Source organism: Corynebacterium bovis DSM 20582 = CIP 54.80 (assembly GCF_030408615.1).
Classification (GTDB): domain Bacteria; phylum Actinomycetota; class Actinomycetes; order Mycobacteriales; family Mycobacteriaceae; genus Corynebacterium; species Corynebacterium bovis.
On record NZ_CP047187.1, the window covers coordinates 1 to 57,671 of the forward strand.

A 57,671-nucleotide genomic window follows, 5' to 3' on the forward strand; every position below is an offset into this window, starting at 1 on the left:
ATGACCGCCCCCGACGCCGACTTCCCCGCTGTCTGGGCCCAGCTCATCTCGCGGTGGCTCGACGCCGACCCCGGCGACCCCGAGTACCCGGCGCTCGCCCCGCGCGCCCGCAGCGTCCTGCGCCAGATCACGCCTGTCGTCCTCGTCAACGGCATCGCGGTGCTCACGACCCCGAACCAGATGGCGAAGAGCACCGTCGAGTCGCGGCTGGCCACGGACATCAAGACCGTGCTCGGACGGGTCGTCGGCACCCCGGTGACCCTGTCGCTCAGCGTGCACCAGGAGCCGGTCGCCCCGGGGGCCGACGCCGAGGTCCCCGCCGGTCACCCGGGGGATCCGGGTCCGGCCGCCCAGGGTCCCGCGCCGTCCGACCCCACCCGCCGGTCACCCGCCCACGGGTCCGCGTCCGACCCGGCGCACGCCGCCGGACCCGCGCCCGCACCGGAGGTGGACACCCACCTCGACCAGCACCGTCCGGACCAGCACCGTCCGGCCCCGGGGTACCCGGACACGCACCCCGACCAGCAGCGGCCCACCACCTCCGGGTACCCGGAGGCCCGTCCCGACCAGCAGCGCCCGGCGTCGCCGGGGTACGCCGACACCCGCGCCGACCAGCCCGGTCCCGCCGCCTACGGGGACGCCCCCGCCCCGCGCACGTCCGCGACCCCGCCCCCGGCGGCGGACCCGCGCCCGCGCCAGGACCGGAACCCGGCGCCCGCGCCGTCGCCGGCCCCCCGGGAATGGCAGCGGCTCACGGCCCCGCGGTACGGGAACGTCGAGGACAGGGGGAGGGCGGCGTCGAACCGGGGGATCCCGAGGCGGACCGACCCGGCGGAGACCCTCCTCAACCCGAAGTACACCTTCGAGACGTTCGTCACGGGGTCGTCGAACCAGTTCGCGAACGCCGCGTGCCGGGCCGTGGCAGAGCAACCCGCCCGCGCGTACAACCCCCTGTTCATCTGGGGTGAGTCGGGGCTGGGCAAGACGCACCTGCTGCACGCGATCGGCCATTACGCGCAGGAGCTCTACCAGGGACTGCGCGTGCGGTACGTGTCCAGCGAGGAACTGACTAACGACTACATCAATTCCATCCGCGACGAGAACCGCGAGGCGTTCAAACGCCGGTACCGGAATCTCGACATGCTCATCGTCGACGACATCCAGTTCCTCCAGGGCAAGGAATCGACCCAGGAGGAGTTCTTCCACACGTTCAACGCGCTGTACCAGTCGAACAAGCAGATCGTGCTGTCGTCCGACCGGCCGCCGTGGCAGTTGACGACCCTCGAGGACCGGCTGCGCACCCGGTTCGAGGGCGGGCTCATCACCGACGTGCAGACGCCGGAACTGGAGACCCGCATGGCGATCCTGTCGAAGAAAGCGCAGATGGAGGGCAATGAACTGCCCGACGACGTCCTCGAGCTCATCGCGAGCCGGTACGAGAACTCCATCCGCGAACTCGAGGGTGCGCTCGTCCGCGTCCTCGCGAAGGGCTCGTTGGAGGGGGTGCCGATCACGCGGGAGATCGCGGCTCTGGCACTGAAGGACCACATGCCCGAGGATTCCGACGTCGAGATCACCGCGCAGATGATCATCGAGGTCGTCACCGGGTACTTCGACCTCACCGTCGACGAGCTCGTCGGGAAAGGCAAGACCCGGAAGTTCACGAACGCCCGCCAGATCGCCATGTACCTGTGCCGCGAACTGACCGACCTGTCGCTGCCGAAGATCGGCGCCGCATTCGGCGGACGGGACCACACGACGGCCATGCACGCCGAACGGAAGATCCGCGGGACGATCAAGGAGAACCGCAAGACCTTCGACCAGGTCCAGGAACTCACGCAGCGGATCAAGGCCCGCGCCCGCCAGTAGCGCGGGAGGGGGAGCGGCCGGCGGGGGTCGGCGGGGGCCGGTGGGGGCGGGACGGCGTACGGGGCGGGGCGCCGCGGACCGGCGGACGGGAACCGGGCGGGACCCCACGAACGGGCGGAGCTCCGATCCCGTCGGGGCGGGGCACGGGTGACTGCCCGGCGCACAGGGGCGGGGCGACGTACGGGGGCCGCCGACACCACGGGTCGGGGCGGGGCACGCCGGGGGAGAGGAGTCACACCGCCGGGGAGGGACGCTCACCGGTTCCTGTCATGAGGGGTCGCACGGGTCACGACGTCCCCCTCCGCCGCCCGCGCCTCCACCGACACCCGGCCGTCGTCCCAGGTCAACGCCCCGTCACGGGGGCCGGGAACCATGTTCTCCACAATTCCACAGGGTTATCCACAGGCGTGTAATTACAGCGGTGGAATTCGTGTGATTCGTACTCGCCCCGCCCGGACGATGCGCCCCGCCGTCGCACTGTCCGGCCCGCCGGTGCGCCGGGGCAGGCAGGGGATCCCGGGCGCACCGGATCACACCCGCCACGCACCCCCGCGCGGCACCGGTTATCCACACCCTCACGCGGGGCCGCCCACCCCGACGCGCGACTCCGGGAGACGCCACGACGGGTCCCCCGGAGGGGCACCGAGTGTTCCGCCCGGGCGGTCCGCCCGTCCGCCCCGGGGACTGTTTCAGCAGCTCACAGGCGTGTAATTACACCGCAAAACACCAGGACGCCGCATGGGGACAACCCCGGGGTCCGCTGTGACCCTGACGGTGGACCGAATGTGGACAGATCACGGACAGCCGAAACCATCCACAGCCGGACGTGGTTGTCCACAGGAGTGTCCACCCGAATCACACATGCCGCGCGAACCGCTGACCGGCCCGCACCCGGTGTCATCCACAGGATCCACAGGACCTACTGCTACTGCCGTTCTTCTCTCAAGTACTCAAACAACAGAAATAGGGGCTGTGGGTGGACCGGTTCGCCGGACCCGGCGGCCGGGCCGCGGACGCGGACCGACGGGCCGGGGATCCGGAGCGGATTTCTGTCGTTCGTCACCGGACCGGTCCGTGGACCACCGGACCCCGACGCCGACCCCCGGTGCCGTCGCCCGGTCACGGACCACGAGGGGGCCGTCGTCCCGGAATCCCACACCCCTCGCCGTACCGCTTCCCACCGTCCGTGGCGTGGGCTAGGGTGTAATTCCACGAACCTCGAGACGCACCGGAGGCGTGTCGCAGCGGTCGAACGACCGGCCGCCGGTGTAAGCGACAGGACCCGGTCCGCCGGGACGACCGGGCGTCGAGGATCCGGTGACAGTGCAGGTCAACAGCTGTTTCCGGCTCCTCCCGCCCGAGGTCCCGGCCCGGTGCCCTCCCGGGCGTCACGGCGGATCCCCGTCCTCCGTGCCGCGGACGGCACCGCTCCCGGGGGAATGACAGACGACGGACGATCGACGAAGGACAACTGCGTGAGCATGGAACAGCAGGTCGTGAGCTTCACGGTGGCGAAGGACGACTTCGCCTCGGCCCTGGCGTGGGTCGCCCGGAGCCTCCCGTCGAAACCCACCCAGCCGATCCTCCGCGGCGTGCTCATCGACGCCGACGACAACGGACTGCAGCTCTCCGGGTTCGACCGCGAGGTCTCGACCCGGGTGCGGATCTCCGCCGAGGTCTCGGAGCCGGGACGGATCCTCGTGGCGGGCAAGCTCGCCTCGGACATCATCGGCTCCCTTCCCGCGAAGCCGATCAACATCGACTACGACGGCACGAAGGTCCTTGTGACCTGCGGAAGCTCCCGGTTCGAGCTCCCGGCGATGACGATCGACGACTACCCCGTGCTCCCGGACCTGCCCGAGGTCACCGGCACGATCGACCCGTCGCTGTTCAGCGAGGCCATCAGCCAGGTCGCGGTCGCGGCCGGCCGGGACGACACTCTGCCGATGCTCACGGGCATCCGCATGGAGATCGACGGCGAACATGTCGTTCTCGCCGCGACGGACCGTTTCCGGCTCGCGGTGCGGACCTTCGACTGGACCCCGGCGCAGGCCGACGCGACCGCCGAGCTGCTCATCCCCGCGCGCACCCTCGCCGACACCGCCCGGACGCTGGACAACAACACCGGTGAGCCGGTCGAGATCGCGGTCGGGACCGGGGAATCCATCGGCCGCGACGGCATGCTCGGCATCTCCACCGAGACCCGCCACACCACGACTCGGCTGCTCGACGCGGACTTCCCGAAGTTCCGTCCGCTCCTGCCGAAGGAGCACACCGCGGTGGCGAGCGTCGAGATCTCCCCCCTCCAGGACGCGATCCGGCGCGTGTCCCTCGTCGCCGAGCGGAACTCCCAGATCCGGATGCAGTTCGAGGAGGGGTCGGTGACGCTGTCCGCCGGCGGGAGCGACGTCGGCTCCGCCGAGGAGAAGCTGCCCTGCACCTTCTCCGGGGAGCCGCTGCTCATCGCGTTCAACCCCGGCTACCTCAAGGAGGGGCTGGCGGCCGTCCACACGGAGAAGGTCGTCTTCGGCTTCACGCAGCCGTCCCGGCCGGCGATCATGGTCCCCGAGCCGGAGTCCCTGCCGGAGCAGTCCGCCGAGGGGACCTTCCCGACGCCGGAGACGGACTTCACGTACCTGCTCATGCCAGTGCGACTGCCGGGCTGATGCCCGGATGTTCGTTCGCTCGCTGCGGTTGAGCGACTTCCGGTCCTGGAGATCGCTCGACCTCGACCTCACACCGGGGGTCACCGTGTTCTCCGGACCCAACGGTCACGGCAAGACCAACATCGTCGAGGCACTCGGCTACCTCGCGCACCTCAGCTCCCACCGGGTGAACCAGGACTCCGCGCTGGTCAGGGACGGTCAACGCCAGGCCGTGCTCTCCGCCACAGCGGTGAACCACGGTCGGGAGCTCACCGCGCACCTCGTCGTCAAGGCCCACGGGACGAACTCCGCGGCGGTGAACCGCACGGCCTGCCGCAGCCCCCGGGACCTGCTCGGCATCGTCCGGACCACCCTGTTCGCACCCGAGGACCTCGCGCTCGTCCGCGGTGAACCGGAGCAGCGGCGGGCGTTCCTCGACGAGATCACCGTCGCCCGCTACCCGCGGCTCGGCGGGGTCCGGGCGGACTACGACCGCGCGCTCCGGCAACGCAACGCGCTGCTCCGCCGGTCGTCGATGGCGCTGCGCAGCGGGTACATGACCGAGGACGGGGAGGCCGCGCTGGCCACGCTCGACGTGTGGGACGCGCAACTCGCACGCCTCGGCGGGCAGATCATGTCCGCGCGCATGCAGGTCGTGCACGACATCAGCCCCCACGTCGCCGCGACGTACCAGCGCATCGCCCCCGAGTCCCGGCCGGCGCACCTGGCTTACACGTCCACGGTCGACGACGCGCTCGCCGACCTGGGGATCATGCTCGGATCGTCCGCACCCGACCGGGAACCGGCGCTGGTCACCCCGGAGATCGCGGAGGCGACGCTCCTCGGGCGGTTCGCGGAGCGCCGGGACCGGGAGATCGAACGGGGGACGACGCTCACCGGGCCGCACCGGGACGACGTCGTGCTCATGCTCGGCGACCGGCCGGCGAAGGGTTTCGCCAGTCACGGCGAGTCGTGGTCCTACGCCCTGACGCTGCGGCTGGCCGCGTTCCAGCTGCACCGGGCCGACGGGACGGAGCCCGTCGTCATTCTCGACGACGTCTTCGCCGAACTGGACCGGGCACGGCGGCGCCACCTGGTGGAACTCGCCGCGGAGGCGGAGCAGGTGCTCATCACCGCCGCCGTCGACGAGGACATCCCCGATGAGCTGCGGGCGATCGCGACGTTCCACCCGGTGCGCGCGCGGGTCACCGCGGACGGGCGGATCTCCGAGATCGACCCGGAGGAGGGCCCCGCGGAGGGACTTGCCGAGGGTCCGGCGGAGCGGCCGGGCGGAACTGACGGAACCGACGGCGAACGCGGTGCCGACGGGACAACGGGTACAGCGGGGAAGGAGGCCGACGATGACGCATGACGGTGATGATGCGGGCACCCCGCGTGGGGACGCGGACCGGCCGACACCGCCGGCGACCGGGGATGTCCCGGCGGCGGAGTCGGATCCGATCGCGCAGGCCATGGCCCAGATCCGGCGGCTCCGCGCCCGCGAGGCCGGTGCCCGTGGCGCCGACGGGAACGGCAATGGCGGACCGGGCGGTGTCCCGGGGATGACCGGTGGCGCGGCCGGGGCGACCGACCGCGATGGTTTCACGTGGAACACCGGCGGGCCGACCGGGGGTGCCCGCCGCCGGGGTCGGCGACCCGCGCGGATGAAGACCCGGTTCGACGGGCGCCTGGACCGGAGTTACCGCGACCCCGGATCCTTCAGTGACCTCGTTCAACGGGAGATCCGGAGGCGTGGGTGGGGCAAGCGCGTCGCCGCCGGGACCCTGCAGAACCACTGGGAGGAGATCGTCGGACCCACCATCGCCAGTCACACGACGATCGTCATGTACAAGGAGGAGGAGAAGCAGCTCCACATCGAGTGCGACTCCACCGCGTGGGCCACGAATCTGCGGTACATGCAGCGCACCGTGCTGCAGACGATCGCGCAGCGGATCGGGCCGGACATCGTGGCGCAGCTGAAGATCTACGGTCCGCGACCGCCGAGCTGGCGGCACGGGAAGTTCCACGTGTCCGGGCGGGGGCCGCGGGACACGTACGGGTGACGGCCCGCCGCGGCGTGCCGCGGGCCGACCGCGGGCGTCGACGGGTGCGGCCGCCGGCGCGCCCGGGGGCGGTGACCGCGCCAAACATGCCCTGTCCGGCCGTCAAGCAGGTATGATGGTGGGGTTACGAGAGCGAATCGCAAAGGAGCGGAACTCGACGTGAGTGCTGCTGAAGCAGTCAAGAACGATTACGGTGCGTCATCCATCACGATCCTCGAAGGACTTGAGGCGGTCCGCAAGCGGCCCGGCATGTACATCGGCTCGACCGGTGTACGTGGTCTCCACCACCTGATCTGGGAGGTCGTGGACAACTCCGTCGACGAGGCGATGGCAGGGTACGCGACGACCGTCGACGTCACCCTGCTGAAGGACGGGGGAGTGGAGGTTGTCGACGACGGCCGTGGCATTCCCGTCGAGATGCACGCCTCCGGTGTACCCACGGTGCAGGTCGTCATGACCCAGCTCCACGCGGGCGGCAAGTTCGACTCCGACTCCTACGCGGTGTCCGGCGGCCTCCACGGCGTCGGCATCTCCGTGGTCAACGCCCTGTCGACGAAGGTCGAGACGTACATCCGTCGCGACGGCAAGCTCTGGTACCAGGAGTTCAACAACTCCGTGCCCGAGGAGCTCCAGGAGCTGAAGAACGCGCGGGGCACCGGCACGAAGCAGCGCTTCTGGCCCGACCCGGAGATCTTCGAGACCACCGAGTTCGACTTCGACACGGTCGCCAAGCGCCTCCAGGAGATGGCCTTCCTCAACAAGGGCCTGACCATCACCCTCACCGACGAGCGGGTGCTCGAGGTCGAGGAGGAGGACCTGGAGAACGCGGCGGAGGACGCCGACGCCCCGAAGACCGCGGCGGACGAGGCGGCCGAGGAGCAGGAGAAGGCGAAGCGCACCGCCCCGCGGAAGCGCACCCGGACGTTCCACTACCCCGAGGGGCTCAAGGACTACGTCGCGCACATCAACCGGACGAAGACGCCGATCCACCCGTCGGTCATCACGTTCGACGCCGCCGGCGAGGACCACGAGGTCGAGGCCGCGATGCAGTGGAACTCCGGTTACACGCAGTCCGTCCACACCTTCGCGAACACCATCAACACCATCGAGGGCGGCACGCACGAGGAAGGCTTCCGCGCGGCGCTGACCTCCCTCATGAACCGGTACGCCAAGGAGCACAAGCTGCTCAAGGAGAAGGACGCGAACCTCACCGGCGACGACTGCCGTGAGGGTCTCGCCGCGATCATCTCCGTGCGTGTCGGCGACCCGCAGTTCGAGGGGCAGACGAAGACGAAGCTCGGCAACACCGAGATCAAGGGCTTCGTCCAGCGGATGGTCAACGAGCACGTCTCCGACTGGCTCGACGCGAACCCCGCCGAGGCGAAGGCCATCGTCTCCAAGGCCGTGTCCTCCGCCCAGGCCCGCGTCGCCGCCCGCAAGGCCCGCGACCTCGTCCGGCGCAAGTCCGCGACCGACCTCGGCGGCCTGCCGGGCAAGCTCGCCGACTGCCGTTCCAAGGACCCGGGGAAGAGCGAGCTCTACATCGTGGAGGGTGACTCCGCCGGTGGCTCCGCGAAGTCCGGCCGGGACTCCATGTACCAGGCGATCCTCCCGCTGCGCGGCAAGATCCTCAACGTGGAGAAGGCCCGCCTGGACAAGGTCCTGAAGAACGCGGAGGTCCAGGCCATCATCACCGCGCTCGGCACCGGCATCCACGACGAGTTCGACATCTCCAAGCTCCGGTACAACAAGATCGTGCTCATGGCCGACGCCGACGTCGACGGTCAGCACATCGCCACCCTCCTGCTCACCCTGCTGTTCCGCTTCATGCGCCCGCTCGTCGAGGAGGGCCACGTCTTCCTCGCCCAGCCGCCGCTGTACAAGCTCAAGTGGGGCAAGGGCGAGCCCGGGTTCGCGTTCTCGGACGCGGAGCGGGACGCGCAGCTCAAGGAGGGCCTGGCGGAGGGCCGGAAGATCAACAAGGACGACGGCATCCAGCGGTACAAGGGCCTCGGCGAGATGAACGCCAAGGAGCTGTGGGAGACGACGATGGACCCGTCGACCCGCATCCTCCGTCGCGTGACCCTCGACGACGCCGCCGCGGCCGACGAGATGTTCAGCATCCTCATGGGTGACGACGTCGTCGCACGCCGCAGCTTCATCACCCGCAACGCGCGCGACGTGCGCTTCCTGGACGTGTGATGACGGACCGCGAGGACACGACCGGGCCGGTCATGACCGTCACCCGCGTGACCCTGCCGGATGCGTCCGTCACCCCGGTGCAGTGCTTCGCGCCGGAGGACGACGCCACCCGAACCTCCCGGCCGCTGGTCATGATCTGGCCGGGGCTGGGCGTCGGCGGGCGGTACTACCGCCCCATCGCCCGCTACCTCGCGGAGCGGGGGATGCCCGTCGCCATCGGTGAGCTGCGGGGCCAGGGGGCCAGCACGGCCGTCGCCTCGCGACGCCACCGGTGGGGCTACCACCACCTGGCCTCCGAGGACTACCCGATGGAGATTTGGGCGGCGAAGGCTGAACTCGGTCTGCCCGCCGACCACCCGACGGTCCTGCTCACGCACTCGATGGGCGGCCAGGTCGGCGGCATCTTCCTCTCCCGCCCGGAAGCCCGCGAGCTCAACGTGCGGGGCATGATGGGCGTCGGTTCCGGCACCCCGTGGTACCGCACCTTCAGCGGCTCGGCGCGGATCAAGTTCCTCCTCGGCTCCCAGTTCATGGGCGCGTACTCGCAGATCACCGGCCGGTGGACGGACGGCCCGCTCGACGTCATCGGCTACGGACGCCAGTCCGGGATGCACCTCGCCGAGTGGGCGAAACTCGCCCGCACGAATTCCCTCGAGGGACTGCACGACGCGGACCGGAACTACGTCCTCGCCATGCGCGCGACTACGGTCCCAGTCCTGCTCACGCGGTTCCGGAACGACGAGGACTGCACGTGGGCGTCCGCCGAGAAGTACGGCCGCCTGCTGCCGAAGACCTTCGCGCGGGTCGAGGAGCTCGACGGCGACCTCGGCCACAACCGCTGGGCGCGGGACCCGCAGATCGTCGGCGACCGGCTCATCCGCTTCTGCGCCCAGATCGACGAGGGCGCCGCGGCCCGGGAGCGGAACGGCCGCTGACCTCGCCGGTGCATCCGGCTGACGGCATGAGCGCCTTCGGCTGATGTCGGGGCGTATGGGGGAGGGTTTCACGTGAAACGCCGGCAGCGCGCGGGGCGCGGTTTCACGTGAAACATTGTCGGGACCCCGGGGAGAGCTCGGGGTCCTGGGCCGGGCTACGGCCGCGCCGTCAGTCGCGGTCGAGGAGGGCGACGACGACCTCAGCGAACAACGCATTGTGCGTCACGAGCGGCTGCATCCGCCGGACCGTCTCGACGACATCCGCGCGGCGCTGCTCGACCGTCCCGTGGACCGGGATGCCGTCGACGGTGCAGTGCGTCACCGCGGCGACGGCCGACAGCGCGGAGAGCGAACGAATGCGCGTGTGCACGGCGTCGCACACCTCGTCGGCGATGACGAGAAGATCGGTGGTGTCCATGAGTCGTCGATCCCCGCAGGTCAGCGCTCGCGCCGGACCCTGTTGTCCGCCGCGCGGTAGCCGGCGACCTCCGCGCGGGCGAGGGTGCGCAGCTCAGCGCTGCGGACGGTCCGCGCCGCGCGGTCGACGATCGCCCGGACCGCGGCCTCCTGCTTCGAGACACCCTGGGCCTCGGCGAGCAGGGTGAGGGCGGCGTCCTGGTCGGGGGTCAGGCGGAGGGTCATGGCCATGGGGAGGGTCCTTTCCGGTGTCCCGGGTCGGCGGGGGGGTGCGCTGGGTCGTTGGGGAGGGTGTGCGCTGGGTCGTTGGGGAGGGTGTGCGCTGGGTCGTTGGGGAGGGTGTGCGCTGGGTCGTTGGGGCGGGTGTGCGCCGGCTCGGCGGGGCGGATGCCCGGGAGCCGCCGGACCCGTGGAGACGTGGAGGCGCGGGGACGCCCCCGGAGTGGTACCAGAGTGATACCACACCCGGGTGGGGGAACGCCGGAACGGGCCCCTGACAGCTAGAATGGACGGGTCTGACAGTCCGCGCGTCAGGACCGGCCCCCGTGGGCGGACCTGCGGGCACAGCGTCGTGACCTCCGGTCATCGACCGGCCCGGGACCGGCGCCGGGCGCACCCCGACGGCGGCGACGACCCGCCACCGGGGCCGCCCGCCGGCCCCGGCCACCGGCGGCCACGCGGACCGTCCCAGGGACACCCGATCAGAAAGGTTCGCACCACGTGAGCGACGACACCACCGGCGGCGGCGAGACGCTGTACGACCGGATCACACCGATCGACCTCCGCGAGGAGATGCAGTCCAGCTACATCGACTACGCGATGAGCGTCATCGTCGGTCGTGCACTGCCCGAGGTCCGGGACGGCATGAAGCCCGTCCACCGGCGCATCCTCTACGCGATGTTCGACTCCGGGCACCGGCCGGACCGCAGTTACGTGAAGTCCGCCCGCCCGGTCGCGGAGACGATGGGCCACTACCACCCGCACGGTGACAGCGCGATCTACGACACCCTCGTCCGCATGGCGCAGCCGTGGTCGATGCGCTACCCGCTCGTCGACGGCCAGGGGAACTTCGGCTCCCGCGGCAACGACGGCCCCGCGGCGATGCGGTACACGGAGTGCCGGCTCACCCCCCTCGCGATGGAGATGGTCCGGGACATCCGGGAGAACACCGTCGACTTCAGCCCGAACTACGACGGCAAGACCACCGAGCCGGACGTCCTCCCGTCCCGCGTGCCGAACCTGCTCATGAACGGCTCCGGCGGCATCGCCGTCGGTATGGCGACGAACATCCCGCCGCACAACCTCACCGAGCTCGCCGAGGCGATCTACTGGATCCTCGACAACTACGAGGCCGACGAGCAGACGACGCTCGACGCCTGCATGGAACGCGTCAAGGGCCCGGACTTCCCGACGCACGGGCTCATCGTCGGTGACAAGGGCATCAAGGAGGCCTACACCACCGGCCGCGGCTCCATCCGCATGCGCGGCGTGACCTCCATCGAGGAGGACCACAACCGGCAGACGATCGTCATCACCGAGCTCCCGTACCAGGTCAACCCGGACAACCTCGTGAGCTCCATCGCGGAGCAGGTCCGGGACGGGAAGATCGCGGGCATCTCGAAGATCGACGACGAGAGCTCCGACCGCGTGGGGATGCGCATCGTCGTCACCCTCAAGCGCGACGCCGTGCCCCGCGTCGTCCTCAACAACCTCTACAAGCACTCGCAGCTCCAGACGAGCTTCGGTGCGAACATGCTCTCCATCGTCGACGGCGTGCCCCGCACCCTGCGCCTCGACCAGATGCTGCGGCTGTACACGGCCCACCAGATCGACGTCATCATCCGGCGCACCCAGTACCGGCTCGACGAGGCGGAGAAGCGGGCCCACATCCTCCGCGGCCTGGTCAAGGCCCTCGACGCGCTCGACGAGGTCATCGCGCTCATCCGCCGGTCCCAGACCGTCGACATCGCCCGCGAGGGCCTCATGGACCTCCTCGACATCGACGAGATCCAGTCCGACGCCATCCTCGCCATGCAGCTGCGCCGCCTCGCGGCCCTCGAGCGGCAGAAGATCATCGACGAACTCGCCGAGATCGAGCGCACCATCGCGGACCTCAAGGAGATCCTCGCCTCCCCGGAGCGCCAGCGCGCGATCGTCCGCGACGAACTCACGGAGATCGTCGACAAGTACGGTGACGAGCGCCGCACGCAGATCGTCGCCGCCTCCGGCGACGTCTCCGAGGAGGACCTCATCGCCCGGGAGAACGTGGTCGTCACGATCACGTCCACCGGCTACGCGAAGCGCACGAAGGTCGACGCCTACCGCAGCCAGAAGCGAGGCGGGAAGGGTGTGCGCGGGGCGGAGCTCAAGCAGGACGACGTCGTCCGCAACTTCTTCGTCTGCTCGACGCACGACCTCATCATGTTCTTCACGAACTACGGCCGCGTGTACCGGCTCAAGGCCTACGAACTGCCGGAGGCCTCCCGCACGGCGCGCGGCCAGCACGTCGCGAACCTGCTGGAGTTCCAGCCCGGCGAGCAGATCGCGCAGGTCATCCAGATCAAGTCCTTCGAGGACGCCCCGTACCTCGTGCTCGCCACGGCGCACGGCCGGGTGAAGAAGTCCCGGCTCACGGACTACGACACGGCGCGCTCCGGCGGGCTCATCGCGATCAACCTCAACGACGGCGACCGGCTCATCGGCGCGCAGCTGTGCACCGGTGAGGACGACCTGCTCCTCGTCTCCGAGGAGGGCCAGGCGATGCGCTTCACCGCCGACGACGAGACGCTCCGGCCGATGGGCCGCGCGACCGCCGGCGTCAAGGGCATGCGCTTCCGCGGCGAGGACCAGCTGCTCGCGCTGACGGTCGTGAGCGACGACAGCTGCCTGCTCGTCGCCACCTCCGGCGGCTACGGCAAGCGCACGCCGATGGAGGAGTACCCGTCGAAGGGCCGCGGCGGCCTCGGCGTGGTGACGTTCAAGTACGACCCGAAGCGCGGCAAGCTCATCGGTGCCGTCGCCGTCGGTGAGGACGACGAGATCTTCGCCATCACCAGCGCCGGCGGGGTCATCCGCACCGAGGTCAAGCAGGTGCGGAAGTCCTCCCGGGCGACGATGGGCGTGCGGCTCGTCGACCTGGCGAAGAACGTGCAGCTCCTGGCCATCGACCGCAACGTCGAGGGCGAAGGTGAGGAAGAGGCCCAGCAGACCGCCGACGGACTGCTCGACCCGAAGGACGGTGACTAATGAGCACCCGGCCCGACGTGGGCCAGGGTGGTCACGGTGGTCACGGTGGTCAGGGTGGTCACGGCGGCGCGGCTGACGGCGGCGCCGGCGGTGTCGCCGGGACCGGCGGTACGGCTGACGGTGGCGCCGGCGACGTGACCACCGCCGCCACCTCCGGCACGGTCGTGACACGCATGCGTGAGATCCGGCGGGTCTCGCCGTGGAGCGCCCTGCGGATGGGTTTCGCCTTGTCGGTGTGCCTGTTCGCGGTGTGGTTCATCGCCGCGGTGCTCGTGTTCATCCTCATGTCTGTCACGGGTGTGTGGGACAGGTTCAACGGCATCCTCGGGGACGTCACCGGCTTCGGCGACATCGGGGTGGCGGCTGTCCTCGGCGCCGTCATCGCGGTCGGGGTGTTCGAGGTCATCGTGTTCACCGTCCTCGCGCCCGTCGTGGCCGTCATCTACAACGCCTGTGCCGAGATCGTCGGCGGGCTGCGGGTCGAGGTCGCCACGGGTGTCGACGACGCCCTCAGCGGCGACGCCGTCCCCGCCGCCGCCGACCGGGACGCGGCCGGTGACGTGGCGGAGACCGGTGCGGACGACGCTGCGAATGGTGTCGCGAACGGTGCCGCCGACAACGCTGCCCAGACCGGCGCGGACACGGATGCCGACGACGCCGCGTGGGGCCGTCCGACCGGCGGCGACGACGCGAGCGGAGCCGGCACCGACACCGCACGGTGACGGTCGGCGCCCGCCCGCGGCGTCGGCCCCGCGGTGGCGGGGTGGTGGGTCGCGGGAGGGTGGCGTCGTCCCCCTCACCGGTGACTCCCGCCGGCCCTCCGGGAGGGCTCTGCCGGAACCCTCGAATTGCCCCCTGACCAGCTGGTTTGTGGAAATTCCGGGGGGTCGGTAGAGTTCATCCGTGTTCGACGGGCCTATAGCTCAGGCGGTTAGAGCGCTTCGCTGATAACGAAGAGGTCGGAGGTTCAAGTCCTCCTAGGCCCACCAACGGACTTTGGGGCTATAGCTCAATTGGTAGAGCACCTGCTTTGCAAGCAGGAGGTCAGGGGTTCGATTCCCCTTAGCTCCACCAGAGTTCCAACGTCCACAGACCGCCCCCCGGGATCCCGGGGGGCGGTTTTGTTGTCGCGGTGGGGGCATGGGGCGGTGATGTGCGCGGGGATGCCGGCGGTGGCGGGGAGACGGGATGCGTGTGGGTGCCGTGTGCGTGTGTCGGCGCGCGTGGAGGTTCGTGACTGGCAGCTGGAGGTCACAATCGTCGCCGGGATGGTGGTGACTGGCAGTTGCAGGTCAAAAATCGGGGTGAAATTGACCTGGGACTGCCAGTTGTCGACATCCGACAGGCGTGTGCCGGGGTTCGGTGTGGGCGTCAGCCGGGTGGGCGGACACTGTTCAGTGGGGCGTGTGCGTGGGCGCGGAGTCTGCGCGGGGTCCCGGCGGCGTCTGTGCGGGGCAGTCCCGGCAGCTGACCAGCGATTTTTTTGGGGCGGGGAGGGGTGTGTATCATGTAGACGGAACAAGGGGCTATAGCTCAGTTGGTAGAGCGTTGCGTTCGCAATGCAAAGGTCAGGGGTTCGATTCCCCTTAGCTCCACAACAGGTCAAGGGCACCTTCCCGGTCACGGGGAGGTGCCCTTCGGCGTATCGGGACCGCGCCGGGGCGCGGGGCGGGAAGCGTGGGGGCGTTGGGGCCGCCGGGCCTGCAGCGCGGGTCACATGGGGGTGGCCGAGCGGTGGCGGGCTGCCCCACCGGAGGCGATAATGTGGGGCAAGCCACATTAATTATTCCTAGATCGCCCGGGAGGAGCGGGCGGAGGAGGAGACACAGATCCGGGCCACGACGCACACCCCGGACGACAACGAAGGGAACCCGCATGACTGACACCACGACGAACAGACACGCAGGCGCGCTGACGGGCCAGGTCACCTCCGGCTTCGCCGTCGCGATGGGCATCGGCCGATTCGTCTACACCCCGATCCTGCCGCTCATGGCCACCGCGCTGGCCCTCCAACCGTCGTCGACCTCCTGGATCGCCGCGGCGAACTACGTCGGCTACCTGCTCGGCGCACTCCTGCTCTCCCGCCGCCCGGCGTGGGTCACGACCGGGCTGCTGCGGGTGTCACTCGTGCTGGTCGTCGTGACCCTGGCGGCCATGCCCTGGTCCGAGGGCGTCGTGTGGTTCTGCGTGGTCCGCCTGATCTCGGGACTCGCGTCGGCCTTCGTGTTCGTCTGCCTGTCGCACGCCGCGATCGACATCGGCCGCAGGGGCGGCAACCCGGGCCTGGCCTACGGCGGCGTCGGCGCCGGCATCTGCCTGTCCGGCCTGCTCGTCCTCATCCTCGGCAACGTCGGCTGGGAGGGCACGTGGTACGCCTCCGCCGTCCTGGCCGCCGTCCTCACCGTCCCCGCCTGGGCACTCCGTCTGGACAGTCACGACGCCACCTCTCCGTCCGACGACGCCTCCGCCGACGAGGATCAGCCGCAGGATCCGCAGGCCGAGCGCGTGCGGACCCGCAGCCGCCGGGCCCTGCTCGTGACGTACTTCCTCGAGGGCGCCGGCTACATCATCATCGGCACGTACCTGGTGGCGATCGTCAAGGAGGCGACCGGCAGCAGCAGCATCGCCACCTGCGTCTGGGTGGTCGCCGGCCTCGCCGCCGTCGTCTCCCCGGCGCTGTGGCGGCGGGTCCGTCTCGCCACCACCGCGCGCACGACCTTCACCGCCGCCTACGTGATCCAGTTCGTCTCGGCACTGCTGCCGCTGCTCACCGGCAACGCGGTCGCGGCGTTCATCTCCGCGGCGCTGTTCGGCGCGACGTTCATGGGGATCACCCAGCTCTCCATCGGCGAGGCCAACGCGCTGCGGATGCCCAGCGCACCCGCGCGCATGACCACCGTCTACGGCATCGGGCAGATCCTCGGCCCGGTCATCGTCGCCCCGTTCATCTCCGGCGGGTACGGCAACGCGTTCCTCCTCGCCTCCGTGCTCCTCGCCGCGTGTGCGCTCGGGTCTCTGGTGCTGCCGGCCCGCCGCGTCGCCTGACCGCCGCCCCGCCGGCCCCCGCACGCGGGGGTACGGTGTGGAATCATGACGACTTCCGGCGCTGACGACCATCACAGCGTCCGCGTGAGGACGGGCGGAAGCCGGCCGAGCACACGGTTCTGGCTGGTCACGTCCTTCCTCACCCTCGGCGGACTGCTCTTCGGCTACGACACAGGTGTGATCAACGGCGCCCTGCCGTCGCTCACGGGGGACCTCGGGATCTCGGGGGCGTTCGAGGGGGTCGTCACGTCGGCCCTGCAGCTCGGCGCGATTGCGGGGGCGGTGTTCGGCGGGCCGATCGGGGACCGCCTCGGCCGGCGGAGGGTCGTCGTCGGCGTGGCGGTGCTGTTCACCCTCGGCGCGCTGGGGTCCGTGCTCTCCCCGACGTGGTGGGTCCTCGCACTGTTCCGCATCGTGCTGGGCCTCGCGGTGGGCGGTGCGTCCGTCACCGTCCCCGTCTACCTCGCGGAACTCGCCCCGCCGCACCTGCGCGGGCGCATCGTCTCGCAGAACGAGTTCATGGTCGTCTTCGGCCAGTTCCTCGCCTTCTCCATCAACGCGGTCATCGCCGGCGCGCACGGCGGTGAATCGCCCGGCACGTGGCGGTGGATGCTCGCCGTGTGCCTCATCCCGGCGGTGGCCCTGTGGGCGGCCATGTCCGTCGTCCCGGAGTCCCCGCGGTGGCTCGCCCGGCAGGGGAGGGTCGACGAGATGCTCCACGTGCTCGCCGACCTGCGGGAACGCCCCGCGGGGGCGGGGGCGGAGAGCAACGCAGCCCTGCGGGAACGTCCCGCGGGGGCAGGGGCGGAGAGCAGCGTCGACACCTCTGACCCCCTCGACCACCCCGACTCGGAGGAGGTCGCCCACGTCCGGGAGATGGCGGAGCAGGACGCGCGCGCGGCGAGCGGGCGGCTGAGCGACATCATCACGCAGCCGTGGATCCGCCGGATCCTGTGGGTCGGCGTGGGGATGGCGATCATCAACCAGATCTCGGGCATCAACGTCGTGCAGTACTACGGCGTCTCGATCCTCACGGACGCAGGTTTCACGGGAAACACCGCGTTCGTCGTGAACCTGCTCATCGGGCTGGCGGGCGTCATCGGCGTGCTGCTGGCGATGGTGCTCACCCGGCGGGTGCGGCGGCGTCGGCTGCTCACCACGGGCCTGTGCGGCACGATCGTGTCACTGAGCGTCATCGCGCTCGTCTCGGCGTTCATGCCGGACGCGGAGCCGGCGAAGCGGTGGATCGTGCTCGGCGCGATCGTCGTGTTCGTCGGGATCATGCAGTGCTGCATCGGCACGATGACGTGGCTCTACATGTCCGAGATCTTCCCGCTCCAGGTCCGCGGGGCCGCGATGGGCGTGGCGACGGGCGCGCAGTGGACGATGAACTTCCTCGTCGCGCTGCTGTTCCCGCCGCTCGTCGACGGCATCGGGTTCTCCCTCACCCTCACGATCTTCATCGTCGCGCAGGTCATCGCCGTCGTGTGGGTCCAGCTGAAGGTCCCGGAGACGAAGGACAAGCCGCTCGAACAGATCGAGGCGGAGTTCCGCGCCGGGGGGTAGGGGGTCGCCGTTCCGCTCCGGGGGGGGTAGGGGGTCGACGCCGGCCCCGCGAGGAACCAGGGGTCCCCACCCGGACCCGGCCCCGCGAGGAACCAGGGGTCCCCACCCGGACCCGGCCCCGCGAGGAGCCAGGGGTCCGTACCCGGACCCGGCCCCGCGATCAGACCCCCGGGGCGGTCACGCGTCCCGGGTCCTGAAGACCCAGACGTTCTGCATGACAAAATTCAGTGACGTGGCCGCGGCCTGCGAGACAAACCACGACCAGAAAAGATCAGCCGCGCTCTCCGTCAACGCTCTCCGCATGGCGTCATAGACAGCAACAGCGGTCAGAAAGCACACAAGATAGGACGCGGCGGCCTTGAACTTTTCTTCTCGTGACCTCACCCCGTTGAAAGTGAAATAGCTGTTCAAGTAGTATGCGACAGCACTTCCGCAGATGTAGCTGCCGGCCCGTGCCGGGATTCCCGGAAGACCGACATGCAGGAGCAGGCTCCTGACGGAGAAATCTACTGCTGCGCCGACCATGCCCACCAGGACAAAGGAAGAGACCTTCCGGAGCAGCTCTTTTCCGATCACAGCCAGGGAGGGTACCACCACTTATGTCAATTCGGTGAAGGGGGTGGGTTCCCGCAGGCTGCGTCCGGAGTTCCCGGAGCGGGAGGCGGTGTGGTGGAACGGAGACATAAAGTCCACATCCGGGGTACATGCGACCCGGGGGTAAGGGGACGACGCCGTCAGGGCCGGTCCGACGCCCACCGCGCGAGAATGTCCGCCGCCGCCGGACGGGCCGTGCGGGTCGCCCCGGTGACCGTCGCGCTCGCCGGCCCGGTCCAGTCGCCGTAGCCCACGAAGTACAACCCCTCCGCCTCCGCCGAGCGCGTCGGCTCCGCGGCGGTCGTCCGCGGGTGCGGGTCGAGGGTGAACCCGTCCGGCAGCCGCGCCTCCGGGGAGCGCAGGTGCCCGAGTTCCGGGTGGAAACCGGTGCACAGGAGCAGCACGTCCGCGTCGTCGAGGAGCCGCCCGGAGTCCAGCGGGACCGCGCGCAGCCCCGCCGACCGCGCCGCCGCGACCGGGGGAGTGACGACGATGTCCCCCGTGATGTCCCCGGCCGTCCGGGGACGCGCCGCGTCGTCGGGGGACTGACGCCGGACGGCGGCGAGGGCCCGGCGGGCACCGGCGTCGAAGAGGACGCGGCCGTCGACGTCGTCCGGCATGAACGCCGGCGGCCGGTGCGCCGCCCAGGTCACGCGGACGTGGGCGTCGAGAAAGAGCTCCGCGGCGATCTGCGCGCCCGAGTTCCCGCCCCCGACGACGACCACGTGCTGCCCGGCGAACTGTGCCGGGGACCGGTAGTGCACCGTGTGGGTCACCGCGCCCCGGAAGTCCTCCTGACCGGGGATGACAGGGGCCGACGGCCACGCGGGGCGGGTCCACGTCCCCGTCGCACTCACGACAACACGAGCGTGCCAGTCGCCGCGGGGGGTCCGCGCGGTCCACGTGCCGTCCGCCTCCGCGCGCAGGGCCGTCACCGGGGTGGACCGGCGGACGGGCAGGTCGTAGCGCTGCTCGTAGGTGGTGAGGTAGGTGACGACGTCGCGCCCCCGCGGGTTCCCCGGTCCGTGGTGGGCGGGCATCCGCATGCCCGGCAGCACGGTCGTGTCAGCGGGGGAGAACAGTTCGAGGCTGTCCCAGTAGTGCCGCCACGCGCCGCCGGGGCGGGACTGGGCGTCGAGCAGCACGAACGACGGGGCGGCTGGGCCGTCGCGGCGGGCCGCCCGCCGGAGGTAGTAGGCGACGGCCAGGCCCGCCTGACCTGCCCCGATGATGAGGATGTCTGTGCTGCGCCCGGTGTCGTCCATCGCCGTCCACTGTAGCCGCGGGCGACGGCCGCGGAGACGACGCGCTCGCCGAGGGCGAGGGCGCGGGGGGCCCGGCGGGCGGCCCGGTGACGGCGGCGGAGACGACGAACCGCCGGCCCCGGGGTGGGGTCGGCGGTCATGGCGTGCCGGTCAACGGCCGGTCGGCCGGGAGCCGGCGGTGCCGGTCAGAACCGGTCAGCGCTGGTCAGTGCCGGTCAGAGGCGGTGGCGGCCGCCCTCGTCGTTCGGGGTGTCCGTGGAGCCCTCGGCCTTCTGGTCCTTCTGGTCCGTGCCGGCCTGGTCGGCCTTCTGGTCCTTCTCCTGGTCCTTCGTGCCCTGGTCACCCTTCGGGGCGGACGGGGCACCCGGGGCGGACGGCGCGCCGGGCGCACCCGGGGCCGGGGCGGACGGGGCCGACGGAGCCGACGGGGCGGCACCGGCCTCGGAGGACTTCTCCGCCGAGGTCTTCGGCGCGGCGTCCTTCGCCTCCTGGTTGAGCTTCGCCTCCGGCTTGTTCGAGCCCGGCGCCGCGGCGCCACCGGCGGCGGACGTCTGCCCGGGGGCACCGGCCGTCGACGACGTCGACGACGCGCCGGACGCCGACCCGGACGTGCCCGCCCCGGAGGTCGCCGAGGTGGTGGACGTCGTGGAGGTGGAGGACGGCGTCGTCGACCGCGACCCGGAGGTCACACCCGACCCGGTGTGGTCCTCGACCCGCGGGGCACCGGACGCGACCTGCTGCTTCTTCTCGCGCAGGGCGTAGAACAGCCCGCCGCCGACGGCGAGGAGCAGCGCGAGGAGGAGCAGCCCGCGCCGGCCACCGGAGCGCTTCTTCTTCCGGTCGGCCTTCTTCAGCGCCTTGACCTGCGCCTTCGACGGGACCTTCGACTGGGCCCGGTCGACGGCCTGCTGGGCCTTCCGGCCGGCCCGGCCACCCTTCTTCTCGAGCTTCTTCTCCGCCTTCGCGCGGGCCTTCCGGGCGCGCTTGCTGAGGTCGCGGGTGCGGTCCTCGAGCTCCGAGCGGGCCTCGCCGGTGCGGGACCGGAACTCGTCGGTGGCGGACTCCACGGCCGAACGGATCTCGTCACGGAGCTCCGCGCGCCGCGCCCGTGCCTCCTTGAGGCCCTTGCGCCCCTTCTTCTTCGCCTTCTTCGCCGCCTTCTCCGCGTCCTTGCGGGCGGAGGCCGTGGCCTTGCCGGACCGCTTCTCCGCCTTCTTCGCGGCCTTCCGGCCCTTCTTCTGCGCCTTCTTCCCGGCCTTCGCGGCGTCGTCGCGCAGGTCCTCCGCGCGGGACACGACCGTGCCGGCGGCGTCCTGGGCGCGGTCGCCGACGGTCGACGCGACGGACCCGACGGTGTCGCGCACCGAGCTCAGCGCGTCCTGGGCGGAGGAGCGCAGCTCCCCGGCCCGGTCCGCGGCGGCGTCACCGGCCTTCCGGCCGGCCTTCCGCGCGTCCTTCCCGGCGTCCTTCGCCCCGTCCTTCGCCGACGCGGCGGCCCCGGCGACGCCGGCGACACCCGCCCCACCGGCGAGCGTGGACTCCAGCGCGCGGCGGATGTCCGAGGCGTTGCCGCTGGCCTTCTTCGTCACCTTGTGGAGACGCTTGACGGCCTTCTGCTCCGCCTTCTCCGCCTTCGAGCCGGCCTTCGCGGCCTTCCGGCGGGCCTTGTCCGCCTTCCTCGACAGCTTCACCGACTTCTTGTCCTTCTCCGGCGCCCCGGGGACGTCCCCGGTCTCCGTGGTCCTCGTGTCTGTCTTCACCTTCGTGCCTCCGTTCTCGCGGGTCCCGGCACCGGCGATACCGGCCGCCTCATCGCCCCGGCCGCTGGTGCGTCCGTCGTTCCCCTGATCGCCGTCGACGGCCTGGCGGACACCGGTGGCGATCCGGTTCGCCTTCGCCTTGTCCAGGGCCTTCGCGGCGCCGTCCTCCTGCATCATGCGCTCGGCGACGGCCCGGATGTGGGCGGGGGACCGGCGGATGATCTCGTCCCGGTCCTCGTCACTCGCGAGGTGGCGACGGAGGGCGTCCAGCGAGTCGAAGTCGCGGTCACGGACGCGCTGGCGGCGGTCACTGTTCCACGACCTGAACTGTTTCGCCGCCGTGAAGGCGAGCTTGAGGGTGGTGGGGTTCATGGGCCGGGCTCTCCTCGTTGGGTGTCGGTTCGTGCAGGTGGTGTGCGGCACACCGCGGGCGCGCCCGTCCGGTTGTCGGGTGGCGCGCGTCCAGGGTGCCGACGGTCCTTCCGCAATAGTATCCACAGACGGCGCATCGTGTCCGGGGCGTGTCGTACACTCGAGCGCGTGACTATTCAGAAGACAGCGACAGCGACCCTCCACACCAACCACGGGGACATCGTCCTCGACCTCTACGGGGACCAGGCCCCCAAGACCGTGAAGAACTTCATCGGTCTCGCCGAGGGCACCGCGGACTACTCCCAGCCGAACGCCTCCGGCACTCAGGAGGGCCCGTTCTACGACGGCTCGATCTTCCACCGCATCATCGACGGGTTCATGATCCAGGGCGGCGACCCGACCGGCACCGGCACCGGCGGCCCGGGCTACCGCTTCGAGGACGAGTTCCACCCGGACCTCCAGTTCGACCGCCCGTTCCTCCTCGCCATGGCGAACGCCGGCCCGGGCACCAACGGCTCCCAGTTCTTCATCACGGTCACGCCGACGCCGCACCTCAACAACCACCACACGATCTTCGGTGAGGTCACGGACAAGGACTCCCAGAAGGTCGTCGCGAAGATCTCCCGCGTCGCCACCGCCCGGGGCGACCGGCCGACGGACGACGTCGTCATCGAGTCCGTCGACATCGCCTCCTAGGCCCCCGTGGACCGCATCCGCCACTGGGTGTCCGGGGCACCCGCGACGTCGGTGTTCATCATCGCGTGCGTCGTGGTGTACCTCGTCACGGCCGCGCAGTCCGGCAGTCTCACGGCCCCGGCCGCGGGGAGCCCGCTGGCGTGGGACCTCGTCGTCACCCGCCCGTCCGTCGAGGCCGGGGGGTGGTGGCGGTTGGCGACGAGCGCGCTCGTCCACCTCGGCGTCACCCACATCGTGCTCAACATGCTGCTCATCGGCCTCGTCGGACGGGACCTCGAGCGCAGCTACGGCAGTGTGGTCGTGGCCGTGGGGATGTTGCTCACCGCCGTCGGCGGGAGCGTCGGGTCCGTCCTCATGGACCCGTACACCGCGATGGGAGGGGCCTCGACCATCGGCTACGGCATGTTCGCCATGCTCGTCGCCCGGTCGGCGAGCCGGCGGGAGGACCTCCGCGGTCCCGTGACGCTCATCATCGTGAACCTCGTGTTCACGCTCGCGTCCCCCGGGGTCAGCCTGTGGGGTCACATCGGGGGGCTGGTCGTCGGCGCCGTCATCGGCGCGGTGCTCTACCTCGGGAGAGGTCGGCTGCTGCGGACACGCTGACGGCGTCGTCCCCCTCCCGACCTCGGGACGTGCGACCGGGGGCGGGCGTGCGACCCGGACCCCGCGGCGGGCCGGGGCGTGCGGGGGCTACGTGGTGGGGGCTACTTCCAGCCCATCGACATGAGCAGGCCGATGATGAACAGGCCGAACCCGATGAGGTAGTTCCACGCGCCGAGCTCGGTGAAGAACCCGATCTTGTCCCCGACGATGTAGTTCACGACGAGCCACGCCAGGCCGAGCAGCATGAGCCCGAACATGAGGACGAGGTACCAGCGCGACGTCCCCGTCGAGTTCAGCTTGACCGGCGTCCGGCGATCCGGGCCGCCCTCCGAGGCGGCGGACGTCGAGGCGACGGAGGCGGCGTCGGCCTGGTTCGCGGTGATCTTGGACTTTGGCATGGAAGGGCCTCACTGACGTGTGGGTCCCGGAGCGCGTCCGGGGACGGTGATCGTGGAGGGCTCGGCCGGACCGCGGCGCGGCGCGGGTGCGGCCGACCCGGTTGTCGAGCGTCATCCTAGCAGGGGCGGCGGACAGCGACCGGGGACACCGGGTCGTCGCGGAGGGGGCGTGGCCGTGCGCGGGGCGGGGTGGCCGTGGGCGCAGGGCGGCGTGGCCGCGCAGGCGCGGTCGTCGCGGAGGGGGCCGTTAAGATGAGCCCATGCGCATCCTCGTCATCGACAACTACGACAGCTTCGTCTACAACCTGGTCCAGTACCTGGGCCAGCTCGGCGAGGAATGCACCGTCCTGCGCAACGACGCCCCCGAGCTCGGCGACCCCGCCGCCGGCCCGGACGGGCTCGCGCCGCTCATCGGACAGTTCGACGCCGTCCTCGTCTCCCCCGGGCCGAGCGAACCGACGCAGGCCGGGCGCACCCTCGACGTCATCGCCCACTGCGCCGCGCACCGCGTCCCGCTGCTCGGGGTGTGCCTGGGGCACCAGGCCCTCGGCCACTACTTCGGGGCGTCGGTCGTCAGGGCCGACGAACTCTTCCACGGCAAGACGTCCCCCGTCACCCACGACGGCACCGGCGTCCTGCGCGGAATCCCGTCCCCGTTCACCGTCACGCGGTACCACTCGCTGACCGTCGACCCGGCGACCGTGCCCGACGAGCTGCTGGTCACCGCGCACGTGGACTCCGGGATGATCATGGCGATGCGGCACCGGGACCTGCCGCTGCACAGCGTGCAGTTCCACCCGGAGTCCATCATGACGCAGTACGGGCACCGGCTCCTGGCGAACTGGCTCGGCGAGGCCGGGGCGACGATCGACGAGGCGCGGCTCAGCGCGCTCGAGGAGGCGCACGCCGCGACCGTGCCGGAGGTGTAGGCGGGGGGTCGCGGTGCCGGCCTGCCGGTCGCGGAGCGTGGGCCGGTCGACGGCCAGCCGGTCTGCGGACCGTCACGCCGTGACGTGACGGGACATGCGGGGACCCGTGACCGCGACGAGGACGGCGGCGACGATCCACGTCACGGCGGTGATCTCGTACCACCGTTCCGGGTGGGTGTGGACCACCCACACCCAGGCCCACGGGCCGGTGCGCCACCACAGGGCGTTCGCCGCGAGGGCACTGCCGCCGACGACGACGCCCCAGAGCAGCGCGAACAGCGGCACGATGAGCGCGGCCCCGGGGGATGCGACCGCACACACCATCGTCACCGCGAGAACGACGGCCACGACGCCCGGGGTGACGATCAGCTGGTAGGGCGTCGATCCGGCGATCACGCCGGCGACGAGGAGGGGCACCGTCGAGACCCCGAGAAGGACCCCGAACAGAACAGGGAAGAGCCGCCGGGCGCCCGGGCGGGTGACCAGGCCCCGCCAGGCGTCGCGGTGTGACTGCCACCCGGTGACGCCGACCACGCTCGACATCACCGGGACCGCGAGGAGCCCGTAGGCGGCAGCACCGGTCCCGGGGCCGTAGCGCTGGTGGACGAGAGCCAGCACGGCCCACATGCCCAGCGTGAGAACACCCCAGACCCGCCACGGCAGAGCCGGCGCGAGGGCACGCGGCACCGAGACGCGCGGGGGCGGGGTGTGCCGGACGGGGTCGACGGGGTGCGCGGCTGCGGTGTGCCGGGCGGGGTCGACGGGGCGTGTGGGCGCGGGGCGCGGGACCACCCGGGAGGGCCGGGGGACGGACACGCGCCCGGCGAGGACGACCGCCACGCAGAAGCACACCGCGCCGAGTGCCAGATGCGCCAGCGTCGGCGCGCCCGGCGAGAATCCGAGGACAGGCGAATCCGGGGCCGCGAGCAGGGAGTTCGCCTCCACGCCGAAGACCGGGAGCGTCGGACGCAGGAACCAGCAGAACGGGTTGAGGTACCAGCGGTCAGTGTCGACCCCGATGAAGGACAGGCCGACGACCGCCACGGACGCGAGCGGCGTCACGACCAGCGCGAGACCGCGGAACAGCTGCCACAGCAGCAGCCCCACCGCGTAGCCCCCCGCGAACACGAGCGTCTCCAGCGCGACGAAAGGCGGGGAGAATCCGGGCAGGATCACCGTGGCCAGCACGTGGCCGACCCCGGCGTACCCGGTGGCGACCGCGAGCCGCGCCGCGTGGGTGGCCCACACGGTCTGCGGTCGCCACAGCGTGCCGCCGGAGCGCAGTCGTCGCTCACGGTGCTCCGTGACGACCGCCGTGATCATCGCCAGGGGCATGACGAGACCCACAGCGTAGAAGTGCAGCGTCGCCAGACCGGTCGCGACACCACCCTGCCGGAGGGCGGCCGCGAGCAGGGCTGCGGCGACCACCACCACGGGCAGGGCCGTGGTGAAGGAGAGCCACGAGCGCAGGACCTCGACCCTGAGGTGCCTCATGCCGTCCCCCCCGTCACGGTCCGCCCCGCCGCCGTGCCCCCCGATGCCGGACACGTCGCCGTGACTCAGACGCAGGACGGCGTCCTCCAGGTTCTCACCGGGTCGCCCGCAGTCCGTGAGCGGACCGTCGTAGACCAGACGGCCGCCGGCGAGCACGCCGATGTCGTCCACCATCCGGCTGACCTCCCCGAGGTGGTGGGAGGAGAGGAGGACGACCGTCCCGGCGTCGGCCAGCCGACGGACGAGCACGCGGAGGTCCCGGATGCCCTGCGGGTCCAGGCCGTTCTGCGGTTCGTCGAGAATGAGGACCGCCGGGTCCGTGAGCAGCGCCATCGCCAGTGCCAGCCGGACCGTCATCCCGGTGGAGAAGGCGCCGGCGCGGGGGCCGCCGGGGTCGAGTCCGACCGTCCGCAGGACCGGGTCGATCCGTGCCGGGTCCGTGCCGGTGAGCAGGGTGTGGACCCGGAGGTTGCCGCGGGCGGTGAGCCGCGGGTAGAAGGCGGGACCGTTGATCGTGGCACCCACCTGGGCCGGATCGACGGGGCGGGCGCCGAACGTGATCTCGCCGGAGTGCGGGACCAGGCCCAGGATCGCCTGGAACAGGGTGGACTTGCCGGCGCCGTTGAGGCCGATGATCCCGTGCACGTGGCCGGGACGGAACCTGGTGCTGACGTCATGTAACACAGGTGTGCGGCCCCGGGTGACGGACACCGAGTCGAGGATGAGCTCTGCTGTCATGGGCCGGACCGTACGACGGGGCCCGGTGGGTGGACCTCCCCCCGGAGGAGGAGGCGGGTCGGATCTCCCCCTCAGGGAGGAGGACGGTGACACGCGGCACCGCGGGGGGGGGAGGGAGGCCCGGCGGGACGGGGTCAGGGAGGCGGTGTCCCGCGGAGGGGGCCGTCGGACCCCAACAACCCCCGCCGGGCCGCCCAGACGACCAGACCGACCCGGTCCCGTGACCCGGTCTTGCCCAGCAGGGCCTTGACGTGCGTCTTCACGGTACTTTCGGCGACGACGAGGCGATCAGCGATGTCCCGGTTCCCCATGCCCTCGCACACCAGAGCCAGGACCTCCGACTCCCGGGCGGTGAAGCCGGGGACCGTCGCCGGCGCAGCGGTCGTGGTGACGTGCCCGAGCACGGTCGGTGTGACCGCCGGGTCGAGGAACCCCTCGCCGGCGGCGATACGGTGCACAGCCGTGAGCAGCACCGTCGGGTCCGAGTCCTTGAGGAGGAACCCGCTCGCACCGGCCTCCACGGCCCCGAGCACCAGGCTCTCCTCCCGGAAGGTCGTGAGGACCAGGACGTTCGACGCGCGGGCGGCGCGGATCCCGCGGGTGGCGGCGATGCCGTCCATGACGGGCATCCGGATGTCCATGAGTGTCACCGCCGGGTGCAGACGCCCCGCCTCGCGGACGGCGGCGGCCCCGTCGGCGACCGTGCCCACGACCTCGATGTCCGGCTGGGCGGACAGCAGGGACGCGAACGCGGCGCGGATCATCGGCTGGTCCTCGGCGACGAGGACGCGGATGGTGCGGGTAGCTGTCATGGGCGCGGCTCCGGGGTGGGGCCGGGGGCGGGGTCCGCCGGGGCGTGCGGGGCCGGGACCACGACCGCGACGGTGAAGAGCCCGTCGACCTCCCCGGCGGTGAACCGGCCGCCGACGTCACGGACGCGGGCCGCCATGTTCGCCAGTCCCCGCGGCACCGGCGCTCCGGGGCGGGTCGCGGCCGGTCCGGCCGGGGTGGGGGATGCGGTGGCGGGCGAGACGGTGGCGGGCTCGCCCGGGTGGGCCCGGGAGGGGTCGACGCCGCGCTCCCCCCGCCGCGCCGGGTTGCGCGACTCGACCGTGAAGTGGTCCGGACGCACCCGCACCGCGAGTGAGCCGGTCCCGTCGCCGTGTTTCACCAGGTTCGTGGTCGTCTCCTGGGCGCAGCGCACCAACGCCAGGCGGATCGACAGCGGCCAGCGTGCCGCCGTCGACACCTCCTCCGGGGTGAGCCCGCGGACCCGGACCCCGCCGCCGGCCCGGGCGACGACCGCGTTGACCGTCGCGGGGTCCGCCGACACCGTGCCGTCGGCGAGGGCGTCGACGAGCGCGCGGACATCCGCGAGGGATTCGGCGGCGGTGTCCCGGATCTCCTCGAGAGCGCCACGCCGGTCATCCAGGTGGAGCGCCGTCTGGGCCCGGACCGTGATCGCGGTGAGCCCGTGGCCGACGACGTCGTGCAGTTCCCGCGAGAGTTCCGCGCGCTGGTCCTGCAGCTGCGCCGCCGCGCGGGCGGTGAGGCGTTCCTCGCCGGCGCGCAGGTGAGCGGCCCAGGCGTAGGCGACACCCGTGACGAGGACGGCGGGGACGCCGAAGAGCAGCACCCGGTCGGTGCTCGTCACCGGGCTGTCGGCCAGGTTCGGTGCTCCGAGGACCGCTGGATTCACCAGTGACCCCGCCAGCGCCAGCACGAGCCCGGCCGTACCCCACGCCGTCGAGGGGGCCCAGCGGGTGACCGCCCACAGGGACAGCGGGGCGGCCAGCAGGATCGGACTCACACCGAGGTTCACCGGGGACACGGTGAACAGCGTCCCGTAGGCGATGAACCCCACGGCCGTGACCAGGAACGACGCGACCGGGTGGATCCGCCGCCAGGCGATCGCGGCGACAATGACGACCTGGATCACGACCGCGGCGAGGTACCACCAGGTGAACCCGTCGTCCACGATCAGGGAGGCCTCGAGGAGAGGGCATGCGGCGAAGAGGACGGCCAGCGCGATGTCGGCCACCGGGACGGACCGGGACGGCGTGAGGATCATGGCTGCTGGCTTCCGCTGCCCGCGCACGCTACGGGAGCAGCGAGAACACGTTGACCCCGACGTCCACCCGCGTGTCCCGGGACACCGCCTGGCCCGCCGGGACGGACTGCTGCGTCACCTGGTCGACCCGCGAGATGTCCGGCGTCTTCACGTCGTGGCGGGTGAGCTGGTCGGGGGACGCCCGCCACCCGGCCCGCTGGAGGGCGGCGGCGACGTCGCTGTACCGCGTCCCGGTGAGGTCCGGCATGCGGAACTGGTTGCCGCGGGAGACCTCCAGCGTGACCGTCGAGCCCTTCGGCTGCTGGGCGCCCTCGCTGCTCGTCGAGAGCACGAGGTTCTCGGTCTCCAGCGAATCGACCATGTCGACCTCGACGACGAAGCCGGCGGACTCCAGGTTCTGCCGCGCGACGTCGAGCTGCTGGCCCGTCACCTGCGGCACCCGGACCTGCTGCGGCCCCGTCGAGACCGTGATGCCGACCTCCGTGCCCTTCGACACCTGGGACCCCTGCGCCGGGGACTGCTCGATGATCTGCCCGGCGGGCACCGAGTCGCTCGGCCGCTCCCGGACCGACGACTTCAACGTCAGCCCGGCGTCGGAGAGGAGGTTCCGGGCCACCTCGGTCGTCCGGCCGGTGAGGTCGGGCACCTCGGTGATCTCCTTGCCCGAGGAGAGCACGAGCGTCACGGCCGCGCCCTTCGGCAGCGACGACCGGGCCGCCGGCTCCGTGCCGATGGCGTGGTCCCGCACGACGGTCGCGTGCGGCTGCTCCGTCTCCCGGACGTCGAACCCGGCGTCGCGGAGCCGCGCGCGGGCGTCGTCCCGCGCGAGATTCGCCACGTCGGGCACCGCGACCTGCTGCGCCGGGGCGGACGCCTGCCGGCCGTCGCCGTCGTCCCCGCCGAACTGGTTCCACCCGACGAGGCCGACGACGCCGACGAGCGCGAGGACGACGACCGTCCACAGCGCCGCGACCCACGGCCGCCGACGCCGCCGCGCCGGCCCCGGCCCGTCCGCGGGGGCCACGTGCCGCGGTTCCGCGGGGACGCCGCCGGGGGCGGGGGCGTGCTGCGGCGCACGGGCGGCGTCGTACCCCTCCCCGGGACGGACCCCGGCAGGGTGACCGGCGGCGTGCCCGGCCGCGTACCCGGCCCCACCGGCGGCCCCGGCGGCGGCCCCGAACCCGGCGGCCCCGGCCCCGGCGCCCGCCCCACCGGCGTACCCGGGCGTGCCGGGCATGACCGTCGTCGCGGGGTCGTCCGAGTGCGTCGCCGCCGCGAGCGGCATCTGCCCGTCGGCGAGCCGGGTGAGGTCCGCGGCCATGTCCGCCGCGGAGTCGTACCGGTCCGCCGGGTCCTTCGACATCGCGGTGAGGACCACCGAGTCGAGCGCGAGGGCCCGCCGCTGGTCCAGCTGCATCCCCGGCACGTGCGACGGCAGCACCGGGTCGTCCTGCACGTGCTGGAAGGCGACGGAGAACGGCGACTCGCCTTCGAACGGCGGGCGGCCGGTGACGAGCTCGTAGAACACGCAGCCCGCGGCGTAGAGGTCGGAGCGGGCGTCCGCGGACTTGCCGCGCGCCTGCTCCGGCGAGAGGTACTGGGCGGTGCCGATGACCGCGGCGGTCTGCGTCATCGCCGACGACGAGTCGCTGAGCGCCCGGGCGATGCCGAAGTCCATGACCTTCACCGCGCCGGTGTTCGTGATCATGATGTTCGCGGGCTTGATGTCCCGGTGGATGATCCCGGCCTCGTGGCTGAACTGCAGCGCCTGGCACACCTGGGCCATGACGCGGGAGGCCTCGTCGAGGGGCATCGGCCCGGACTCCCGGACGATGTCCCGCAGCGTCTCGCCGTGGACGCGCTCCATGACGATGTACGGGACCGAGCCGTGCTCCGGGTCCGTCTGGCCGGTGTCGTACACGGCGACGATGGCGTGGTGGTTGAGCTTCGCCGCGTTCTGCGCCTCGCGGCGGAAGCGCTCGAGGAAGGTCGTGTCCCGGGCGAGGTCGGCGCGCATCATCTTCACCGCCACGTCACGGCCCAACAGTTCGTCCGTCGCGGCGTACACGTCGGACATCCCGCCCGTGCCGATGGTCGCGCCGAGGCGGTACCTGCCGCCGACGGTGGTGTCACTCAGATCCACGTCCCTGCCTCCTTCCGGTCCATCTCTTCCGTGTGTCCCGTCTGTCCCGCCGCCGCCGTCCGGGGCGCGCGGACCCCCTGTCATCCGGGGGTGATCCTCTTAGAGAGTAGTAAATCCTGCCCTCTGAATCGAAGCGTGGCCTGCACGGGCTCCGGTGGCGGCGGCCGCCTGCGTGGTGGTGCCCGTGTCCGTGCCGGTGGACCGCCCCGGGGGGTGGTTCCCGCCGGTGCCCTGCCCGGTCCCGGTCCCGGTGTCGCCGTGCCCGGGGGTCGAGGGGCCGCCGGGGTTCTCGGCCGCGCCGGTGCCCGTGCCCGGGGCGCCGCCGGTTCCCTGGCCCGTGCCACCGGTGCCGCCACCCTGGCCTGCGCCTCCCGTGCCGCCCTGGCCGGTCCCACCCTGGCCGGTGCCGCCGGTGCCACCCTGGCCTGTGCCGCCCTGGCCGGTGCCGGTGTCGCCGGTGCCCTGACCGGTGCCGCCGGTCCCGCCGGTGCCCTGGCCCGTGCCGCCGGTGCCGCCCTGGCCGGCGCCGCCGCGCCCGTCGGTGTCGTCCGTCCCGGTGCGGGACCCGCCCTGGCCGTCGCCGGTGGCGGGGGTCGTCGGCGACGCCGGGGTCGTCCCGCCGGGGCGCGGGGTGGTCGGGGTCGTGCGCGGAACCGTCTGCTGCGGGGTCGCCGGGTCGAGGGGGACGACGCCCCCACCGTCGCTGTCGGGGACCCGGTCCGGGGTGACCTCGGTGGTCACGGTGCGGGTCTCGGTGGCGGGCCGGTCGTCGGGCTCGTCACCGCCGCTCGCGAGGAGCACCCCGGCGCCGACGGCGGCGGCGACCGCCGCGAGGCCGAGCACGACCCAGGCGACCGTCGTCCCGCCGCGCCGGGAGCCCCGGCCCGCCGGGCGACCCGTGCCCCGACCGGCGCTCCCGGCGCCGGCCGCGCCGACGGCCTGCGGCGCCCGCCGGGAGCCCTGCCCGGCCCCGGCCCGGGTCCCGCGCGGGTCACGCCCCGGCAGGTCCGCGCGTGCCGCCGCGGCCGCGGACGTCCCCGCCGGCCCGGGCGCCGGGCCCATCTGCGTGATGTCGGTGACCGCGCCGAGCTGCTCGGTCGCGGGGGCCGGGTCGATGTCCGGCACGGCGCGGGGCCGCGGCGGCAGCTCGCCCCGGGAGACGAACACGGTGGCGGAGGCGAGCTCCGCGCCGTCGACGTAGCGCATCGCCGGGTTCTTCCGCAGGCACACGGCGATGAGCTCGCGCATCGGCGCGCTCACGGTGTCCGGCAGGGCGGGCGGGGCCTCGCTGATGTGCTTGATCGCCACGGAGACCGTCGAGTCCCCCGAGAACGGCCGGCGACCGCACAGCATCTCGTAGCCGACGACCCCGAGCGAGTACACGTCGCTCGCCGGGCCGACGTCGTTGCCCTGGGCCTGCTCCGGGGACACGTACTGGGCGGTGCCGACGACCATGCCCGTGCGGGTCAGCGGCACGGCGGACGCGGCCTTCGCGATGCCGAAGTCGGTGACCTTGACGCGGCCGTCGGGGGTGATGAGGAGGTTGCCGGGCTTGATGTCCCGGTGCACCATCCCGGACTCGTGGATCGCCTGGAGGCCGACGGCCGTCTGCGCGATGACGTCGAGCGCGAGGTTCTCCGGCAGGGTCCGCTCACGGGCGAGGACGTCCGCGAGGGACTCGCCGCGCACGTACTCCATGATGATGTGGCAGAACGTGCCGCCCTCCCCGTCGGGGGCCTCGCCGTAGTCGTAGGTCGCGACGACGTTCGGGGAGTGGATCGTCTCCGCCGCCTCGGCCTCCTGCCGGAAGCGGCTGAGGAACTCCTGGTTGTCCGTGTACTCGGACCGGAGGATCTTCACCGCGACGTCGCGGTCCTCCTGCCGGTCGTAGGCGAGCCACACGGTGGACATGCCGCCGCGGCCGATGACCCAGCTGAGGTCGTAGCGGTCGCCGAGGAGGCGTTGGGTCCGCGCGAGACCCGCGCGGTCGGGTGGGGTGCGGTCGGGGTCGCCGGACGGGTTGTCCGGCCGGTTCTGCGGATGCTCACTCATCGTGCGCCGTCCTCGGGTCCTCGTGTGGTGTGCGTGTGGGTCGACGGGGTCATGGCGACGGTCACCGGGCCTGCTTCACGGCGGCGTCGATGACGGCGCGGCCGATCGGGGCGGCGACGGACCCGCCGGTGGCCTCCTGCCCCCGGTCGCCGCCGTTCTCGACGAGCACGGCGACGGCGACGTCCGCCTCCTGCGACGGGCCGAAGGCCACGTACCAGGCGTGCGGGTTCGAGTCGCGGGAGTCCTCGCCGTGTTCGGCGGTGCCGGTCTTCGAGGCGATGTCCGTCCGGCCGCTGGAGTGCCGCTCCGCCCCGACCATGAGGTCGGTGAGCTGCGACGCCGTCCCCTCCGGGATGGCCTGCGTGACCTCCTTCGGCTGGGTCACCTCGAGCGGCGTGAGGTCCGGGCCGGTGACCTGCCGGATGAGGTGCGGTTCCATGCGCTTGCCCTTGTTCGCGATCGTCGCGGCGATGATCGCGTTCTGGAGCGGCGTGAGGGCGACGTCGCGCTGGCCGATCGCGGACTGCGCCAGGGCGGCGTCATCCGGGATCGGGCCGATCGTCGACGGCTGCACCGGCAGGCCGAGGGCGTCGGAGCCCTCCCCGATGCCGAAGCCGGCGGCGACGTCGCGGAACGGCTTGTCGCCGTGGCGGCCGACGAGGTCGACGAAGGCGGTGTTGCAGGACAGCTCGAAGGCGAGCCGGAGCGACGCCTCGGACCCGCTGCCGCACCGGGTGCCGTCGTAGTTCTCCAGCGTCGTCGCCGTGTCCGGGAGGGTGATCTGCGGCGCGGCGGTGAGCATGGTGTCCGCGGACTCGCCCTCGTTGAGCGCCGCGGCGGTCGTGATGAGCTTGAACGTCGACCCGGGCGGCTGGGTCTGCTGGGTCGCCCGGTTGAGCAGCGGGGCGGACGGGTCGTTCTGCAGGGCCGTGAAGGCCTCCGCCGCGGCCGCGCTGTCCGGCTGCGTGACGGACGCCGGGTTGAACGTCGGCGAGGACGCCATCGCCAGCACCTCCCCGGTCGACGGACGGAGGGCGACGACGGCCCCCGAGTAGCCGCGCGAGGTGAGCTGGTCGTAGGCGACCTGCTGGACCGACGGCTCGATCGTGAGGTCGACGTTCGCGCCCCGGACCTTCTTGCCCGTGACGGTGTCCCACACGCGGGTGGTGAAGAGGCTGTCGTCCGTCCCCATGAGGATCTCGTTCTGGCTGGCCTCGAGCCCGGCGGCGCCGAACTGGTCGGACAGGTAGCCGGTGACGGCCCCGTACACGGCCGGGTCGGTGGGGTACTCCCGCTCGTAGAGGCCGTCGTGGTCGGCGACGGACCGGGCGAGGACCTGGCCGCCGGTCGTGATCTGGCCGCGTTCGCGGGACTTCAGCTCGTAGAAGCGTCGCCCGTTGAGGGGGTTCTCCGCGAGGCTGTCGGTGCGGAACCCCTGGACCCACGTGAGGTTGACGCCGAGGATGACGACGAGCACGAAGGAGAAGACGGTGACGGCACGGATGGACCTGTTCACGGGGTGGTCCCCCTTCCGGGGTCGACGGCGGGCTGGTGGCCGGTCTCCGGCACGTACCCGGCCGCGGGGGCGTGCCCGGCCGCGGCGACGGCGGGGACGGCCGGGGACACCGGGGGCACCGGCGCGGCCCCGACCCCGGCCCCGACGACCGCCGGGCGGCGCGCGGAGTCCGAGATCCGGAGGAGGATCGCGAGGAGGATGTAGTTCGCCAGCAGCGACGAGCCGCCGTGGGACATGAAGGGCGTCGTGAGCCCCGTCATCGGGAGCATCGCCGAGATGCCGCCGCCGACGACGAAGACCTGGATGGCGATCGTGAGGGACAGCCCGGCGGCGACGAGCTTGCCGTAGGAGTCCCGCACCTGCATCGCCGCGGCGAACCCGCGGCTGACGAACACGACGAAGAGCATGAGCACGGCGAGCAGGCCGACGAGCCCGAGCTCCTCGCCGATCGCCGCGAGGATGTAGTCCGAGTGCGCGACCGGCACCATGTTCGGGTAGCCCTCGCCGAGCCCGGTGCCGGTGATGCCGCCGAAGGACAGGCCGAAGAGGGCCTGCGCCGGCTGGTACCCGGTGCCGTCGAAGTTCGCGACGGGGTCGATGAAGTTCGTGAACCGGTCCTGGATCTTGTCCGAGATCTGGAAGACGCCGTACGCGCCGACGGCGGCGAGGCCGATGCCGACGACGAGCCAGGACGCCCGCCCGGTCGCCATGTACAGCATGCCGAGGACCGTGCCGAAGAGCAGCAGCGCCGGGCCGAAGTCGTTCATCGCCGCCATGATGACGAGGGCCACGCCCCACACGACGAGGATCGGGCCGAGGTCGCGCAGACGCGGGAACTGGAGGCCGAGGACGTTGCGCCCGGCGACGGTGAACAGGCTGCGCTTGTTGACGAGCAGCGCGGCGAAGAACAGCAGGAGCATGATCTTCGAGAACTCGCCCGGCTGGATGGAGAACGGGCCGACCGAGATCCACACCTTCGCGTCCGCCGACGTCGACGACGGCCACACGATCGGCAGCGCGAGGAGCACGAGACCGGCGACGCCGAGGAGGTAGGAGTAGTTGTGCAGGCTGCGGTGGTCACGGAGGAAGACGGTGACGACGACCATCAGGGCGACGCCGACGACCGTCCACATGACCTGGCCGGACACCGGCGGGGAACTCTCCGACCCGAGGTTGAGCCGGTAGATCATCGTCAGGCCGACCGCGTTGAGCACCGCGACGACCGGCAGCATGATCTGGTCGGCGTAGGGCGCCCGCCAGCACAGGACGAGGTGGGCGACGGCGAAGATCGCGACGTACCCGCCGACGAGGCCGAGCATCCCGGTCGTCACCTCGTTGCCCTGCGAGATCTCGAGGGCGGCGAGGGCCACCGCGAGGACGACCGCCGAGAGCAGCAGCAGGCCGAGTTCGAGCATCCTGGCCTTCACGTCAGCTCACCTCCCGGCAGGACACGCCCGGGGTCGTGAGGTCCTCCGGGTCCGCGTCCCCGGTCCGCGGGGCCGCGGAGGGGGTGGCGGGTGCCGACGGGGCCGCCCCGGGGGTCGCGGGTGCCGACGTCGCGGCGGGCGCGCCGGGACGGTCTCCCCGGTCGCCGGCCGCGCCGGGGGCGGTGCGCTCGCGCGTGACGCACGCGGGCAGGGTCTGGCCGGCGAGGCGCTGGATCTGGCCCTGGACCGCGTCGAAGCTGTCCTGCGGCAGGCCCTCGAGGGTGCCCCGCGCCGCCGGGGTGAGGTCGCGCGTCGTGAAGCGGTGGCACGAGGAGTCCGACCCGGGGTCGAGCAGCCGCACCTGGGCGGTCGGCGTGAGGCAGACGTCCTTCGACCGGGAGTGGAGCGAGACGCCGAGCACGGACCCGGGGACGCCGTTGTCGACGACGATCCGGTCCCCGTCCGTCGTCACGTAGTAGGTGTCCCCGATGCGCTGGTAGGCGTACCACCCGCCCGCACCGGCGGCGACGAGGAGGACGACGACGACCGCGAGCGTGACCCACAGCCCGCGGCGGCGCGGCCGGGTCGCCCCGGTGTCACCGCCGGCGTGGAGGTCCGCGCCGTCGTGGCCGGCGGCGACGCCGGCACCGGCGACCGTCGCGTCCGCGCCCCGGGAGGCACCCCGGCGCCCGCGCCGGCCGGCGGGCCGGCGGGCGGGGCGACGGCGGCGGCCCGGGCGGGCGGCGGTCTGGCCGTCCGCGGGCTCGTCGGGCTGACCGGGGACGGTGCCGGCGGCACCGGCTGTCCCGGCCGCACCGGCGGCGCCGAGCGGGTGCGCGGCACCGGCGGCACCGCCGGCCGGGGTCGTGGCCGGGTCCGTGGCGGGGTCCGTCGCGGCCGCACCCGCGGCACCGGCGGCCGCCGCGCCACCCGGGGTGGCGTCCCCCGCGCCGGGCGCGGAGGCGGGGCCGGGGGTCCCGGCGGAGGACGGCGTCGTCCCCCCTCCGGGAGCGGGGGCGGACCCCGCGGCGGCCCCGGGGGTGAGCGTCGGGCCCGCACCGGAGGTGCTGTGGGCGCTCGTCCCGTGGCTCGCGTTCGCCGCGCGGGTGAGGACCCGGAAGCCGACCGCACGGCTCGCCGCCGTGTCCGGCCGGGGGATCTCCGGGGCGTCGAGGTTCACGGCCCCGCTGAGCACCGGGTCGGCGGGCAGGCCGGGCGTCGCGGCGTCGACGACGTCCGCGACGACGACCGTGACGTTGTCCGGCCCGCCGCCGCGCAGGGCGATCTCGATGAGCCGGCGGCTCACCTCCGCGGGGGTGCCCTGGTCGAGGATCTCCTTGATCGTGTCCCGGCTCACCGGGTCGGACAACCCGTCCGAGCACAGCAGGTACCGGTCGCCCTCCCGGGCCTCGCGGACGGAGAGCGTCGGCTCCACCGCCCGGCCGGTGAGGGCCTTGAGGATGAGCGAGCGCTGCGGGTGGGAGCTCACGTCCTCCGGGTCGAGCTTGCCGTCGTCGACGAGGGACTGGACGAACGTGTCGTCCTTCGTGATCTGGGTGAGCTCCCCGTCGCGGAGGAGGTACGCCCGCGAGTCGCCGACGTGGCAGAGGCCCAGCCGGTCGCCGTCGAAGAGCAGGGCGGTGAGCGTGCAGCCCATGCCCTCCTGCGACGGGTGCTCCTCGACGTAGGCGGCGATCGCCCGGTTGCCCTCGTCCGTCGCCTCCGCGAGGCGGGTGAGCAGGCGGGACCCCGGGGCGTCCTCCTCCAGGTGCGCGAGCGCGCTGATGAGCAGCTGGGAGGCGACCTCCCCGGCCGCGTGACCCCCCATGCCGTCCGCGAGGGCCAGCAGGCGCTGGCCGGCGAACGCGGAGTCCTCGTTGTTGGTGCGGACCAGCCCGACGTCGGAGGCGGCGGCGTAGTTGAGGGTCAGGGTCATGCTTCCATCCTCACGTGGGTCTGGCCGATGCGGATCTCCTGCCCGGCGCTGAGACTCTCCGGCTGGTCGATGCGGAGCCCGTCGAGGAAGGTCCCGTTGCGGGAGTCGAGGTCCTCGACGTACCAGCCCGACCCGGTGTTGCTGAGGCGGGCGTGGGACGCGGAGGCGAAGTCGTCCTCGACGACGAGGGTGCACGCCGCGGACCGGCCGATTGTGACCTCGCGGTAGCCCTCGAGGTCGAGGGTCGTCCCCGCGAGGGGTCCCGTGGTGAGCGTGAGCGACCGGGGGGCGGGGGCCCGCCGCAGACCACGTCCGAGGCGGGACCGCCCGGCCGGCTGACCTGCGGGGACGCCGCCGGCGGCGACGACCGGCGGGACCGGGTCGGCGGCCGCGCGGAGCCCGGAGGCCCGGTTCGCGTCCGCCCGGAGGGCGCGGAGGGTCATCCAGACGAAGAACCACAGCAACACCAGCAGGCCGATCTTGGCGAGCAGTAGCACAGTGGTCTGCATGGGCTCTCAACTCCTTGGATGGTCGGGGTGCGGCCGGGCGGGCCCCGACGGCGTGGGAGGACGCCCGGCCGACATCCGCGCGACGTGCCCGGATGGACAGGCCGAACAGGTGGTCCGTGCAGTTCCGCCCCGCGACGGCCGCGGAGCAGGTAGACGTGCCGTCGAGCCTATGTCATCGGAGAGGTCAATTCTAGACACCCCCCGCGGCCGCCCGGGCGGGGTGGGCCCGCCCGCCCCCGGCCCGGTCAGGAGAACCGGACCTCGATCTCGCTGTGGCCCATCGCGATGACGTCGCCGTCGGCGAGGAGCCAGTTGTCCACGGGGATCTCGTTGACGGTGGTGCCGTTCGTGGACTGCAGGTCGGTGAGCACGGCGTCGTACCCGTCCCACGTGATGTCCGCGTGCTGCCGGGACACACCCGTGTCGGGGATGCGCAGGTCGACGGCGTTCCCGCGGCCGACGAGGTTCGACCCGTGGCGCAGGACGAACGTGCGGTCCGAGCCGTCGCGCAGGTGTAGCGAGACCTGCGCCTCCGGGACGGCCGGGTCCCGGTCGGCGCCTTCGGCCCCGTCCTCCGCGTGGGCGCCGTGGCCGCGCCGGCCCGCGCCGCCGCTCACCGGGTCCGGCATGTTCGAGTGGGTGACGACCTCGGTGCCGGGGTAGCTGTGCGGGGTGTACGGCGGCTCGGTGGTCGTGTCGTCCGGGTTGACGTCCTCCGGGGTCCTGGCCTGCGGGTACGCGGTCTCGCCGGGGTGGGGGAGGGGGTCGGGCCGCTCCTGGGGTTCGGAGTCGCGCCGCGGCTCCGGCCAGCCGTCGGCGGGGGCGGCGGACCGGTCGTCCCGCCCGTCGCGGCTGAGCCCGGTGCCGTGTCCGGGGTTGACGACGCTGCCCAGCGCCGCGGAGGCCCCGGCCGCCCCGGCGACGTCCGCGGCCGACCCGTCGCGGGCCCCGCCGGTGTCCGGCCGCTGACCGGCGGCGTGGTCCGGCTCGTGCTCCGGGGAGGGGGCGTCGTACTCCTTCCCGGCGACGGAGCGCCGGGCCGGCCCCGCCCGGTGGGGCCACTCGACCTGGCCGTCGGCGGCCGGCGCGGGGTCCCAGTGGTCGGCACCGGCCCCACCCCCGGCGGCGTACCCGCCGGCGGCACCGTCGGCGCTGTCCGCGCTGTCCGCCCCGTCCGCGCCGCCGGGCGCGACCGGGCGGCGGAAGTGGGACACGGCCTTGAGCTGGCCGGTGTGCAGGGAGCTGTCCCGCACGATGTCGACGGCGACGACCTCGTCGGTGGTCCAGCCCTCGTTGCGGAGGAAGCGGGCGAGGCGGTCGCGCAGGGAGTCCGCGAGGTCCGGCCGGTCCTCGAGCAGCGTCGCGTGGTCGCGGTCGGAGACGTGCACCGAGTAGTACGAGGGGGCGAACAGGGTGCCGGCGGAGTCCTCCATGAGGGCGTCCTCCGCCTCCTGCTTGAGGAGTTCGTCGATCTCCGCGGGGACGACCTCGCCGCCGAAGACCCGCGCGAAGCCGTTGTCGAGGCCACGCTGGAGGGAACTGTCGAGTTTACGGAAACGCCCGAAGAGGTCCATGGGGGTGCCTTGCCTTTCTTCTCGGTTCCCGGGTGAGGCCGGGACTCTGCGGTCCGGTGCGCCTCCGCCGGGGTCTCCGACGGGAGGGACCGGGCGGGGCGGGCGCCTGCGGCGCGGGTCCGGTGCGCCGGGCCGGTGAGACCGGTCCGGTCACGCCTGACCGTGCGTTCTGCAGCGCAGGTGCGCCGATCTTTCCTGGTCACGGTGGGGTTCCGTCCGGTTGACGGTGCCACGGGCAGGGCGGGCGGGAGGGCGTGCGAGGTGGCTTCCGCGCATCCCCCGTGCGGTCCGGCCCTGAGGGTTGCGGACCATTATAGAGCCTGAACCAGCATAAAGAAGTCCCGGCGTGATCCCTGTGGATCCGCCGGGGCCTCGCGTGGGGCCGGCTGTGGGCCGCGTGTGCGCAGCGTGCGGGCCTGGTGAGGGGGCTGGTCCGGGTGCCGGTCCGGGTGCTGCGACGGGCCCGGTCGCGCGGGCCGGTCGGAGTCGGTCGGGGTCGCGGTCGGTGTCCGGGCCGGTGACGGCCGGTGTCCCGGGAGGGGTCCCGGGCCGCGCGCGGGGAGGGGGCGCGCAGGTGCGCCAGGGGGACGACGCCGTCCTCCGCCGCGGTGACGTGCACGTTTGGTCCGGTTCTGCGGGAGTGTTAGCATGGTCGGGCACTGCACACAGCGTGTGCGTGTAGCCGTGTGTGAGCGACGGCGTCCGCGGACCGCGGACGGCGGCGCACAGGACACGGAACGTCACGGGCGAGTGGCGGAATGGCAGACGCGCTGGCTTCAGGTGCCAGTGTCCCTTTGGGACGTGGGGGTTCAAGTCCCCCTTCGCCCACAGTGAGCGGCCGGGTGGCCGCCGGGAGAACCGGGTCGGGAATTCGAGAGAGTTCCCGGCCCGGTTTTCTCGTGTGCGCTCGTGGTGTGTGCTCGTCGTGTGCGCGCGCGGGGCGGCGCGCCGCCGGTGTGCGGTCGGGCAGTGCGGCGCGCGGCCGGCGCGCGCCAGGTCCGGCCGGCGCGTCCGTCAGCGCCCGTCGGCCCCCGCGACCGCGGTGGCCCCGGCGCTGCCCGCGTCGGACCCCGAACCGGACCCCTCACCGGTCCCGACCCCCGCACCGGTCCCGGCCTCCGGGGCCACGTACCGGTCCTTCGTCCGGATCGCGACGAGGCAGATCACCCCGCACACCACGGACACGACCGCGCCGGTGACGAGGATCGCGTCGAGCCCGGACATGAACGCCTCCGTCACCTCGCGGAGGCGGGGCTCCGGCAGGACGCCGCGCAGCACGTCGACGCGACCCGCCGTCGCGGCCTCCCGGACGGGGGCGGGGGCCCACGTCAGCGCGTCGACGTGGGCGGTGAGGATCGCGCCGAACACCGCGACGCCGGCGGCGGTGCCGAGGGGGAAGGCGCTGTTCGCGGCACCGGTCGCCGCGCCGGACCGGGACGCGGGCACGACGGCGACGGCGATGCCCATCATGTGGGGCATGGCCAGCCCCGCGCCGATGCCCGTGACGAGGAGCGGGCCGACCGCGGCGCGCCACGTCGAGTCCGGCCCGAGGGCGAGGGCCGCCCACAGGAGGCCGACGGCGGTGACGACCATCGCGACCCCCGTGACGATGTTGACCTTCCCCGTCTTCTCGAGGGCCGACGACGGCGCGGCGACGACGACCATCGGCATCGCGAGGGCGAGGAGGACCAGCCCGACGCCGACCGGGGAGAGCGCCTGGATGCCGGACAGCCAGAAGATGAGGTACGTGAGCAGGCCGAACGTCACGAGGCGGCCGGTGAAGGACAGGATGATCGCCGCGGTGAACGACGGCACGGCGAAGAGGCGGAGGTCGAGCAGGGCGTCCCCGCCGGCGCGCAGCTGGACGACGGCGAACACGGCGAGGAGGACGACGGCGACGGCGATCGCGCCGAGGACCCGCGGGTGCGTCCAGCCGTCCTCGGGGCCGGTGATGAGGGCGTAGTTCGCACCGAAGAGGCCGACGGCGACGAGCGCGGTGGAGACCCAGTCGCGCCCGGTGGACTGGCGTGGTGCGGTCGTCTTATTCGGGGCGACGATCCCCATGACGACGACGGCGATGAGGCTCACCGGGACGTTGACGGCGAAGATCCAGCGCCAGCCTCCGCCGCCGACGAGGAGCCCGCCGACGAGCGGGCCGAGGGCGGCCGCCGCCGCGCCCGCGGCCATGAAGGCGCCGACGGCGCGGGAGCGGGCGGCGTCGTCCCCCTCGTGCGTGTCGGCGATGAGGGGCATGCAGGTGCCGAAGACGAGGGTCGCGCCGACGGCCTGGCACACCCGGCCGGCGATGAGCGTGCCCGAGGACCCGGACAGCGCGCAGAGCAGGGACGATGCCGCGAAGATGAGGTGTCCGAGCATGAACAGGCGGTGGCGCGGCATGCGGTCGGACAGCGCGCCGACGCCGAGGAGGAGCGCGGCGAAGACGAGGACGTAGGCGTTGACGATCCACTGGGCGTCCTCGAGGCCGGCGGAGAACTCCCGGGTGATGTCCGGGAGGGCGATGGTGACGACGGTCATGTCGAGTGTCATGAGCGCCGCGGAGAGGGCGACGACGGCGGTGAGCCAACGGGGTTTCACGGGTGTCTCCTGACGGGCCGGCGGGGGTGGTCACCCCCGGATGTGAACGGTAATTATGATTGACAGGACTGTATCACTCCTGACAAAAAGAGTTCAGTCCGTCGAACTCTGTGTGCAGGGCGCACGCGGGATCCGCGGCCCGGAACGGCCTGACGAGGGCTAACGGCGGTCGCCGGGACGGGCCGGGCGGCGTGACGCCCGGGGGCCATCGTAATGACTGTCATTACCAACACTGGGTTAGGCTGTCCCGAGACCCAGACCCGACCCCCCGGAGGACCACGGTGCAGTCACGCCGATCCACGCCCGCCCGCGGCACCAGCCACACCCCCCGCACGCACACCCGCCGTGCCGCCACCACACCCGGCGGACCCGGCGGACCCGGCGGCACGGGCGGACCCGGCGGCCCGGGCGGCACGGACGCCGACACCCGGGACCGCGGCACCCGCCCGCTCACCGGCACGCAGCGGGCCTACCTCACCGGCCGCGCGGACGACCAGCTGCACGGCGGCGTGGACTGCCTCGCCCTCTTCGAGTTCACCGGCGCGCCGGTCGACCCCGACCGGATGCGCGCCGCCGTCGCCGCCCTCCGCCGCCACCCGGTCCTGCGGTCCACGGTCGTCGACGGCCACCACGTCGACGCCGGCCGCGACGCCCGCCCGCCGCTGACCGTCGCGGAGACCACCGGGGCGGGGACCCGCGCGGACCTCGCCGCGGAGGTGGAGGGGCGGCGTCGGGACATCCTCGCCCGGCACGCCGACCACGCGGCCGGGGAGTCCGGGTGGGTGGACATCCTCCGGTGGCGCACCGACGACGGCCGTGACCTGGGGGTCCTGCACATCGGCGTGTCCCTCGCGGTCGCGGACCTCGCCGGCACCGGGGTCATCGTCCGCGAACTCGCCGCCGCCTACCGCGCCGCCGGGGACGGGGACGCCGCAGACACCGCCGCCGGGGACACCGCCGCCGGGGACACCGCCGGGACTGCGACCGGCCCGTGGGTGACCTTCGCCGACATCGCCGCCCGCGAGGCCGGCCCGGACGGGGACCCGGCCGCCGACCGCAACGGGGACCCGGACGGGCACCGGGAGGGGGACGACGCCACGCTCCCGCCGGACCCCCTCCCCGCCGGCCCGGACATCCCGCTCGTCGGCACCCCGGAACGGACCGTGACCCGGCACCTCCGCCGCCTCGACCCGGCGACCTGGGCCGCCGTCGGGACCGTCGCCGGGGCCGTCGGCGCCACCCGCCCCGCGCTCCTGCTCGCGGTGTACCGCCACGCCCTCGGCCTGTGGTGCGGGGAGGACGACCTCACCGTCGTCGTCCCGGGCCTCGACGCCCGCCGCACCCCCGACGACGTCCTCGACCGCACGCGCACGTGGGCCGTGCGCCCCCCGTCGGCGGCCGGGCGCACCCTCGGCGAGGCCGCGACCGAGGCCGGCGCGGAGCTGCGCCGCCGCATCCGCGCCGGGCTCGACTCCACCGACGAGGTCCGCGCGCTGCTCCACCGGGGCGAGGGGCACAGCGGCAGCCTGCCGTTCGTCCTCACGTGCGGCGGCGAGGAGACCCTGCTCACCGCCGACGTCGAGGAGACGTTCGGGCGGCTCACCGCGACGGGGTCCGTCACGCCGCAGGTGCTCGCCGACCTGCAGATCCTCCACCTCACGCCGGGGGAGGTGTGCGTCGCGCTCGACGTGCGCGACGGCGCGTTCCCCGCGACGTTCGGCCCGGAGCTGCTGGCGACGGTCGCCGACGCGCTCGAACGGCTCGCCGCGGTCGGGGCCGGGGACACCGACACCGCCGCGCCCGCCGACCTGCCGATGGACCGGGTCGTGCGCGTGCCCCGCGCCGTCGCCGCCCGGCGGGCCGCCCTGAACGCGGTGCCGCCGGTGGACGACGCCGTCGCGACCCCCGCCCTCCACGGGGCGTGGCTGCGGCAGGTGGAGGCGCGGCCCGACGCGACGGCCGTCGTCGACCCCGCCCGTGGCGAGGACCTCACCTACGCCGAGCTCCACCGGGCGGCGTGCCGCCTCGCCGCGGGCCTCGCCGACCGGGTCGCGCCGGGTGACCTCGTGCTCGCCCGCCTGCCGAAGGGGTGTGACCAGGTCACGGCCGTGCTCGCCGTGCTGTACCTCGGGGCGGCGTACCTGCCCGTCAACGTCGACGCGCCCGCGGATCGGGTCCGGGCGGTGACGGAGGTCGCGCAGCCGGTCGCGGTCCTCGACCGGGTCGATCCGGGGGTGTACGACGACGACCCCTCCGCCGGCGACGCTCCCGGCACCGGTGACGCAACCGCTGACGCAGCAGCCGCCCCCGACCTGCCGCGGCCCGTCGACGGCGACGACCGCGCGTACGTCATCTTCACGTCCGGGTCGACGGGCACGCCGAAGGGCGTCGTCATGACCCACCGTGCGGCGACGACGACCGTCGCCGCCGTCGTCGACCGCCACCGCATCGGCCCCGACGACAGCGTCCTCGCCGTGTCCTCGCTCGACTTCGACCTCAGCGTGTTCGACATCTTCGGGCTGCTCGGGGCCGGCGGCACGGTCGTGTGCATCGCGGAGGGCGACCGGCGCGACGCCTTCGCCTGGTGCGACCTCGTCCGCCGGCACGGCGTCACCACGTGGAACAGCGCGCCCGCCCTCGCGGAGATGCTCACCGTCGCCGCGGAGGACGGGCCGGCGCTGCCGCTGCGGCGGGTCCTCGTCTCCGGGGACTGGGTCGCGCCGACCCTGCCCGCCCGCGTCCGCGCCGTCACCGGCGGGGGCGGGGGGACCGGCGGGGACGCCGGGGCCGCGGGGGCGCGCGTCGTCGCCATGGGCGGGGCGACCGAGGGCGGCATCTGGTCGAACGAGCACGTCATCGACGGTCCCGGGGACCTCGACCCGGCGTGGCCGTCCGTGCCCTACGGCCGCCCCCTGCCGGGGCAGGCGTACCGGGTCGTCGACGCCGCCGGGCGCGACGTGCCGACCGGGGTCGTGGGGGAGCTGTGGATCGGCGGGGCGAGCCTCGCGGCGGGGTACCTCGGCCGCGCGGACCTCACCGCTGAGCGGTTCGTCACCGACGCCGACGGCGCCCGCTGGTACCGCACCGGCGACCACGGGTACTGGGGGCCCGGTGACCTGCTGTTCTTCGTCGGCCGGCGGGACAACCAGGTCAAGATCCGCGGGCACCGGGTGGAGCTCGGGGACGTCGAGCACCACCTGCGGGCCGTCCCGGGTGTGGAGGCGGCCGTCGTGCTGCCCGCGCCGGGGAACACCGCGCTGCGCGCGCTCGTGACGCTCGCCGGGGACGGGCAGGGCGACGGGGATGGCGCGGGCGACGGCGCGGGTCCGTCCGCGACGGTCGCCGACCGGGTGCGGGAGGCGCTCGCCGCGACGGTGCCGGGGTTCATGGTGCCGCGCGACGTGACCGTCGTGCCGGAGCTGCGGCTCACCGCGAACGGCAAGGTCGACCGCGCGTGGGCCGCGCAGGTCCTCGACGGGGGGCCGGCCGGGGTCTCCGGGGCCGCCGGGGTCTCCGGGGAACGGACCGGGGGCGCCGGGGGAGACCGGGAGGCCGGTCCGGGTGCGGTCGGCGGGGGATCCGTCCCGGGTGCCGACGCCGCCCGTGCGCCGCGCGACGCCGCGACCGCCGGTGACGCGGGCGCGGGCAGCGCCGCCGCCGACGTGGCCGGCGACGTCACCGACGCCGCCGCCGACGTGGCCTCAGACATCGCCGCGACCTGGGCGGACGTGCTCGACGTGCCGGTCGCGCAGCTCGGCGGGGACGCCGGGGAGCGCGCCGGGGAGGCGAACTTCTTCGCGCTGGGCGGGGACAGCGTCGCCGCGACCGCCGCGTGTTCGCGCCTGCGGGCGCTGGGGTACCGGGTGACGGTCGCCGAACTCTTCGGCAACCCGACGCTCGACCGGTTCACCGACGCCGTCGTCGCGGCGGGCCGGGACGCGGTGGATGACACTGCGGACGACGCGGCGGCTGACACCGTGGATGACACGGCGGACGACGCGGCGGTCCCCGGGGGCGGTGCCGACCGCGCCGGTGCCGGTGCCGCTGACGGTGACGCCGACGCCGGCGCGCCCTTCCCGCTCACCCCGCTCCAGCGCGCCTACGCCCTGGGGACCGACGGCATCCGCGGCACCGTCCGCGCCGCGACCGCGTACGCCGCGGTGCTCGGCCTCGGCGCCGCGGCGGGCTACGGCCCCACCCGCGCCGGCTTCACGTACCCGCAGGTCAAGGCTGCCGCGGCGGGGATCGTCGCCCGGTGGGCGGGGCTGCGGGTCGTCCGCGACGGCGACGACGCCCAGCGGGTTGTCGACCCCAGCGACGCCCTGCGGGTCACGGTCCTCGACCCGTCGACGGACCTCCGCGCGCACCTCGCGTCCGCGACGCCGCGGGTGCCGCTCGAACTCGTGCTCCACGGGGAGGAGGCGCGGGAGCTCGGCGTGCTCGTCGACTACCTCGCGCTCGACGGCCGCAGCCTCGCCGTCGTCGTCGGCGCCCTCACCGCCGTGCTGTCCGGGGAGGACCCGGACACCACGGTGACCGTCGACCCGACCGTCGGCGTCTTCGCGCGCCACTGCCGGGCCCTCGCCGCCGGGGAGGACCGCGCCGCCGACGCCACCGCCGGGGGCGCGGGCGCCGACGCTCCCGACGGCACGGACGGCACGGCCACGGGCACGGCCACGACGTCCCCGGCCACCCCGGCCACCCCGGCCATCCCGCCCGCGGCCGCGCCGGAGCCCCCGACGCTCCCCGTCGCCGCAGGTCAGGACCCCTCCGACGCCGGGGCGGGCACCCCGCCCGCGGCCTTCACGAGCCTCCGCGCGCACATCCCCCTCGCCACCCTCGACCGCGCGGCCGCCCGCACCGGCGCGACGGTCTCTGCCGTGGTCCTCGCGGAGTTCGGCTCCGCCCTCGCGGAGGCGTCGGGCCGCGGGGAGGTGGGCGTCGTCGTCCCCCTCACCCATCGACCCGACACCGGCGACGACCGTGAGGTCCTCGGCACCTTCTCCCGGCTGGGCGTGTGCGCGTGCCCCGCGACGCCCGACCCCGCGGCGACCCGCGACGCCCTCGCCGCCGTGCTCACCGCCGACGGCGGCGTGCGGGCCGCCAGCGCCGGGCGCACCGGCCGCTACCCGGCGGTGTTCACGTCCGTGCTCGGGTACGACGCCGCGCTCGCCCCCGCGACCCGGGCCGTGCGCGCCGTGTGGTCGCTCACCCGCACGCCCGGGGTGCTCGTCGACTGCCAGCTGACGAGCGTCGACGCCGGGACCGTCGAGGTGCGCTGGGACATGCCCGACGGCGTGCTCGACGCCGCGGCCGTCGACGCGATGTTCCGCGGGATGGTCGAACGGCTCGGCGGGACGGTCGTCCCCGACGTCGCGGAGATCACCGGGCCGCTGCCCGGGGGCTACGCGCCCCTCGGGGACGTCCGGCCGTCCTCGACGGTGTCCGCGCTGCTCAGGGAGGTCATCGAGCGGCTCGACGGGGAGGCCGGGGAGGGCGGGGCGCGGGACGACGCGCTCGTGCCGTGGGCCGGGCCCGTCGTCGCGGCGTGGCGGCGGTTCGTCGCCGGCGGGCCGGAGGCGACCGGGCTCGCCGACGCCCCCGTCGCCTGGTCCGCGCGGGACGCGCAGCTGCTCGTGGACGTCGTCCGCGGCCGGGCGCGGCGCTTCGGGATCCTCGCCCACCCGGTGCTCTCACCGCGGGCGCTCGCCGCGGCGGAACCGACGGTCGCGCGGGCGCTCGACGTCCTCGACGACCGGGTGCGCCGCCGCGCCGGGCGGGGCGGGCGCGTGGCCGTGGTCGAACTCGGGCACGGCATCGCCCGCGGCGGGCGGCGCGGCGGGTCCGGCGGGTCCGTGCCGGGGGATGCGGCGGACAGCTGGACCGTCGTCGAACCGGACGCCCTCGTCGCGGACATCGCGACGGTCGACGGGCGGACGTGCGTGTCCGACGTCGCCGACGTGCCCGCCCCGGCGGACGTCGTCGTCGCGTGCGGGACGCTGCACCGGGACCCGCGGCTGCGCGCCGGGCTCGGGGCGGTGCGGCTCGCGCCGGGGGCGGAGGTGCACGTCGTCGAGGCCGAACGGCCGACGGCGGCGACGCTCGTCTCCGCGGCGCTGGTCAACCCGGCGGTGCTCGACGCCGCCGGGATGCTCTCCGCCCGCGGGTGGGCGGAGGTCGTGTCCGACGCCGGCCTGCGCGTGCGCTACCTCGAGGCGGAGGACGGGCACAGCGTCGTCCTGCGCGCCGTCGCGGCGGAGGACGGGGAGCCGACCGCGGGTGTCGCGGGGGCCGTCGCGGGGGTCGGGTCCGACGCCGGGTCCACGCGTGGGTCGGGTGGTGCGCCGGGTGATGCGGCCGGTGATGCGCCGGCGACCGGACAGGTGACCGGGCGGCCGGCGACCGGACCGACGGCGATCGGACAGGTGACCGGGCGGCCGGACGTCACCGCCGCCCTCGCGGCGAGCTGGCGGCGCCACCTGCCCGGCCTCGCCGACGGTGCCGGTGCGGACGGTGCGGACGGTGCGGACGGTGCCGCCGCCGGTGCGCTGCCGGCGGACACGGACTTCTTCGTCGCCGGCGGGGACTCCCTCACGGCGACGCGGGTGCTCGCCGACCTGCGCGAGGTCGGGGTGACCGGGCTGCGCGCCGTCGACGTCTTCAACAACCCGACCTTCGGCGCGCTCCGCGACCGGGCGGCCGCGGCGGCCGCCCCCACAGCTGGCACAGGTGTGCCAGACGGGGCGGGCACCGCGCCCGCCGCGGGGACCGGGGCGGCGGACAGCCGGCCGGCCGCGCCGCCGACGGACACGGCCGTGCCCCCCGCGGACGCGCACGGGACGCACCCGCTGACCCGCGTCCAGCAGGCCTACCTGGCCGGACAGGACAGCGGGCAGCTCCTCGGCGGGGCCCCCGCGCGCTGCCTGTTCACCTTCCGCGCGGCGGCCGTCGACACCGGACGGCTGGAGTCCGCCGTGCGCGCCGCGGCCCGGCGCCACCCCGTTCTGCGCACAGTCGTGACAGAGGGGCCGGCGGGCACGCCCGTCGCCCGGGTGCTCGACGACGTGCCCGCGGGCGTGTGGGCCGTCACCGGTACACCCGGTGCGACCGGGACCGACGCCGCGACCACCGGCGCACCCGGCGCGACCGGGACCGACGCCGCCGCGGCGCTCGCCGCCCACGTGCCCGACCCCCGGGCGGAGGGCCCGCTCGCCGTGCGCGTGTCGACCGGTCCGGACGGGGCGACCGTCGCGGTGTCGATGAACAACCTCCTGCTCGACGGCGCGTCGATGATGCTGCTCATGGACGAGATCGCGGCGTCGTACGCCGACCCGGCGACGCGGCTCGACGCTGCCGACGCCTCCACCGCCTCGACCGCCACCGCCGGCACGCCCGCCTCCACCGCCCCCGCCGGCGCAGCAGCCACCCCGGCCGCGGACCCGACCCCCGGGTACCTCGCGGACCGGCCGTGGCTCACCGACCCCGCGGCCCCCGTGCCGTGGCAGGGCCGGATGCTCACCCCCGCTGAGCTGGACGGACGCCTGGACGCCGTGCTCGCGGACCTCCCGCCGGCCCCGTTCGTCCCGGACCGCCGGGCGCTCGCCGGGCTGACGGACACGACGATGGCCCGCGTCGCCGCGGACGTCGACGCCGCGACGTGGGACACCGTCCGCGCCGGCCTCGCCGCCCGGCACGTCACGCCCGCGGCGGGGGTCCTCGCCGCGTTCGGCCGCGCCCTCGCCGCGGAGACCGGCGGGGACGACCTCACCGTCACGCTCACGCGGTTCGACCGGGACCTCTCCGTCCCGGGCATCGACCGCGCGCTCGGCGACTTCACGAGCCTCAGCCTCGCGGGTCTCCGCGGCCTGCGCGCCGGGGACCGCACGGTCGCGGAGCGCTCGGCGCAGACCGCGCTCGCCGAGGCGGACGACCCGGCCCTGGACGCCCTGCGCCTCACCGCCCGCGCGGTGCAGACCAGCGGCGATCCGGTCGCGGGGGTGTTCCCGGTCGTGTTCACGTGCGGCCTCGGCCTCGCCGGGGCGACCGCGCAGGCGGCCGGCGACCCCGCCGGCACTGACGCGGGCACCGCCGGCACGACCGCCGGCACCGCCGCGCAGCCCGCGGGCCGGTCGTTGCGCGAGCGGAGCTTCGGCACCCAGGTCGCGGCGTCCTCGACGACGCCGCAGGTCGTCCTCGACCTCCAGGTCGCCGACGACCGCGACGGCCTCCACCTCACCGCCGACCACCTCGTCCGGGTGCTGCCCGCCGCCGTCGCCGACCGCGTGGTCCGCCGCACCGTCGCGGAGCTCACCGGGGCCCCGGCGGGGGACGGTGGCCGGTCCCGGACCGGGGAGGGGGACGACGCCACCCTCCCGCGGCCCCGCCCCTCCGCCGCGACGGACGCCACCGCGACGGACGCCACCGCCGGCGGTGACGCTGCCGGCGGTGATGCTGCCGGTGACGCCGCGGGGGCCGACGCCACCGACCCCGCCGCGGTCATCGCGGAGGTGTGGGCGGACGTCCTCGGCCTCGACCGCGTGACGGACGGGACGAACTTCTTCCGCTCCGGCGGCGACTCGCTCACCGCCACGCGCTGCATCACCGCCCTGCGGGCGCGCGGGGTCGACGCCGCGCTGCGCACGCTCCTCACGACCCCCGACCTCGGCGACTTCCGCGACGCGGTGGTCGGCGCGGCGGGGAGGGCGGCGTCGACCCCCTCCCCGGGGGACACCCCGACGCCGCAGCCGGACGCGGCGGCCGGGACCCCCGCCCCGGCCCCGACCCCCACCCCGAGCCCGCAGCCGGACACCCCGGCAGACCCCGCACCGACCCCGGAGCCCGCGCCGGAGGACTGGTTCGACCTCACCGACGTGCAGGCCGGCTACCTCATGGGCCGCACGGACGCCTACGACGACGGCGGCGTCGCGTGCCAGGGCTACAGCGAGTTCGTGCTGCCCGTCGACCGGATGGACCCCGCCTCGGCGGCGGACCCGGCCGGGGCGGTGCGGCGGGCGTGGCGGCGCGTCGTCGACGCCCACGAGATGCTCCGCGCGCTCGTCGACCGGGAGGGCCGGCAGCGCATCGACCGCACCGCCGGGGCCCACGTGCGCGTCATCGACGTCGCCGCCGGGGAGACCGGCACCGGGGTCACCGCCCCGGACCCGGCGACCGCGCGCGCGATCGTGCGGGACGACCTGCGGGAACGCAACTTCCCCGTCGGGGAGGCGCCGATGGTCGAGCTCGCGCTGACCGTCGGTGACGGCGACCCGGTGCTCCACCTGTCCGTCGACCTCATCGTCACCGACTACGTGGGCATCCGGTCCCTCGTCCGCGACCTCGACCACTGCCTGCGGCACCCGTCGGATCCCCTCGACGCCCCGGCGGCGACGTTCCGGCAGTGCCTGGAGGCCCGGGCCCGGCACGCGGCGACCCCCGCGGGACGCGCCGCCCGCGAGCGGGACACCCGCTGGTGGCGGGACCGGTTGGACACCCTGCCCCCGGCGCTGACGTTCTCCCCCGACCCGGACGCGACCGGCCTCGGCGGGACGACGCGGCGCAGCCACCGCCTCGACGCGGACGCCTGGCGCGGGCTGCGGGACACGGCCGCCCGGCTGACGGTCACGCCGTCCGGGCTGGTCCTCGCGGCGTTCGCGACGGCCGCGCGGCGGTACGCGGACATCGCGCTCGGCTGGTACACGCACGGGCGGGCCGGGACGGCTGCAGCCACAGCCACGGCCGCCGGCACGGACACGGCCACGGCCACGGGCGCGACCGCGGCCACCCCGGCCACCCCCGCCGCCCTCATCACCCTCACGACCGTCGACCGCGCACCCGTCGGGGAGGACGGCCCGTCCGCCGCGGACATCGGCCGGATCGTCGGCGACTTCACGTCGACGGTCGTGCTCGACCTGCCGCTGGGCGCGGACCTCGCGCCGACGGCCCGGGACCTCCAGGGCCGGCTCTTCGACGCCCTCGACCACCCGGCCTACCCGGGCGTGCGTGTGGTGCGTGACCTGCGGCGCAGCGGCGGCGAGGACCGCGGCCGCATCCCGGTCGTCTTCACCTCGACCGTGGGCGTGGACGCCGTCGAACCCCCGCAGCTGCTCCGCGCGGTGCCCGGCACGGCGATCAGCAAGACCCCGCAGGTGCTCCTCGACGTGCAGCTGTCCCCGGACGGCGAGGGCGTGACGATGGACTGGGACTCCCGCGACGGCGGGTTCCACCCGGCGGTGCTCGACGCCCTGTTCGCCGACGTGTGCGAGGTCCTCGACCAGCTCGCCGTCGGCGTCGTCGACGTGCCCGCGGCCCGCGCCCCGGAGCCCGTCGTGCGCACCCGGTCGATGAACGGCCGGCTGCTCCACGGGCGGTTCCTCCGCGCGGCGCTCGACGACGCCGACGCCCCCGCGGTCGTCCACGGCGACCGCACGCTGACCCGCGGTGAGCTGTGCGCCCTCGCGGTGCGCCTCGCCGGGGGCCTGCCGGCGGGGGACGCGCCGGTCGCGGTCGTCCTCCCGCCCGGGCCGGGGCAGGTCGCGGCGCAGCTCGCCGCGCTGCTCACGGGCCGTGCGTTCGTCCCGCTCGACCCGGAGTGGCCGGGGTCCCGGCGCCGGGCCGTGCTGGACACGGTGCGGGAGGCGTACGCGGAGGAGGTCCCGGTTGTCGACGACGCCACGCTCCGGGCGGCCGACGCCCCCGGGGTCCCGGACGCCGCCGGCGGGTCGACCGCCGGGGACGGTGCGGGTGACGGTGCGGGTGACCCCGGGGCGTGGCGGGACGCCGTGCGCCGGGCGCTCGCGGAACCGCCGCTCGTCGACGACCTCGCGTACGTCATCTTCACCTCCGGGTCGACGGGCACGCCGAAGGGCGTGGCCGTGACGCACCGCCAGGTGTGCACGACCCTCGACGAGATGCAGGACCGCCTGGAGCTCACCGCCGCGGACCGGGTGCTCGCCGTGTCCCGGCCGTCGTTCGACCTCGCGGTGTTCAACGTGTTCGGGGTGCTCGGGGCGGGCGGTGCCGTGGTCGTGCCGTCGTGCGGGACGGTGCCGGACCCGGAGACGTGGGCGCGGGACATCCGCCGGCACGGGGTCACGGTGTGGAACTCCGTGCCCGCGCAGCTCACGATCCTGCTCGACCACCTCGGTGACGCGGGGGCCGGCGCGGCTGTGACCGGCGCGAACGATGCAGCCGGTGCGACCGGTGCGACCGGCACCACGGCGACCGACGCGGCGCTGCCGCTGCGCGTCGTCCTCGTCTCGGGCGACCGGGTGCCGGTGGACCAGCCCGCGCGCGTGCGGGCGCTCGCCCCGGGCGTCATCGTCGACGCGCTCGGCGGCGCGACCGAGGGGTCCATCTGGTCGATCGTCCACCGCTGCACCCCGGAGGAGGACGGCCCCGCCGACACCTCCGCCGGCACCTCCGCCGACGCGTCAGCCGGGTCCATCAGCGGGTCCACCGGCGGGTCCACCGCCGGCACCGCCCCGGCCCGGCGCTCGGTGCCCTACGGCCGGGCGCTCGGCCACCAGGCCGTGTGGGTCCTCGACCGGGACGGCGGCCGCGCGGCCGTCGGGCAGCGCGGGGAGATCGTCATCGCCGGTGACGGGGTGGTCGAGGGCTACCTCGGCGACTCGGTGCGCACGGCGGCGGCGTTCGGCCGGCACCTCGGCACCGGGGAGCGCTGCTACCGCACCGGCGACGTCGGGCGGTACCTGCCGGACGGGGAGATCGAGTTCTGCGGCCGGGTCGACGACGGCCAGGTGAAGATCCGTGGTCACCGCATCGAGCTCGGCGAGGTCGAGGCCGGGTTGCGGGCGGTCGACGGTGTCGCCGACGCCCTCGCCGCCGTGACCGGGGAGGGGGACCGACGGGAGCTCGTCGCCGTCGTCGTCCCGGAGACCGCCGGGGCGCCCGACGCCGCGGACGGCCCCGACACCTCCGCCGGCGCCGCACCCGCCGCGCCCGAGTCACCGGCGGCGGCGCTCGCGGCCGCGGTGACGGCCCGGAGCCGCGCGACGGAGCTCGACGACGCCGAACGGCGCGACTTCCGCCGGATCCACGACCTCGTCACGGACGCCGCCCTCGACGCCATGACCGCCCAGATCGCCCGGGTGACCTCGGCGTCTCCGGACGGAACGGCGACGCGGGACGCGATCGTCGCGGGCACGGGCGCGCAGGGCCACGGTACGCTCATGGACCGGTGGATCGACGAACTCGACCGCGCGGGCCGCGTCCGGTGCGCCGACGGGCTCGTGTCCGTCACCGACACCGCCGCCGGCGCAGCCACCGACACCGCCGCCGCCGCCGGCGCAGCCACAGACACCGCCGCCGGCGCGGCCCGTTGGGAGGAGATCCACCGCCTCGACGACCGGTTGGGCTACGGCCGTCGTCAGCTGGACTACCTCCGGACCAGCCTGGACGAGCTGCCGGGGCTGCTGGAGGGCAGCGTCGACCCCCTCTCCCTCCTCTTCCCCGGCGGCGACATGGCCGTCGCCCGGGCCTCCTACGGGGAGAACCGCCTGGCCTCGTACCTCAACGGGGTGTGCGCGGCGGCGGTCGGGCACCATGCGCGGAGCCTCGTCGCCGCCGGGCGGACGTGCCGGGTCCTGGAGATCGGCGCGGGCGTCGGCGGGACGACCGCGGACGTCCTCGCGGAGCTCGCGGACCTGACGGACCCGACGGACCCGACGGCCCCGACGGACCCGACGGACCGGCCGGGTCCGGGCGTGGACTACCTGTTCACGGACGTGTCCCGGTACTTCACCGACGCGGCGGCGCGGGAGTGGCCGCAGGTGCGCACCGGGCTGTTCGACATCAACACCGATCCCGCGGAGCAGGGCGTGGAGCCGGGGTCCGTGGACGTCGTGCTGTGCGCGAACGTGCTGCACAACGCGCGGGACATCGACGTCGCACTGCGGCGGATCGCGGGGATGCTCGCCCCGGGCGGGGTGCTCGTCGTCATCGACTCGACGGCGACGAACGCGCCGCTCATGGCCTCGATGGAGTTCAAGGAGGGGCTGGGCGACGCGACCGACGCGCGCCTCGGCACCGGGTCGCCGTTCCTCACCTTCGCGCAGTGGCGGGAGGCGGTCGCGGCCTCGCCGCTGGAGTCCGTCGCCGTGCTGCCGGAGGCGGGGTCCGTGCTGGAGCTCGGCGCGCAGCACGTGTTCATCGTGCGGAAGCCCGAGGTCAGGGCCGGGTCCGGGGAGGGTCTCGACGCCGCCCGGGTGCGGACCGCCGCGGCGGACGTGCTGCCGGCGTCGATGCGGCCCCGGCGGGTCGGGGTGGTCGCGGCGTTGCCGATGACCGCGAACGGGAAGCGGGACCGGGCGGCCGTCGCCGCGCTCGTCGCGGGCGCGCGCCCGGGCGGCGCGGAGGCGCAGCCCGCTGCGGCCGCTGCGCCGTCCGGTGCGCCGGCGGAGCCCGCCGCCCCGGCTGACCCGGCTGACCCGGTCGTCGACGCGTGGCGGGAGGTCCTCGACCTCGACCCGTCCGTGCCGGTGCCCGGGGACGCCGACTTCCACGATCTCGGCGGGGACAGCCTCCTGCTCGCGCGGTGCATCGGCCAGATGCGACGGGCGACCGGGCGGGAGGACCTGCCGAGCTGGGACGAGACGCTGCGCGCCATCGTCGCCGACCCGACGGTCGACGGCTGCCGCCGCGCGCTCGGCCTCACCGCCCCCGGCGCGGCGACCCCGGACCCGGCCCCGGCGGCCGGCACCGGCCGCCACCGGGCGGACACCGACCCGACCACCGCGCCGACCACCGCCCCCGCCCCCTCCCCGGCGGCGACCGGCGGGCCGACGGTGACGGTCGTCGACAGGGCGGCGTCGTCCCCCACGGGCCGCACCCCGCACCCGGCGGGAGGCCCCCGCCTCACCCGGCTGCTCCCCGCGCCGGGCGGGCGACCGGACCCGCGGGACCCGCAGGCCCCGGCCACCGACGCGACGACAGACCCGGCGACCGGCGGGACGCCCGACCTCACGGTCGTCGTCCACGACGGCTCCGGCGGCACCGGCCCGTACACGGCCCTGCTCCGCGAACTCGCGGCGCGGGACGCCGGCCCGGTCGTGGGCATCGAACGGTCCGCCGGCGACGGCTACCTCACGACCCCCGCGGACGAGCTGTTCCACGACCTCACCGAGCGGTACACGGTGAGCGTCCTCGACACGGGCGCGCGGCGCGTGCACGTCGTCGGGTACTGCATGGGCGGGCTCCTCGCCGCCGGGATCGCCGACCGCCTCGCCGCGTGCGGGGTCGAGGCCACCGCGACGGTCATGAGCTCCTACCGCATCCCGTTCACCGTCCACGACGAGATCCTCCTGGACTTCTCCTTCGCCCGGCTCATGGGGTGCAGGCCGCAGGACATGGGCATCGACGTCGACGAGGACGCCCTCGGCCGCGCGCTGCGGGCCGCCCGGGAGGACGGGCACGACGACATCACCGCCGGGGTGCTCCACCGGTACGCCGACGACGACCTCCGCGCGCAGCTCGCGCGGGCGCCGCGCACGTCCGCGGAGCGGGTCGGCCGGTTCCTCCGCACGGAGGCCGGGCGGCCGTGGTCGCGGGAGTCCCTCGACGCGCTGCGGGAGGTGTACGTGCACAGTCTCGCGGCGGTGGCGGCGTGGTCCGAACCGCCCGTGACCGTGCCGGTGACGTTCCTGCGGCAGCGGGACCCGCTGTCCTTCCTGCCGGACCTCGGGGACGACATGACGTCCTTCTGGGTCGACGGATGCCTCGGCGGGCTCGACGTCGTGGACGTCGACGGGGACCACTTCACGTGTCTCGACGCCGCGCACGCGCCGGCGGTCGCGGACCTCGTGGTCGCGCGGGCGCCGTGGGCCGGTGACGCGGGCGGGCAGGACAGGCGCGACGAGCGGGTCGTGCACGACGAACAGGACAGTCACGACGAACAGGTCGGTCCGGCGGTCGGGACGACGCCGACGGACCGGGAGGAGGACCGGTGACGGGAGCAGTGGGGCAGACGGCGGTGGACACGCGGCCGGAGCGGCCGG

32 protein-coding genes, 4 tRNA genes and 1 pseudogene (1 of these 37 running past the window's edge) are annotated in these 57,671 nt (G+C 74.0%); 19 read left to right on the forward strand and 18 right to left on the reverse strand.

Annotation, left to right across the window (positions count from 1 at the left end; genetic code table 11):
- Positions 1-834: 834 nt before the first annotated feature.
- Positions 835-1,869: pseudogene (gene dnaA / locus CBOVI_RS10885) on the forward strand (chromosomal replication initiator protein DnaA); the annotation flags it as partial.
- A 254-nt stretch (positions 1,870-2,123) separates the two neighbouring features.
- Here dnaA and CBOVI_RS00010 read toward each other — a convergent pair.
- Positions 2,124-2,252 (reverse strand): hypothetical protein, encoded by a 129-nt coding sequence (locus tag CBOVI_RS00010; protein WP_010271436.1) that lies wholly within the window; start codon positions 2,250-2,252, stop codon positions 2,124-2,126.
- A 1,098-nt stretch (positions 2,253-3,350) separates the two neighbouring features.
- On the opposite strand from CBOVI_RS00010, the gene dnaN reads away from it, so the two are divergent.
- From dnaN to CBOVI_RS00035, 5 genes are all read left to right on the forward strand, one after another.
- Positions 3,351-4,535 (forward strand): DNA polymerase III subunit beta, encoded by a 1,185-nt coding sequence (dnaN, locus tag CBOVI_RS00015; RefSeq protein ID WP_010271440.1) that lies wholly within the window; start codon positions 3,351-3,353, stop codon positions 4,533-4,535.
- A gap of 7 nt (positions 4,536-4,542) precedes the next feature.
- Positions 4,543-5,886: a DNA replication/repair protein RecF gene (gene recF, locus CBOVI_RS00020; RefSeq protein WP_010271442.1), complete on the forward strand. Its 1,344-nt coding sequence runs from the start codon at positions 4,543-4,545 to the stop codon at positions 5,884-5,886.
- Positions 5,876-6,577 (forward strand): DciA family protein, encoded by a 702-nt coding sequence (locus CBOVI_RS00025; protein ID WP_010271445.1) that lies wholly within the window; start codon positions 5,876-5,878, stop codon positions 6,575-6,577. The genes recF and CBOVI_RS00025 overlap by 11 nt, the downstream gene beginning before the upstream one ends.
- A 159-nt stretch (positions 6,578-6,736) precedes the next feature.
- Positions 6,737-8,779, forward strand: coding sequence for a DNA topoisomerase (ATP-hydrolyzing) subunit B (gyrB, locus tag CBOVI_RS00030; RefSeq protein WP_029157957.1), 2,043 nt, complete (start codon positions 6,737-6,739; stop codon positions 8,777-8,779).
- On the forward strand, positions 8,779-9,714 hold the full coding sequence (locus CBOVI_RS00035; protein WP_010271501.1) for an alpha/beta fold hydrolase: 936 nt from the start codon (positions 8,779-8,781) through the stop codon (positions 9,712-9,714). The genes gyrB and CBOVI_RS00035 overlap by 1 nt, the downstream gene beginning before the upstream one ends.
- Positions 9,715-9,883: 169 nt before the next feature.
- On the opposite strand, the gene CBOVI_RS00040 is transcribed toward CBOVI_RS00035, so the two are convergent.
- Together CBOVI_RS00040 and CBOVI_RS00045 are read right to left on the reverse strand one after the other, a co-directional pair.
- Positions 9,884-10,132 carry a hypothetical protein gene (locus tag CBOVI_RS00040; protein WP_010271499.1) on the reverse strand — a complete coding sequence of 83 codons (249 nt, stop codon included), beginning with the start codon at positions 10,130-10,132 and terminating at the stop codon, positions 9,884-9,886.
- 20 nt (positions 10,133-10,152) lie between these two features.
- On the reverse strand, positions 10,153-10,362 hold the full coding sequence (locus CBOVI_RS00045) for a CopG family transcriptional regulator (RefSeq protein WP_010271497.1): 210 nt from the start codon (positions 10,360-10,362) through the stop codon (positions 10,153-10,155).
- Between the two features lie 489 nt (positions 10,363-10,851).
- Between CBOVI_RS00045 and gyrA the strand changes: the two genes are divergently transcribed.
- From gyrA to CBOVI_RS00080, 7 genes are all read left to right on the forward strand, one after another.
- On the forward strand, positions 10,852-13,377 hold the full coding sequence (gene gyrA / locus CBOVI_RS00050) for a DNA gyrase subunit A (protein WP_010271495.1): 2,526 nt from the start codon (positions 10,852-10,854) through the stop codon (positions 13,375-13,377).
- Entirely contained in the window at positions 13,377-14,099 is a 723-nt protein-coding gene (locus tag CBOVI_RS00055; RefSeq protein WP_010271493.1) for a DUF3566 domain-containing protein, read from the forward strand. Before gyrA ends, CBOVI_RS00055 begins: the two co-directional genes overlap by 1 nt.
- Positions 14,100-14,289: 190 nt before the next feature.
- Positions 14,290-14,366: transfer RNA gene (locus tag CBOVI_RS00060), tRNA-Ile, on the forward strand.
- Positions 14,367-14,375: 9 nt separating this feature from the next.
- Positions 14,376-14,451, forward strand: a tRNA-Ala gene (locus CBOVI_RS00065).
- 448 nt (positions 14,452-14,899) lie between these two features.
- Positions 14,900-14,972: transfer RNA gene (locus tag CBOVI_RS00070), tRNA-Ala, on the forward strand.
- Between the two features lie 280 nt (positions 14,973-15,252).
- Entirely contained in the window at positions 15,253-16,422 is a 1,170-nt protein-coding gene (locus tag CBOVI_RS00075) for a YbfB/YjiJ family MFS transporter (protein WP_010271488.1), read from the forward strand.
- Positions 16,423-16,467: 45 nt separating this feature from the next.
- The gene (locus tag CBOVI_RS00080; protein ID WP_125186335.1) at positions 16,468-17,988 is read left to right on the forward strand and encodes an MFS transporter; all 1,521 of its coding nucleotides are present in this window, start codon (positions 16,468-16,470) and stop codon (positions 17,986-17,988) included.
- Between the two features lie 177 nt (positions 17,989-18,165).
- Here the strand turns inward: CBOVI_RS00080 and CBOVI_RS00085 are convergent, their stop codons facing one another.
- From CBOVI_RS00085 to CBOVI_RS00095, 3 genes are all read right to left on the reverse strand, one after another.
- Positions 18,166-18,564 (reverse strand): GtrA family protein, encoded by a 399-nt coding sequence (locus CBOVI_RS00085; RefSeq protein WP_010271482.1) that lies wholly within the window; start codon positions 18,562-18,564, stop codon positions 18,166-18,168.
- 158 nt (positions 18,565-18,722) lie between these two features.
- The gene (locus CBOVI_RS00090; RefSeq protein ID WP_010271480.1) at positions 18,723-19,847 is read right to left on the reverse strand and encodes an NAD(P)-binding domain-containing protein; all 1,125 of its coding nucleotides are present in this window, start codon (positions 19,845-19,847) and stop codon (positions 18,723-18,725) included.
- A 215-nt stretch (positions 19,848-20,062) separates the two neighbouring features.
- Positions 20,063-21,979 (reverse strand): hypothetical protein, encoded by a 1,917-nt coding sequence (locus CBOVI_RS00095; RefSeq protein WP_043362299.1) that lies wholly within the window; start codon positions 21,977-21,979, stop codon positions 20,063-20,065.
- A gap of 168 nt (positions 21,980-22,147) precedes the next feature.
- On the opposite strand from CBOVI_RS00095, the gene CBOVI_RS00100 reads away from it, so the two are divergent.
- Positions 22,148-22,675: a peptidylprolyl isomerase gene (locus tag CBOVI_RS00100; RefSeq protein ID WP_010271474.1), complete on the forward strand. Its 528-nt coding sequence runs from the start codon at positions 22,148-22,150 to the stop codon at positions 22,673-22,675.
- A gap of 6 nt (positions 22,676-22,681) precedes the next feature.
- Positions 22,682-23,278, forward strand: a complete 597-nt coding sequence (locus tag CBOVI_RS00105; RefSeq protein WP_010271472.1) for a rhomboid family intramembrane serine protease — start codon at positions 22,682-22,684, stop codon at positions 23,276-23,278.
- 101 nt (positions 23,279-23,379) lie between these two features.
- Here the strand turns inward: CBOVI_RS00105 and crgA are convergent, their stop codons facing one another.
- Positions 23,380-23,676 (reverse strand): cell division protein CrgA, encoded by a 297-nt coding sequence (gene crgA / locus CBOVI_RS00110; protein ID WP_010271470.1) that lies wholly within the window; start codon positions 23,674-23,676, stop codon positions 23,380-23,382.
- 260 nt (positions 23,677-23,936) lie between these two features.
- Between crgA and CBOVI_RS00115 the strand changes: the two genes are divergently transcribed.
- Positions 23,937-24,605, forward strand: coding sequence for an aminodeoxychorismate/anthranilate synthase component II (locus CBOVI_RS00115; protein WP_010271468.1), 669 nt, complete (start codon positions 23,937-23,939; stop codon positions 24,603-24,605).
- A gap of 72 nt (positions 24,606-24,677) precedes the next feature.
- Here the strand turns inward: CBOVI_RS00115 and CBOVI_RS00120 are convergent, their stop codons facing one another.
- The 10 genes from CBOVI_RS00120 to CBOVI_RS00165 all read right to left on the reverse strand — a co-directional run bounded on the left by CBOVI_RS00120 (position 24,678) and on the right by CBOVI_RS00165 (position 40,065).
- A complete protein-coding gene (locus CBOVI_RS00120; RefSeq protein ID WP_198485033.1) occupies positions 24,678-26,837 on the reverse strand; it encodes an ATP-binding cassette domain-containing protein in 2,160 nt (719 codons plus the stop codon).
- 134 nt (positions 26,838-26,971) lie between these two features.
- Positions 26,972-27,649: a response regulator gene (locus CBOVI_RS00125; protein ID WP_043362293.1), complete on the reverse strand. Its 678-nt coding sequence runs from the start codon at positions 27,647-27,649 to the stop codon at positions 26,972-26,974.
- Positions 27,646-28,908, reverse strand: coding sequence for a sensor histidine kinase (locus CBOVI_RS00130; RefSeq protein WP_010271462.1), 1,263 nt, complete (start codon positions 28,906-28,908; stop codon positions 27,646-27,648). The genes CBOVI_RS00125 and CBOVI_RS00130 overlap by 4 nt, the downstream gene beginning before the upstream one ends.
- 28 nt (positions 28,909-28,936) lie before the next feature.
- The gene (gene pknB, locus CBOVI_RS00135; RefSeq protein WP_276330664.1) at positions 28,937-31,051 is read right to left on the reverse strand and encodes a Stk1 family PASTA domain-containing Ser/Thr kinase; all 2,115 of its coding nucleotides are present in this window, start codon (positions 31,049-31,051) and stop codon (positions 28,937-28,939) included.
- A gap of 99 nt (positions 31,052-31,150) precedes the next feature.
- Positions 31,151-33,103, reverse strand: a complete 1,953-nt coding sequence (locus tag CBOVI_RS00140; protein ID WP_232625737.1) for a serine/threonine-protein kinase — start codon at positions 33,101-33,103, stop codon at positions 31,151-31,153.
- A 61-nt stretch (positions 33,104-33,164) separates the two neighbouring features.
- Positions 33,165-34,619: a penicillin-binding transpeptidase domain-containing protein gene (locus tag CBOVI_RS00145; protein WP_010273836.1), complete on the reverse strand. Its 1,455-nt coding sequence runs from the start codon at positions 34,617-34,619 to the stop codon at positions 33,165-33,167.
- A complete protein-coding gene (locus CBOVI_RS00150; protein ID WP_010273834.1) occupies positions 34,616-36,034 on the reverse strand; it encodes an FtsW/RodA/SpoVE family cell cycle protein in 1,419 nt (472 codons plus the stop codon). Before CBOVI_RS00150 ends, CBOVI_RS00145 begins: the two co-directional genes overlap by 4 nt.
- A gap of 13 nt (positions 36,035-36,047) precedes the next feature.
- The gene (locus CBOVI_RS00155; RefSeq protein ID WP_198485036.1) at positions 36,048-37,982 is read right to left on the reverse strand and encodes a PP2C family protein-serine/threonine phosphatase; all 1,935 of its coding nucleotides are present in this window, start codon (positions 37,980-37,982) and stop codon (positions 36,048-36,050) included.
- A complete protein-coding gene (locus tag CBOVI_RS00160) occupies positions 37,979-38,491 on the reverse strand; it encodes an FHA domain-containing protein FhaB/FipA (RefSeq protein ID WP_125187242.1) in 513 nt (170 codons plus the stop codon). The genes CBOVI_RS00155 and CBOVI_RS00160 overlap by 4 nt, the downstream gene beginning before the upstream one ends.
- A 245-nt stretch (positions 38,492-38,736) precedes the next feature.
- Complete coding sequence (locus tag CBOVI_RS00165) at positions 38,737-40,065, reverse strand: FHA domain-containing protein (protein ID WP_183273678.1); 1,329 nt, start codon at positions 40,063-40,065, stop codon at positions 38,737-38,739.
- Positions 40,066-40,809: 744 nt separating this feature from the next.
- Between CBOVI_RS00165 and CBOVI_RS00170 the strand changes: the two genes are divergently transcribed.
- Positions 40,810-40,893 (forward strand) — tRNA-Leu (locus CBOVI_RS00170).
- 186 nt (positions 40,894-41,079) lie between these two features.
- On the opposite strand, the gene CBOVI_RS00175 is transcribed toward CBOVI_RS00170, so the two are convergent.
- The gene (locus CBOVI_RS00175) at positions 41,080-42,660 is read right to left on the reverse strand and encodes an MFS transporter (RefSeq protein ID WP_010270887.1); all 1,581 of its coding nucleotides are present in this window, start codon (positions 42,658-42,660) and stop codon (positions 41,080-41,082) included.
- Between the two features lie 281 nt (positions 42,661-42,941).
- Between CBOVI_RS00175 and CBOVI_RS00180 the strand changes: the two genes are divergently transcribed.
- Both CBOVI_RS00180 and CBOVI_RS00185 read left to right on the forward strand, forming a co-directional pair.
- Positions 42,942-57,623 (forward strand): amino acid adenylation domain-containing protein, encoded by a 14,682-nt coding sequence (locus CBOVI_RS00180; protein ID WP_183273679.1) that lies wholly within the window; start codon positions 42,942-42,944, stop codon positions 57,621-57,623.
- On the forward strand, positions 57,620-57,671 hold the 5' end (the start) of the coding sequence (locus tag CBOVI_RS00185; RefSeq protein ID WP_125187239.1) for a Gfo/Idh/MocA family oxidoreductase. It continues 2,549 nt past the right edge of the window; 52 of the gene's 2,601 nt are visible here — the first part of the coding sequence; it begins with the start codon at positions 57,620-57,622; its stop codon lies off the right edge, out of view. Before CBOVI_RS00180 ends, CBOVI_RS00185 begins: the two co-directional genes overlap by 4 nt.

What these genes read in the sequence shown, in the direction of transcription:
- CBOVI_RS00025 (WP_010271445.1), top strand. Translation starts at nt 5,876, where the DNA reads ATGACGCATGACGGTGATGATGCGGGCACCCCGCGTGGGGACGCGGAC.
- CBOVI_RS00160 (WP_125187242.1), bottom strand. Translation starts at nt 38,491, where the DNA reads ATGCAGACCACTGTGCTACTGCTCGCCAAGATCGGCCTGCTGGTGTTG.
- CBOVI_RS00120 (WP_198485033.1), bottom strand. Translation starts at nt 26,837, where the DNA reads ATGACAGCAGAGCTCATCCTCGACTCGGTGTCCGTCACCCGGGGCCGC.
- CBOVI_RS00155 (WP_198485036.1), bottom strand. Translation starts at nt 37,982, where the DNA reads ATGACCCTGACCCTCAACTACGCCGCCGCCTCCGACGTCGGGCTGGTC.
- CBOVI_RS00140 (WP_232625737.1), bottom strand. Translation starts at nt 33,103, where the DNA reads ATGAGTGAGCATCCGCAGAACCGGCCGGACAACCCGTCCGGCGACCCC.
- CBOVI_RS00130 (WP_010271462.1), bottom strand. Translation starts at nt 28,908, where the DNA reads ATGATCCTCACGCCGTCCCGGTCCGTCCCGGTGGCCGACATCGCGCTG.
- CBOVI_RS00125 (WP_043362293.1), bottom strand. Translation starts at nt 27,649, where the DNA reads ATGACAGCTACCCGCACCATCCGCGTCCTCGTCGCCGAGGACCAGCCG.
- CBOVI_RS00055 (WP_010271493.1), top strand. Translation starts at nt 13,377, where the DNA reads ATGAGCACCCGGCCCGACGTGGGCCAGGGTGGTCACGGTGGTCACGGT.
- dnaN (WP_010271440.1), top strand. Translation starts at nt 3,351, where the DNA reads ATGGAACAGCAGGTCGTGAGCTTCACGGTGGCGAAGGACGACTTCGCC.
- CBOVI_RS00095 (WP_043362299.1), bottom strand. Translation starts at nt 21,979, where the DNA reads ATGAACCCCACCACCCTCAAGCTCGCCTTCACGGCGGCGAAACAGTTC.
- recF (WP_010271442.1), top strand. Translation starts at nt 4,543, where the DNA reads ATGTTCGTTCGCTCGCTGCGGTTGAGCGACTTCCGGTCCTGGAGATCG.
- CBOVI_RS00075 (WP_010271488.1), top strand. Translation starts at nt 15,253, where the DNA reads ATGACTGACACCACGACGAACAGACACGCAGGCGCGCTGACGGGCCAG.
- CBOVI_RS00115 (WP_010271468.1), top strand. Translation starts at nt 23,937, where the DNA reads ATGCGCATCCTCGTCATCGACAACTACGACAGCTTCGTCTACAACCTG.
- CBOVI_RS00150 (WP_010273834.1), bottom strand. Translation starts at nt 36,034, where the DNA reads ATGCTCGAACTCGGCCTGCTGCTGCTCTCGGCGGTCGTCCTCGCGGTG.
- CBOVI_RS00040 (WP_010271499.1), bottom strand. Translation starts at nt 10,132, where the DNA reads ATGGACACCACCGATCTTCTCGTCATCGCCGACGAGGTGTGCGACGCC.
- crgA (WP_010271470.1), bottom strand. Translation starts at nt 23,676, where the DNA reads ATGCCAAAGTCCAAGATCACCGCGAACCAGGCCGACGCCGCCTCCGTC.
- CBOVI_RS00165 (WP_183273678.1), bottom strand. Translation starts at nt 40,065, where the DNA reads ATGGACCTCTTCGGGCGTTTCCGTAAACTCGACAGTTCCCTCCAGCGT.
- CBOVI_RS00035 (WP_010271501.1), top strand. Translation starts at nt 8,779, where the DNA reads ATGACGGACCGCGAGGACACGACCGGGCCGGTCATGACCGTCACCCGC.
- CBOVI_RS00045 (WP_010271497.1), bottom strand. Translation starts at nt 10,362, where the DNA reads ATGGCCATGACCCTCCGCCTGACCCCCGACCAGGACGCCGCCCTCACC.
- CBOVI_RS00090 (WP_010271480.1), bottom strand. Translation starts at nt 19,847, where the DNA reads ATGGACGACACCGGGCGCAGCACAGACATCCTCATCATCGGGGCAGGT.
- CBOVI_RS00080 (WP_125186335.1), top strand. Translation starts at nt 16,468, where the DNA reads ATGACGACTTCCGGCGCTGACGACCATCACAGCGTCCGCGTGAGGACG.